48 protein-coding genes and 1 pseudogene (1 of these 49 cut by a window edge) are annotated in these 56,615 nt (G+C 71.9%); 23 read left to right on the top strand and 26 right to left on the bottom strand.

The window, feature by feature from the left end; genetic code table 11:
• Positions 1-90: 90 nt before the first annotated feature.
• Complete coding sequence (locus tag ACW4TU_RS01785) at positions 91-1,137, bottom strand: LacI family DNA-binding transcriptional regulator (protein WP_457423893.1); 1,047 nt, start codon at positions 1,135-1,137, stop codon at positions 91-93.
• A 107-nt stretch (positions 1,138-1,244) separates the two neighbouring features.
• Between ACW4TU_RS01785 and ACW4TU_RS01780 the strand changes: the two genes are divergently transcribed.
• Positions 1,245-3,401: a glycoside hydrolase family 36 protein gene (locus ACW4TU_RS01780; protein WP_457423891.1), complete on the top strand. Its 2,157-nt coding sequence runs from the start codon at positions 1,245-1,247 to the stop codon at positions 3,399-3,401.
• 158 nt (positions 3,402-3,559) lie between these two features.
• Positions 3,560-4,933, top strand: a complete 1,374-nt coding sequence (locus ACW4TU_RS01775) for a cryptochrome/photolyase family protein (RefSeq protein ID WP_457423889.1) — start codon at positions 3,560-3,562, stop codon at positions 4,931-4,933.
• A 27-nt stretch (positions 4,934-4,960) separates the two neighbouring features.
• Here ACW4TU_RS01775 and ACW4TU_RS01770 read toward each other — a convergent pair whose 3' ends face one another.
• Positions 4,961-5,986, bottom strand: a complete 1,026-nt coding sequence (locus ACW4TU_RS01770) for a MerR family transcriptional regulator (RefSeq protein WP_457423887.1) — start codon at positions 5,984-5,986, stop codon at positions 4,961-4,963.
• 127 nt (positions 5,987-6,113) lie between these two features.
• Here ACW4TU_RS01770 and ACW4TU_RS01765 point away from each other — a divergent pair, with 127 nt between their 5' ends.
• The 3 genes from ACW4TU_RS01765 to ACW4TU_RS01755 all read left to right on the top strand — a co-directional run bounded on the left by ACW4TU_RS01765 (position 6,114) and on the right by ACW4TU_RS01755 (position 9,605).
• Positions 6,114-6,713, top strand: coding sequence for a sigma-70 family RNA polymerase sigma factor (locus ACW4TU_RS01765; RefSeq protein ID WP_457423885.1), 600 nt, complete (start codon positions 6,114-6,116; stop codon positions 6,711-6,713).
• Between the two features lie 76 nt (positions 6,714-6,789).
• Positions 6,790-7,665 carry a PhzF family phenazine biosynthesis protein gene (locus ACW4TU_RS01760; protein WP_457423883.1) on the top strand — a complete coding sequence of 292 codons (876 nt, stop codon included), beginning with the start codon at positions 6,790-6,792 and terminating at the stop codon, positions 7,663-7,665.
• Positions 7,666-7,835: 170 nt separating this feature from the next.
• A complete protein-coding gene (locus ACW4TU_RS01755) occupies positions 7,836-9,605 on the top strand; it encodes a serine/threonine-protein kinase (protein ID WP_457423881.1) in 1,770 nt (589 codons plus the stop codon).
• Between the two features lie 167 nt (positions 9,606-9,772).
• Here ACW4TU_RS01755 and ACW4TU_RS01750 read toward each other — a convergent pair whose 3' ends face one another.
• Together ACW4TU_RS01750 and ppk2 are read right to left on the bottom strand one after the other, a co-directional pair.
• Complete coding sequence (locus tag ACW4TU_RS01750; protein WP_457423879.1) at positions 9,773-11,491, bottom strand: SulP family inorganic anion transporter; 1,719 nt, start codon at positions 11,489-11,491, stop codon at positions 9,773-9,775.
• Positions 11,492-11,906: 415 nt separating this feature from the next.
• Entirely contained in the window at positions 11,907-12,716 is an 810-nt protein-coding gene (gene ppk2 / locus ACW4TU_RS01745; RefSeq protein WP_457423877.1) for a polyphosphate kinase 2, read from the bottom strand.
• A 266-nt stretch (positions 12,717-12,982) separates the two neighbouring features.
• Here ppk2 and ACW4TU_RS01740 point away from each other — a divergent pair.
• Both ACW4TU_RS01740 and ACW4TU_RS01735 read left to right on the top strand, forming a co-directional pair.
• A pseudogene (locus ACW4TU_RS01740) lies at positions 12,983-13,283 on the top strand (carbonic anhydrase); the annotation flags it as partial.
• Between the two features lie 154 nt (positions 13,284-13,437).
• Positions 13,438-14,280: an SMP-30/gluconolactonase/LRE family protein gene (locus ACW4TU_RS01735; RefSeq protein ID WP_457423875.1), complete on the top strand. Its 843-nt coding sequence runs from the start codon at positions 13,438-13,440 to the stop codon at positions 14,278-14,280.
• Positions 14,281-14,314: 34 nt separating this feature from the next.
• Here the strand turns inward: ACW4TU_RS01735 and ACW4TU_RS01730 are convergent, their stop codons facing one another.
• Positions 14,315-15,169, bottom strand: a complete 855-nt coding sequence (locus ACW4TU_RS01730) for an SCO2400 family protein (RefSeq protein WP_457423873.1) — start codon at positions 15,167-15,169, stop codon at positions 14,315-14,317.
• Positions 15,170-15,832: 663 nt separating this feature from the next.
• Between ACW4TU_RS01730 and ACW4TU_RS01725 the strand changes: the two genes are divergently transcribed.
• On the top strand, positions 15,833-16,855 hold the full coding sequence (locus ACW4TU_RS01725; RefSeq protein WP_055531818.1) for a DNA-directed RNA polymerase subunit alpha: 1,023 nt from the start codon (positions 15,833-15,835) through the stop codon (positions 16,853-16,855).
• A 156-nt stretch (positions 16,856-17,011) separates the two neighbouring features.
• Here the strand turns inward: ACW4TU_RS01725 and ACW4TU_RS01720 are convergent, their stop codons facing one another.
• Genes ACW4TU_RS01720 through ACW4TU_RS01705 form a run of 4 tightly spaced genes read right to left on the bottom strand, consistent with a single transcriptional unit; the run spans position 17,012 to position 21,427 of the window.
• A complete protein-coding gene (locus tag ACW4TU_RS01720; protein ID WP_457423871.1) occupies positions 17,012-17,992 on the bottom strand; it encodes a PDR/VanB family oxidoreductase in 981 nt (326 codons plus the stop codon).
• Between the two features lie 19 nt (positions 17,993-18,011).
• Positions 18,012-19,202, bottom strand: coding sequence for an acetyl-CoA C-acyltransferase (locus ACW4TU_RS01715; RefSeq protein WP_457423869.1), 1,191 nt, complete (start codon positions 19,200-19,202; stop codon positions 18,012-18,014).
• 45 nt (positions 19,203-19,247) lie between these two features.
• Positions 19,248-19,853 (bottom strand): histidine phosphatase family protein, encoded by a 606-nt coding sequence (locus ACW4TU_RS01710; protein ID WP_457423867.1) that lies wholly within the window; start codon positions 19,851-19,853, stop codon positions 19,248-19,250.
• Positions 19,854-19,888: 35 nt separating this feature from the next.
• Positions 19,889-21,427: an AMP-binding protein gene (locus ACW4TU_RS01705; RefSeq protein ID WP_457423865.1), complete on the bottom strand. Its 1,539-nt coding sequence runs from the start codon at positions 21,425-21,427 to the stop codon at positions 19,889-19,891.
• A gap of 194 nt (positions 21,428-21,621) precedes the next feature.
• Between ACW4TU_RS01705 and ACW4TU_RS01700 the strand changes: the two genes are divergently transcribed.
• The 3 genes from ACW4TU_RS01700 to ACW4TU_RS01690 are packed head-to-tail and all read left to right on the top strand — an operon-like array spanning position 21,622 to position 24,509.
• Positions 21,622-22,860, top strand: coding sequence for an acyl-CoA dehydrogenase family protein (locus ACW4TU_RS01700; protein ID WP_457423863.1), 1,239 nt, complete (start codon positions 21,622-21,624; stop codon positions 22,858-22,860).
• 29 nt (positions 22,861-22,889) lie between these two features.
• Positions 22,890-23,654: an SDR family NAD(P)-dependent oxidoreductase gene (locus ACW4TU_RS01695; RefSeq protein ID WP_457423861.1), complete on the top strand. Its 765-nt coding sequence runs from the start codon at positions 22,890-22,892 to the stop codon at positions 23,652-23,654.
• Between the two features lie 3 nt (positions 23,655-23,657).
• Complete coding sequence (locus ACW4TU_RS01690; protein WP_457423859.1) at positions 23,658-24,509, top strand: ThuA domain-containing protein; 852 nt, start codon at positions 23,658-23,660, stop codon at positions 24,507-24,509.
• Positions 24,510-24,664: 155 nt separating this feature from the next.
• Here the strand turns inward: ACW4TU_RS01690 and ACW4TU_RS01685 are convergent, their stop codons facing one another.
• The 4 genes from ACW4TU_RS01685 to ACW4TU_RS01670 are packed head-to-tail and all read right to left on the bottom strand — an operon-like array spanning position 24,665 to position 29,510.
• Entirely contained in the window at positions 24,665-25,708 is a 1,044-nt protein-coding gene (locus ACW4TU_RS01685) for an NAD(P)-dependent alcohol dehydrogenase (RefSeq protein WP_457423857.1), read from the bottom strand.
• Positions 25,709-25,719: 11 nt separating this feature from the next.
• Positions 25,720-26,814, bottom strand: coding sequence for an ABC transporter permease (locus tag ACW4TU_RS01680; protein WP_457423855.1), 1,095 nt, complete (start codon positions 26,812-26,814; stop codon positions 25,720-25,722).
• A 27-nt stretch (positions 26,815-26,841) separates the two neighbouring features.
• A complete protein-coding gene (locus ACW4TU_RS01675) occupies positions 26,842-28,383 on the bottom strand; it encodes a sugar ABC transporter ATP-binding protein (protein ID WP_457423853.1) in 1,542 nt (513 codons plus the stop codon).
• Positions 28,368-29,510, bottom strand: coding sequence for a sugar ABC transporter substrate-binding protein (locus ACW4TU_RS01670; protein ID WP_457423850.1), 1,143 nt, complete (start codon positions 29,508-29,510; stop codon positions 28,368-28,370). Before ACW4TU_RS01670 ends, ACW4TU_RS01675 begins: the two co-directional genes overlap by 16 nt.
• Positions 29,511-29,873: 363 nt before the next feature.
• On the opposite strand from ACW4TU_RS01670, the gene ACW4TU_RS01665 reads away from it, so the two are divergent.
• The 4 genes from ACW4TU_RS01665 to ACW4TU_RS01650 are packed head-to-tail and all read left to right on the top strand — an operon-like array spanning position 29,874 to position 32,862.
• Positions 29,874-31,283 carry an aromatic ring-hydroxylating oxygenase subunit alpha gene (locus ACW4TU_RS01665; RefSeq protein WP_457423848.1) on the top strand — a complete coding sequence of 470 codons (1,410 nt, stop codon included), beginning with the start codon at positions 29,874-29,876 and terminating at the stop codon, positions 31,281-31,283.
• 8 nt (positions 31,284-31,291) lie between these two features.
• A complete protein-coding gene (locus ACW4TU_RS01660) occupies positions 31,292-31,594 on the top strand; it encodes a 2Fe-2S iron-sulfur cluster-binding protein (protein WP_457423846.1) in 303 nt (100 codons plus the stop codon).
• 7 nt (positions 31,595-31,601) lie between these two features.
• Positions 31,602-31,817, top strand: coding sequence for a transposase (locus ACW4TU_RS01655; protein ID WP_457423844.1), 216 nt, complete (start codon positions 31,602-31,604; stop codon positions 31,815-31,817).
• 4 nt (positions 31,818-31,821) lie between these two features.
• Positions 31,822-32,862: an NADP-dependent oxidoreductase gene (locus ACW4TU_RS01650; RefSeq protein WP_457423842.1), complete on the top strand. Its 1,041-nt coding sequence runs from the start codon at positions 31,822-31,824 to the stop codon at positions 32,860-32,862.
• Between the two features lie 45 nt (positions 32,863-32,907).
• Here ACW4TU_RS01650 and ACW4TU_RS01645 read toward each other — a convergent pair whose 3' ends face one another.
• The 4 genes from ACW4TU_RS01645 to ACW4TU_RS01630 form a co-directional block, all read right to left on the bottom strand.
• Positions 32,908-33,222 carry a putative quinol monooxygenase gene (locus tag ACW4TU_RS01645; protein WP_457423840.1) on the bottom strand — a complete coding sequence of 105 codons (315 nt, stop codon included), beginning with the start codon at positions 33,220-33,222 and terminating at the stop codon, positions 32,908-32,910.
• 79 nt (positions 33,223-33,301) lie between these two features.
• Entirely contained in the window at positions 33,302-35,038 is a 1,737-nt protein-coding gene (locus ACW4TU_RS01640) for a PEP-utilizing enzyme (RefSeq protein WP_457423838.1), read from the bottom strand.
• A gap of 55 nt (positions 35,039-35,093) precedes the next feature.
• Entirely contained in the window at positions 35,094-35,918 is an 825-nt protein-coding gene (locus tag ACW4TU_RS01635) for an SDR family NAD(P)-dependent oxidoreductase (protein ID WP_457423836.1), read from the bottom strand.
• The gene (locus ACW4TU_RS01630; RefSeq protein ID WP_457423834.1) at positions 35,915-37,222 is read right to left on the bottom strand and encodes an aromatic ring-hydroxylating oxygenase subunit alpha; all 1,308 of its coding nucleotides are present in this window, start codon (positions 37,220-37,222) and stop codon (positions 35,915-35,917) included. The genes ACW4TU_RS01635 and ACW4TU_RS01630 overlap by 4 nt, the downstream gene beginning before the upstream one ends.
• A 155-nt stretch (positions 37,223-37,377) precedes the next feature.
• Between ACW4TU_RS01630 and ACW4TU_RS01625 the strand changes: the two genes are divergently transcribed.
• The 4 genes from ACW4TU_RS01625 (at position 37,378) to ACW4TU_RS01610 (ending at position 41,428) form a co-directional block, all read left to right on the top strand.
• Positions 37,378-37,845, top strand: a complete 468-nt coding sequence (locus ACW4TU_RS01625) for a VOC family protein (protein ID WP_457423832.1) — start codon at positions 37,378-37,380, stop codon at positions 37,843-37,845.
• Positions 37,846-37,941: 96 nt separating this feature from the next.
• A complete protein-coding gene (locus tag ACW4TU_RS01620) occupies positions 37,942-38,982 on the top strand; it encodes a thiamine pyrophosphate-dependent dehydrogenase E1 component subunit alpha (RefSeq protein ID WP_457423830.1) in 1,041 nt (346 codons plus the stop codon).
• Positions 38,983-38,987: 5 nt separating this feature from the next.
• Positions 38,988-40,010 carry an alpha-ketoacid dehydrogenase subunit beta gene (locus ACW4TU_RS01615; protein ID WP_457423827.1) on the top strand — a complete coding sequence of 341 codons (1,023 nt, stop codon included), beginning with the start codon at positions 38,988-38,990 and terminating at the stop codon, positions 40,008-40,010.
• Entirely contained in the window at positions 40,007-41,428 is a 1,422-nt protein-coding gene (locus ACW4TU_RS01610) for a 2-oxo acid dehydrogenase subunit E2 (protein WP_457423825.1), read from the top strand. Before ACW4TU_RS01615 ends, ACW4TU_RS01610 begins: the two co-directional genes overlap by 4 nt.
• Before the next feature lie 44 nt (positions 41,429-41,472).
• Here ACW4TU_RS01610 and ACW4TU_RS01605 read toward each other — a convergent pair whose 3' ends face one another.
• On the bottom strand, positions 41,473-42,078 hold the full coding sequence (locus ACW4TU_RS01605) for a TetR/AcrR family transcriptional regulator (protein ID WP_457423823.1): 606 nt from the start codon (positions 42,076-42,078) through the stop codon (positions 41,473-41,475).
• Between the two features lie 140 nt (positions 42,079-42,218).
• Between ACW4TU_RS01605 and ACW4TU_RS01600 the strand changes: the two genes are divergently transcribed.
• Complete coding sequence (locus ACW4TU_RS01600; RefSeq protein ID WP_457423821.1) at positions 42,219-42,884, top strand: TetR/AcrR family transcriptional regulator; 666 nt, start codon at positions 42,219-42,221, stop codon at positions 42,882-42,884.
• Positions 42,885-43,070: 186 nt separating this feature from the next.
• On the opposite strand, the gene ACW4TU_RS01595 is transcribed toward ACW4TU_RS01600, so the two are convergent.
• The 6 genes from ACW4TU_RS01595 to ACW4TU_RS01570 all read right to left on the bottom strand — a co-directional run bounded on the left by ACW4TU_RS01595 (position 43,071) and on the right by ACW4TU_RS01570 (position 50,095).
• On the bottom strand, positions 43,071-44,225 hold the full coding sequence (locus ACW4TU_RS01595; RefSeq protein ID WP_457423819.1) for a thiolase family protein: 1,155 nt from the start codon (positions 44,223-44,225) through the stop codon (positions 43,071-43,073).
• Entirely contained in the window at positions 44,222-44,692 is a 471-nt protein-coding gene (locus ACW4TU_RS01590; protein ID WP_457423817.1) for a Zn-ribbon domain-containing OB-fold protein, read from the bottom strand. The genes ACW4TU_RS01595 and ACW4TU_RS01590 overlap by 4 nt, the downstream gene beginning before the upstream one ends.
• Positions 44,693-44,716: 24 nt before the next feature.
• The gene (locus ACW4TU_RS01585; protein WP_457423815.1) at positions 44,717-45,835 is read right to left on the bottom strand and encodes an acyl-CoA dehydrogenase family protein; all 1,119 of its coding nucleotides are present in this window, start codon (positions 45,833-45,835) and stop codon (positions 44,717-44,719) included.
• Positions 45,832-48,606 carry a putative PEP-binding protein gene (locus tag ACW4TU_RS01580; protein ID WP_457423813.1) on the bottom strand — a complete coding sequence of 925 codons (2,775 nt, stop codon included), beginning with the start codon at positions 48,604-48,606 and terminating at the stop codon, positions 45,832-45,834. Before ACW4TU_RS01580 ends, ACW4TU_RS01585 begins: the two co-directional genes overlap by 4 nt.
• Positions 48,603-49,235, bottom strand: a complete 633-nt coding sequence (locus ACW4TU_RS01575) for a hypothetical protein (protein WP_457423811.1) — start codon at positions 49,233-49,235, stop codon at positions 48,603-48,605. Before ACW4TU_RS01575 ends, ACW4TU_RS01580 begins: the two co-directional genes overlap by 4 nt.
• A 71-nt stretch (positions 49,236-49,306) precedes the next feature.
• The gene (locus tag ACW4TU_RS01570; RefSeq protein ID WP_457423809.1) at positions 49,307-50,095 is read right to left on the bottom strand and encodes an enoyl-CoA hydratase/isomerase family protein; all 789 of its coding nucleotides are present in this window, start codon (positions 50,093-50,095) and stop codon (positions 49,307-49,309) included.
• Positions 50,096-50,248: 153 nt separating this feature from the next.
• Here ACW4TU_RS01570 and ACW4TU_RS01565 point away from each other — a divergent pair, with 153 nt between their 5' ends.
• Positions 50,249-51,466 (top strand): acyl-CoA dehydrogenase family protein, encoded by a 1,218-nt coding sequence (locus ACW4TU_RS01565; RefSeq protein WP_457423807.1) that lies wholly within the window; start codon positions 50,249-50,251, stop codon positions 51,464-51,466.
• A 64-nt stretch (positions 51,467-51,530) separates the two neighbouring features.
• Here the strand turns inward: ACW4TU_RS01565 and ACW4TU_RS01560 are convergent, their stop codons facing one another.
• The gene (locus ACW4TU_RS01560) at positions 51,531-53,495 is read right to left on the bottom strand and encodes a glycoside hydrolase family 5 protein (protein ID WP_457423805.1); all 1,965 of its coding nucleotides are present in this window, start codon (positions 53,493-53,495) and stop codon (positions 51,531-51,533) included.
• Positions 53,496-53,704: 209 nt separating this feature from the next.
• Here ACW4TU_RS01560 and ACW4TU_RS01555 point away from each other — a divergent pair, with 209 nt between their 5' ends.
• On the top strand, positions 53,705-54,856 hold the full coding sequence (locus ACW4TU_RS01555; protein WP_457423803.1) for a hypothetical protein: 1,152 nt from the start codon (positions 53,705-53,707) through the stop codon (positions 54,854-54,856).
• A 381-nt stretch (positions 54,857-55,237) separates the two neighbouring features.
• Here ACW4TU_RS01555 and ACW4TU_RS01550 read toward each other — a convergent pair whose 3' ends face one another.
• Positions 55,238-55,885: a class I SAM-dependent methyltransferase gene (locus ACW4TU_RS01550; protein ID WP_457423801.1), complete on the bottom strand. Its 648-nt coding sequence runs from the start codon at positions 55,883-55,885 to the stop codon at positions 55,238-55,240.
• A 144-nt stretch (positions 55,886-56,029) separates the two neighbouring features.
• Here ACW4TU_RS01550 and pgm point away from each other — a divergent pair, with 144 nt between their 5' ends.
• A protein-coding gene (gene pgm / locus ACW4TU_RS01545) for a phosphoglucomutase (alpha-D-glucose-1,6-bisphosphate-dependent) (protein ID WP_457423799.1) crosses the window boundary here: on the top strand, positions 56,030-56,615 show its 5' end (the start). 1,055 nt of this gene lie beyond the right edge of the window; 586 of the gene's 1,641 nt are visible here — the first part of the coding sequence; it begins with the start codon at positions 56,030-56,032; its stop codon lies beyond the right edge, outside the window.

Here is a 56,615-nt window from a genome sequence, read left to right as displayed (position 1 = left end):
TCAGGTGGGCGGATCGGGAAGCGGTCCGGCTGAGAGGGTGCGAGCGGGCGGAGCACGTGGGGGAGCGGCTCGGGTGGAACGGGAGCGGGTTCAGCCGCGTTCGGGCGGCGGCCCCGAGCTCTCCCGCACCACCAGTTCCGGTACGGAGACGGGGTGCGGGGCGATCCGCGCGGACTCCTCCAGCACGCCGTGCAGCAGGGCGAACGCGGACCGGCCGAGGCCGGTGAAGTCCAGCCGTACGGTCGTCAGCGACGGCGTGAGATAGGCGGAGTGCGGGGCGTCGTCGAACCCGGCCACGCTCACCTCGCCGGGGACCGCGCGGCCCGCCTCGTGGAGGGCGCGGATCACGCCGAGCGCGAGGTCGTCGTTGCCGCACAGGATCGCGGTGACGCCGGTGTCCTTCGCGAGTTTCAGGCCCGCCGCGTGACCGCCCGCCGGGCCCCAACTCCCTTGCAGGGGAAGGTGTTCCGGCGCTCCCGCCTCCCGGAGGGCCTGCTGCCAGCCGGTCGTGCGGGCGCTGGTGCGCCGGGTGCTGGAGGGGATGGCGACGTAGTGCACGGTTTCGTGGCCGAGGGAGAGCAGATGACGGGTCGCCTCGTAGGCGGCCTCGCGGTCGTCGGCCCACACCCAGGGACGGTCGTCGCCGGGCGGGCCGGCGGGTGTCTCGACCACGCCGACGACCGGCAGGCCGGCGGGAACGGCACCCAGGGCCCGTACACCGGCCGGATCGTAGGCGATCACGATCAGCCCGCCGCCCGAGTCCGCCGCCCGCCGTACCTGGGCCGCGATGGCGGCCTCGTCGGCTTCGGCGGTCGATTCGAGGACACCGACCCCGACGCTGTACGCGGCGGCGCGGGCGGCCTCCTCGATGCCCTGGAGGATCGAGGCGTAGCCGTAGTGCGTGGTGTTGGAGGTGAGCACGGTCACGGCCCGGCTGCGTCCGCTGGCGAGGGCGAGCGCGGTGGAGTTGCGCCGGAACCCCAGCTCGTCGATGGCGGCGAGCACCCTGTCGCGGGTCGACGGCTTGACGCTGGGGTGGCTGTTGATCACCCGGGAGACGGTCTGGTAAGAGACTCCGGCCGCGGCGGCGACATCCCGGATGCTCACTGAGCGTCTTGTGTGACCGGTCACATGCATGCCAGGATTGTGACCGGTCACATGGAACTCGTCAAGAGACCGTAACCGTCACTTCACGCGGCAGAAGCAGACCGTCGGCGCGCAGACGGCATCGGGAGGGGAAGACGTTGACCGGTACGTCGGATTCGGCGGGCACGGCCCCCCGCACCACCACTGAGCAGCACTTCGTCTGGGGCCACCGCGCTCTGGAGGCCGAGTTCGCCACCGGCGCCGACGGGACCCTGCGGCTGGTCCGGCTGAACCGACCCCGGGTCGGCGGGGGAGCCGGCGCCCCGGCGCCCGAGCCTGGCCCGGACGCCCCCCTCCACCTCGTGGAAATCACCGCCCTCAGCCACGGAAGCGGCTGGTCGGGCCCCCGCTTCACCGGTACGGCCCTCGGCGCCCGGCTGCGACACCTGGGCCACACCACCCGGGAAGCCGACGGCTGGACGTACCTGACCGTCGAACTCCACGATGCCGAGACCGCGTTGACCGCTTTCGTCGAGCTGTCCTCGCCCGTCGGCCTGCCTGTGCTGCGCTCCCGCGTCCGCCTCCGCCACGGGGGAGCGGCGCCCCTCGTCGTCCAGTCCGTCAGCAGCCTGCTCCTCGGCGCCCTCCCTTGTCCTGACGGCCTCGACGTCCACCGCGCCCGCAACGACTGGCTGGCGGAGTGCCGCTGGCACGCCGAGCCGCTGCGTGACACCGTCAGCGACATCCACGTCGACGTCCACCAGCACGACAGCCGGGCGGCACTGACCCTGACCGGACGCGGAAGTTGGCCCACCGACGGGCACCTTCCGATGGGCGCCCTCACCGAACGCGGCGGCGACCGGGCCTGGTTGTGGCAGATCGAGTCCCCGGCCGGCTGGCGCTGGGACCTGGGTGAGCGTGACCACGGCACGTATCTGGCGCTGAACGGTCCCACGGACGCGGAACACCAGTGGCGGGTCCGCCTCGCGCCCGGCGCCGAGTTCACCACCGTGCCCGGCGTCCTGGCTCTCGGCTCCGGCCTGGACGACGCCTTCGCCGCCCTGACCTCGTACCGCCGTGCCGTACGCCGTCCGCACCCGGACCACAGCACCCTGCCGGTCGTCTTCAACGACTACATGAACACCCTGATGGGCGACCCGACGACGGAGAAACTGCTGCCGCTGATCGACGCGGCGGCGCAGGCCGGGTCGGAGTACTTCTGTATCGACTCCGGCTGGTACGACGACAGCACCGAGGGCTGGTGGGACAGCGTCGGCGAGTGGCTGCCCTCGCCGCGCCGCTTCCCCGACGGCGGAATCCGGGCGGTCCTGGACCGGATCCGCGAGTGCGGCATGGTGCCCGGCCTGTGGCTGGAGCCCGAGGTCGTGGGGGTGCGCAGCCCTCTCGCGTCCGGACTCCCGCCGGAGGCCTTCTTCCAGCGGGACGGCGTACGCATCACCGAACAGGGCCGCCACCAGCTGGACCTACGGCACCCGGCCGCCCGAGCGCACCTGGACAGGACGGTCGACCGCATCGTCGGCGACTGGGGCGTCGGCTATCTCAAGCTGGACTACAACATCGTGGTCGATCCGGGAACCTGCGCCCCCGGGGACATCGCGCCCGGAGCCGGGCTGCTCGGTCACGCCCAGGCGTACCTGGACTGGCTCTCCGAGGTGCTGGACCGGCACCCGGGCCTGGTGGTCGAGAACTGCGCCTCGGGCGGGATGCGGATGGACGGGGCCACCCTGGCCGTCGCCCAGCTCCAGTCCACCAGCGACCAGCAGGACCCCCTGCTCTGCCCGCCGATCGCCGCCGCCGCGCCGACGGCGGTCCCGCCCGAGCAGGGCGCCGTCTGGGCCTACCCGCAGCCGGGGTTCGACGACGACCTGATCACCTTCACCCTGGGCGGGGCGCTGCTCGGCCGGATCCATCTCTCCGGTCATCTGGACCGGATGTCGGAGCACCAGCTCGCCCTCGTGGCGGACGCGGTGGCCGTGTACAAGACACTCCGCGCCGATCTCCCGGAGGCCGTGCCGTTCTGGCCGCTCGGTCTGCCGGGGTGGACGGACGAGTGGCTGGCCCTGGGCATGCGGGTGCCGGGTGGCCGTACGTCCTACCTCTCGGTGTGGCGCCGCGGCGGAGAGTCGGAACTGCGCCTGCCGGTGGGCCACTTGACGGGCCGGGAGGTGCGTACGGAGATCCTGCACCCGTTTGCTCCGGCCGCCGGCTCGGCGGTCTGGGACGGGGACGCGCTGCGGGTGTCGCTGCCACGCACGCCCGCTGTCCTGCTGATCCGGCTCGCTTCGGGTGGGTGAGGCGGACCGGGAACAGGGGCAAGCCGGATGGCGTCGGTAGATTTACGATGATATGAGCAATTTCGTTCATTGAGGGAAAGCGCAAAGTGGCGGTCGTCGGCGACAAGAGTTCCGTCCGGGGTGCATCCAGAGCGGGCTCCGACCCGGAAGTGATCACCATGAACGTCTCAGTTGTCCTGTTCACCGCCGACCTGCGCCTGCACGACCATCCGCCGCTGCGGGCCGCCCTGGACGACGGCCGCGGGATCGTCCCGCTGTTCGTACGGGACCCCGCGGTGGACGCCGCCGGGTTCGCCGTACCCAACCGGCTGGCCTTCCTCGCCGACTGCCTGCGCGATCTCGACACCGGTCTGCGCGAGCGGGGCGGACGGCTGGTGGTGCGCCATGGCGACCTCGTCGGGGAGGTGTGCCGGGTCGCCGCCGAGGCGGGCGCCGACGAGGTGCACATGGCGGCCGATGTCAGCGGCCACGCCCGCCGACGGGAGGACGGGCTGCGCCGCGCCCTGGAGGCGGACGGCGTACGGCTGCACGTGCACGACACGGTGACCGTCGCCGTCGCCCCGGGTGCCGTGGTCCCGGCGGCCTCGGACCACTTCGCCGTCTTCACGCCGTACTTCCGGCACTGGTCGCAGCAGCAGTTGCGGGAGCCGCTCGGGGCGCCACGCACGGTGCGGGTCCCGGACGGTGTCGGATCCGAGCCCCTGCCGTCCCGGAGCGGCCTGCCGGGCCTCTCGGAAGGGCTCGCCGCCGGCGGTGAGACCGCGGGCCGCGCACGGCTCACCGCGTGGCTGCGCGACGGGGTCGCGTCGTACGAGGAGGGCCATGACGACCTGGGCGGCGATGTCACCTCCCGGCTCTCCCCGCATCTGCACTTCGGCACCCTCTCCTCCGTCGAACTCGTCCACCGGGCCCGCCGGGCGGGCGGGCCGGGCGCCGACGCCTTCGTACGGCAGCTCGCCTGGCGCGACTTCCACCGGCAGGTGCTCGCCGCCCGCCCGGCCGCGGCCGTCTTCGACTACCGCACCAGGAACGACCGTTGGCGCCTGGGGTCGGAAGCACGGGAGGACGTCGAGGCGTGGAAGGCGGGCCGCACCGGCTACCCGATCGTCGACGCGGCGATGCGCCAGTTGCGGTACGAGGGCTGGATGCACAACCGGGGCCGCCTGCTGACCGCGAGCTTCCTCGCCAAGACGCTGTACGTCGACTGGCGGGTCGGCGCCCGGCACTTCCTGGACCTGCTGGTGGACGGCGATGTCGCCAACAACCAGCTCAACTGGCAGTGGATGGCCGGTACCGGGACCGACTCACGGCCCAACCGGGTCCTCAACCCCGTCACCCAGGCCAAGCGGTACGACCCCGACGGCACGTATGTGCGCCGCTGGGTGCCCGAACTGCGGCCACTGGCGGGGGCGGTGGTGCACGAGCCGTGGAAACTGCGCGGCCTGGACCGCGCCGCCGTCGACTACCCGGATCCGATCGTCGACCTGTCGGACGGGCTCGACCGCTTCAAGCGCGCCCGCGGTCTCGGCTGAGTCACCGCCGGACCACCGCGGGTGACCTCACCGGGCCTCCGCGCACAGGGCCTCCAGGGTGTCCAGGGCGTCCTTCAGGGACGTGGGCCAGGGCATCCCCGGCTCCGGCCGGCCGAGCCACCCGGGGCCGCAGAGCACCACCAGGGGGCTGCGCCGGGCGCCCTTCACACCCCACCGGGCGCGGGCGACGCGCCGGGCCAGCGGCAGACTCGCCGTGGAGCGGGCCTGCGCCCACAGGACGACGGCCGCCGGGCCGAGCCGGTCCACCGCGGCGATCAGCGCCTCCGCGGGGACCGCGGACCCGAACATCCGGGTGGGCAGGCCCCGTTCGCCCAGTCCGGCGTGCAGCGCCTCCAGCGCCAGCGTGTGCTGTTCACCGGGCATGCAGGCCAGAACCACCGGCCCGGGCACCGAGGCGCCGCCGGATCCGGCCGCCGGGCGCGCGAAGCGGCGCAGCGTGGTCGAGACGTGCCAGGACAGGAGGTGCTCCACCTCGACGTAACGGTCTCCGGACGAGGCCCATTTGCGTCCCACGGCGTGCAGCGTCGGCAGCATCACCTCCTGCCAGGCGACCACAAGACCGTGGGTGTCGACCGCCGTGGCCAGCTGCTGCTCCACGGCGGGCGCGTCGAGCCGTACGGCGGCGCGGGCGAGCCCCCTGCACTCCAGGCGCACATCGCCCAGCGGAAGCGGGCCCGCCGCGCGGGAGGCGGGGCCGGGTGCCGGTTCCGGCGCCGGGGCAGGTGTCGGGCCCTCGCCCGGGGCCCCGGCCGCCGTCTCCCGCGCGGCGCGGGCCGCCTCCGCGGGCGGCACCCCGGCGGACGTGAGCCGGCACATCGTCTCCAGTACGGCTACGTCGTGCGGAGCCCATCGGCGGTGCCGACCGTCGGGGCGGATCGCGGGCCCGATGCCGTAGCGGTGGTCCCAGGAGCGCAGCGTCGTGGGTGACACACCCAGCCGGCGGGCCAGCGCGCCCGTGGTGAGACCCGTCGCGATGTCCTGGGGCGCCCGCCCAGACCGGGCCGCCGCCCTGTCCCCCGAAATGCCGTCCATGGGCCGACTCTACGACCCCGGCCCGCTATACGACGCAGAATCGATGCGAGTTGATGACTCACGCCCGGAATCGGACGATGACAGGACCGTCGTACGCCGGATCCGTTCCGTGCAAGGAGTCACCGTCATGAACATGTCCGAGTGTGCCGCTCCGGTTGCCTCGCCCACCGTGTCACCGGACGACGAGGAACTGATCCGGGGATTCCTCGCGGGCGACGAAGCATGCCTGGCGGCCGTGTACCGGCGCTGGTCGGCGCTGGTGCACACCCTGGCCTGGCGGTCCCTGGGAGACGTCAAGGAGGCCGAGGACGTCACCCAGCAGGTCTTCCTCGGCGTGTGGCGCGGTCGGCGGGGCTACCGGCCGGAACGCGGTCCGCTGGTCGGATGGATCGTGGGCATCGCCCGGCACCGGATCGCCGACGCGCTCGCCGCGCGCACCCGCCGCTGCCGGCTGGTCGCCGCCGCGGACTCCTGGCCCGCGCTCGCCGATCCCGCCGACGACCGGTTCGAGGGGGCCCTGGACCGGGTGGTGGTGCGCGCGGAATTCGCCAAGCTGGCCTCGGCCCAGCAGCGGGTGCTGCGGCTCGCCTTCTACGAGGACCTGAGCCAGAGCCAGATCGCGGAGCGCACGGGCTGGCCGCTGGGCACCGTCAAGAGCCACGCACGGCGCGGACTGTACCGGCTGAGGCGTGAGCTCGAGGTCGCCTTCGACACGGAAGCGGTGTGACTCTACGACCCGTCGACGTCCCCGGCGACGTGGGTGTCCGGGAACAGCCAGGGCCCCGTCCCGTGTTGCCGCGAGCATGACGACGAACACGCCGATGCCCGAGGTGCTGCGCTACACCGCCTTCTCCACCTCACCCGACGGCGGAAACCCCGCCGGCGTTGTGCTGGACGCCACCGCCCTGGACGACAGCGACATGCTGGCCATCGCCGCCGACCTCGGATACTCGGAGTCCGCGTTCCTGACCGCGCCACCGGAGGGCCTGGGCGGCGAGGAGGGCAGGGCGTACAGCATCCGGTACTTCAGCCCCAGGGCCGAGGTGCCGTTCTGCGGGCACGCGACCGTCGCGACCGCCGTCGCCCTCGCCGAGCGACGGGGTCCCGGAGAGCTGGTGTTCGCGACGCGCGCCGGCATCGTGCCGGTGGTGGTGGCCGAGGAGGGCGGGACGCTCCGCGCCACGCTCACCAGCGTCGAGCCGAAGATCGAGGAGATCGCCGCCGCCGACCTCACGGAGGCGCTGGCCGCACTCGACTGGCCGGCCGCCGATCTCGACCCGGCCTTCCCGCCCCGTATCGCCTTCGCGGGCGCCCGCCATCTCGTTCTCGCGGCGGCGACACGTGCCCGCCTCGCGGATCTCGCGTACGACTTCGAGCGCCTCGACGCCCTGATGCACCGCCTGGACCTGACCACGGTCCAGCTGGTGTGGCGGGAGTCGGCCACCGTCTTCCACGTCCGTGATCCGTTCCCCGTCGGCGGCGTCGTCGAGGACCCGGCGACCGGCGCGGCAGCCGCCGCGTTCGGGGCGTACGTCCGTGAACTCGGCCTGGTCCCCGAGGACACCGTCCTCACCCTGCGCCAGGGCGAGGACCTGGGCCGCCCCGGCGAACTCACGGTGACACTGCGCGCGGGCGACCCGCGCGTACGGGTCGGCGGCGCGGGAACACGCATCGGCTGAAGTGCCGCCCTGACGACGGTGCGGGCCTGGGCGAGCAGGCTTCAACCCACCGTCAACGGCCCAACGGTGGTCGTCCGTACGACAGTTGATCCCCGGCTCTCCGTGATCTGCGGTAGCTGATGACGGGTAACGTTCGAACGGTGTCGGTGGCGGCGTTTAGGCTCCCGTGCATGAGTGAGGCAGACAGAGGCACCGGGCGGCGGGTTGTCGACGGGCGCTTCGAGCTGGAGGCACGTCTCGGCGGTGGCGGGATGGGCACCGTCTGGCGGGCCAGGGACGTGGTGCTCCACAGGCTGGTGGCGGTCAAGGAGGTCCGCCCGCCCGACCGGGACCTCGCCGAGTACGACCCCGAGGGCGCGCGCATGCTCCGCGAGCGGGTGCTGCGCGAGGCCAGGGCCCTGGCCCGGATCGACCATCCGAACGTCGTCACCATCCACCACATCGTCGACGGCGGTGAGGGCACCTACCCGTGGATCGTGATGGAGCTGGTCAGCGGCGGCTCGCTGGCCGACCGGCTCGCCCGGGCCCCGATGACACCGGCCGAGGCGGCGCGGACCGGGCGGGGAGTGCTGGCCGCGCTCACCGCGGCGCACGACGCCGGCATCGAGCACCGGGACGTCAAGCCGGCCAACGTCCTCCTGCGGCCGGACGGGCGCCCGGTCCTCACCGACTTCGGCATCGCCGCGATCCGCGAGGCGACCAGCCTCACCGCCACGGGCTCCATCATCGGCACGGCCGACTTCATGGCACCCGAGCGCATCTCGGGGCACGGGGGCGGAGCCGCCTCCGACCTGTGGTCGCTGGCGATGATGCTGTACACCGCCGTGGAGGGCCACCACCCACTGCGCCGGGGCACCACCCTGGCCACCCTCGCCGCGGTCCTCCACGACGACGTGCCGCCGCCGGTGCGGGCCGACGCCCTCGGTGACGTCCTGATGAGCGTCCTCGTGCGGGACCCCGCGGCGCGGCCGTCCGCCGCGGCGCTGGACCGGAGGCTGGCCGAGATCGAATCGGCTCCGGACCACTCGACGGCATCATGGGACGAGCCCACCTCCTACCCGCTGGGTCCGCCGTCCGCCCCCACAGCGCCTTCAGACCCGCGTACCTCTGTCCGGCCCGCCGGGTTCGTCACGTCCGGCGGGGCTCCTGTCGCGCCGACCGCTCCTGGCCACCCCGCCGCTGCCGGTGCGGTGCCTGCGGCCGTTCCGGCCGGGTTCGGGCCGCCGCCGGTCCTCCCCGGGCCGATCACGCTCCAGCCGATGACGGCCCCCGTACCGGCGCCCCGCCGGCGCGCCCCTCGCCCGAGGATCCTGTGGGGCGTCTCGGGAACCTCGCTTGCGGCTGTCCTCGTGTGGTGGCTGCTGCCTCTCGGGGGCAACTCGGGTGACGCGGACGCGGGTGCCTCGTCGTCCACGCCGAGCCCGCGGCCGACGGTGTCGCGGACCACGACCGCCCCGGCCGCCCAGCAGTCCGAGGAGGCCCGGACCACCACGCTGCTCACCCCGGCAGGCATCCGCACCGCCATCAAGGCGTTTGAGAAGGAGACCGGCCGGAACAGGTTCGGCGACTTCACCGTGTACGAGGGCTACGCCATCGCCGACGTGATGGTCAACGGCAGCAACACCAAGTACGACTCCTACACCTACCGCCCGGGCGAAGGCGTGGAGAAGGACATCATCAGCGGTTCCCTGGCCGGCGGTGACCAGCCGATCGGTCTCGACGGCTTCGACTGGGACAAGGTTCCCGCGCTCCTGAAGGAGGCGGACAAGAAGCTGAACGTCGACGATCCGGAAACCCGCTACCTGGTGGTGAGGATGCCCGACGACACCTTCGACACGCCGGCCGGAATGGCGGTCTACCTGTCTGACGGCTACGGGGGCGGCTATCTGGAGGCGGACACCCGGGGCAGGGTGACGAGGGTGTCTCCCGCCCAGGACTGATTCCCGAGGCGCAGCAACACCCGCGCGTGGGTGCGCGAACCGCTGGGCATCTGAAAGAACTGCCGGTGCGGGCACGTCATCCCGGACCGTGAGGAACTCTCCGAGCAGAGGCGGGCGCTGGGCGTGCCGACGCGGATGGCGGTGACGTACCGCCGGGGACTCGCGGCCTACTGGGCCCGTTCCCACTCGCGGTACGCGGCCACGGCTGTCGGCAGCGTGGGGAAGATGAGGCCGGTGCCGACGGACTCCGTCAGGCCGTACGCGTCCAGGTCGTCGCGGAGGTCCTGTTTCACGCGGGCGAGGGCGAAGACGATGCCCCGGCGGGTCAGTTCGAGACGCAGCGCGTCGACGGCGTCCAGGGCGGTGATGTCGACCTCCACATTGGCCTCGGCGTTGAGGACGAACCAGTGGACCGGGTCCTTCTGTTCGTCCACGGCGGCCAGGGCCCGGCGGTGGAAGTTCTCCGCGTTGGCGAAGAAGAGCGGCGAGTCGTAGCGGTAGACCACCAGGCCGGGGATCGTACGGGCCTGCGGATAGTCGTCCACGTCGTGCATGCCGGCCACCCCGGGCACCACCCCCTCGATCGCGTCGTGCGGGCGCGCGACCCGGGTCAGCAGCTCGGCCACGGACAGCCCGACGGCGACCAGCACCCCGTACAGGATGTCCAGGGCCAGTACCCCGGCCAGGCAGCCGAGCGCGAGCAGCAGTTCGCGGCGCCGGAAGGCCGCCAGTCGCCGGAAGCCGGCCAGGTCGATCATGCGCAGGGCGGCGTAGACGACGAGCGCGCCGAGCACGACGGAGGGCATCCGGGTCAGCAGGGGACTCAGGAACAGCAGGACGGCGAGGACGACAGCGGCGGCGACCAGGGAGTACGCCTGGGAACGGGCGCCCGCCGAGGAGGCGAGCGCGGTGCGGCTGGCGCTGCTGCTGACCGGGAAACCGTGCACCGCCCCGGCACCGAGGTTGGCCGCGCCCAGGGCGAGCAGTTCCTGGTTGGCGTCGAGCCCGGGGCCGTCGTCGTCGGCGGTGCGGCCGGTGAAGGCCCGCGCCGTGAGGATGAAGTCGGTGTAACCGACGAGGAGGACACCGAGGGCGGGCAGTACCAGGTGGGGCAGCTCGGCCAGGTCCGGGGCGGCCAGGCCGGGCAGCCCCGCCGGGACGTCGCCGATCACCCTGATCCCGTGGTGGTCGTCGAGGCCGAGAACGGCCACGGCCGTGGTGGCGAGGACCACGGCCAGCAGGGGACCGGGCACGGCGGGGAAGAAGCGGGCCACGGCGAGGACGAAGGCGAGCAGGATCACGGCGAACAGCAGGGTGGCCAGGTGGATCTGCGACAAATGGCTTACGAACGACCACAGCTGGGGGAAGAAGGCGGAGCCCGTGGTCCTGACGCCGGTGAGCTTCGGCAACTGGTCCACGATCATGATCAGCGCCACGCCCGCCAGGTAGCCGACCAGGACCGGCCGGGACAGCAGGTCCGCGACGAAGCCCAGCCGCACCGCCCAGGCCACGACACACAGCAGCCCGACCGTGACCGCCAGGGTGGCGGCCAGTGTGGCGTAGCGGCCCGGGTCTCCCGCGGCGAGCGGGCCGACCACGGTCGCCGTCATCAGCGCCGTCGTCGACTCGGGCCCGACCGACAGCAGACGCGAGGAGCCGAGCAGCGCGTACAGGGCGAGCGCGGGCAGGATCGCCCACAGACCGGCGACCGGCGGCAGACCGGCGACACCCGCGTACGCCATCACCTGCGGCACGAGATACGCGGCCACCGTCACCCCGGCCAGCAGATCGCCGCGCAGCCAGGCGCGCCGGTAGCCGAGAAGCGCGTGGAGCCCCGGCGCCAGACGGTGCCACAGGGGAACGGGTCTGCCCGAGCTCTGGGACATGGGCCTCCTTCTGCCGAATTGACCTCATGATCCACGCACGGGTGCGGGACCGCGAGGACCGGGTCGCCCCGAATCGCCCGCAGACATGCGCCTCGCAGCCCGACAGGCCTCCGGAACACGGAGGTTGAGCCCCAGGAGAGCGGGACCTTCGGCATCCGGCGGCGCACGCCGACACGGGGTTGTGCGACCTGTCGGCCGCCTGGGTGGCGGTGTCGGCGACCCGGCGTCCGCCCGGTAGCAGGTCAGTAGCTCAGCAGGGTGCGCGGTCCGGGTGTCGGTCAGGTCCGGCGACTTTCCGGCCCGCGGGAAAAGCCTGTTCGGCGCCCACGTCGGCCCCGCCGCTGTCGTCGCACGGCTGATCCCGCCCTGAGGCGGACGTCGTGAAGGCAGCGGTCGTACGGGCCCCGCGGTGGGTTCAGAGGTCCGCCGCGTGATCGGGGACGTAGGTCTGCAGATCGCGCGGCGGACGCACGTACCCGGTCGACGGCGGCCTGTGCGGCAGCTCCAGCACCGGCGGCGGGACCTCGTGGTAGGGGAGCGTGCTCAACAGGTGGGCGATCATGTTCAGCCGCGCCCGGCGCTTGTCGTCGCTCTCGACGACGTACCAGGGTGCCTCGGGGATGTCGGTGTGGACCAGCATCTCGTCCTTGGCCCGGGAGTAAGCCTCCCAGCGGGTGATCGACTCCAGGTCCATCGGCGAGAGCTTCCAGCGCCGGGTCGGGTCGTCGAGGCGCTGGCGGAACCGCTCCTGCTGTACGGCGTCGCTCACCGAGAACCAGTACTTGCGCAAATGGATGCCCGCCTCGGTCAGCATCCGCTCGAAGACCGGGCACTGGCGGAGAAAGAGCTGGTACTCCTCCTTCGTGCAGAAGCCCATCACGTGCTCCACGCCGGCCCGGTTGTACCAGGACCGGTCGAACAGCACGATCTCCCCGGCCGCGGGCAGTTGCTCGACGTACCGCTGGAAGTACCACTGGGTGCGCTCCCGCTCGGTCGGCTTCGGCAGCGCCGCGATCCGGGCCACGCGCGGGTTGAGGTGCTCGGCGACCCGCTTGATCGTCCCGCCCTTGCCCGCCGCGTCCCGGCCCTCGAACACGACCACCAGCCGGGCACCCTCCGCCCGTACCCACTCCTGCAGCTTCACCAGCTCCGTCTGCAGGCGCAGCAGCTCCGGCTCGTACACCTTGCGCGGCAGCGTCGTCGTCTTCCTGTCCTTGCCGGCCATGCAGCCTCCACCGTCCGGGACCCACGTCGATGACCCGGGGAGTCACGATGCCCGGGCGAACGCCAGGACAGCAGCACCGTACTGACCGACGACGCACCGCGCACCCCGCACGCCCACTGCCATGGGTGGACGCGTACCTCGAAGGCCCCGGCCGGCCAGGCCGGTGTGGCGTAGCACGCAGGAGACGGGTGCTGTCGGCGCCGCCCAGGGTGCCCAGGGCCCGCATGTGCCGGGTCGGCAGGTCGGAGACGAACGCGTGCCGGTCGCCGTCGGCCGGCGTGCTCGGCCACCGGTCGTGCGGAGCGGTGATGGCCACGGTCCAGGCGGACGAGCCGGGCGCGAAGCTGCCCGCCCACATCCAGTGTCTGGCCGACCGGATCAGCCCGGCCATCGATCACGGCAAGACGCGACGCGCGCGTCGACGCGACGATCGACGCCAACATACGGCTCATACGGGCACGGCTCGCGGCGGAGCCCGACCTCGCCGCGAAGGTGGAATCGGGCGCCCTGACCATCGTCGGCGCCCCCTACCAGCTGACCACCCGGCGAGTGCACCGCATCAGCTGACGGCCGTACGCACAGGAGCCGGCCGCGCTGCACGGCCCCCGCGGCCGACTCCCCAGCCCGCGCATCGGGGAGCCTGCCGAGCCGGCCACCCGGTGTGCGTATAGATGTGGAGGCGCCGGCGTCGGGCCGGCCGAGGCGAAGGGCTGTGATGAGGATGACCGAGGTACGGACACTGCTCACTGGCAGAGGCCTGGTGGAGTCCCCACGCTGGCACGGCGACCGCCTGTACTTCTCCGACTGGTCCGCCGGCGAGGTCCTCTCCGTCGACCTCGCCGGCCGTAGCGAGGTGATCGCCCAGGTGGCGTCGTTGCCGCTGTGCACCGCCTGGCTCCCGGACGGCCGGCTGGTGATCGTCTCGTCCCCCGACGGGCTGCTGCTGCGCCGGGAGCCGGACGGCACCCTGGTCACTCACGCGGACCTCGGCCGGCCGGGCTGGAACGACATCGTGGTGGACGGTCGCGGCAACGCCTACGTCAACCGCGCCGGCTTCGACCCGATGGCAGGCGAGGCGGTCAAGCCCGGTTTCGTCCACCTGGCCACACCCGACAGCTCCGTGCGTCAGGTGGCCGACGACATCGCGTTTCCCAACGGCATGGCGGTCACCCCGGACAACTCCACGCTGATCGTCGCGGACTCCTACCGCCACCACCTGCTGGCCTTCGACATCGACACGGACGGCGCGCTGTCCAACCGACGCGTCTGGGCCGACCTCGGGCAGGGCACCCCGGACGGCATCTGCGTCGACGCGCAGAACGCCGTCTGGTACGCCGACGTCCCCAACCGGCGGTGCGTGCGCGTCGGTGAGGGCGGGACGGTCCTGCAGACCGTGACACTGGACCGTGGCTGCTTCGCCTGCGCACTGGGCGGTCCCGACGGGACGACCTTGTTCGTCGTGGCGGCGCAGTGGCAGGGCATGACCGAGTCCGAACTGGTGGCGGCCGGAACGGGGCAGGTGCTCACCCTCCAGGTCACCGTCCCGGGGGCGGGCTGGCCGTAACCCGCCGGCGCGCCCGGCCTCCGGGTGCACGGGATCAGCTGATGCACACCAGCCCGAGCAGACAGAGCCCTGAGGACGACGCGGCCGTCGAGGTCGGGGTCGAGGACGACTCGGACGGCGAGGGAGTCGCCGAGGATGTGTCCGTGCCCGATGTGGTGGTGCTGTCGGTGGCCGAGGGTGCGGGCGAGGCCATGGTCTCCGAAGCCGTGTCCGTGGCACCGGACCGGTTGGAGGCAGCCGCCTGCGACTCGGTCGAGGCCGTCACCGCCGCGAGGGGAACCGTGACGCTCTTCTGGTCGGTCACCTGTGCCGTCGGCGTTGCCCGGGGCGGGCCGGCGGCCTGTTCGTGCGGCGCGTTCGTCGTGGAGGTCCGGGCGGCGGACGAGGTGCGCCTGGCCCGGTGTGTGTCGGTCGGCGTCGACGAGACGGGAGTGGGATCCGTGATCTGTCCCTCCGTGACCCCCATGGGCTCCCTGTCCGGCGCGGAGGCCGCCTGCGTTCGGTCCGGGGCCTGGCGGTTCAGCGAGGCGACGGTCATGCCTCCACCGACCAGGGCGACCGCGGTGGCGACCAGGGCTTTGCGCTGCGTCTTCTTCCAGCGTGCCCGCTGACGGCGCCGCGCCGCCCGGCCCTGCGGCGCGGGGGAGGGGACGTCAGCGTTGTCGTCCGGCTGCCCCTGCGAGGGTTGGTCGAGTTGCCCGGCTTCCTCGGCGCCGGAATCCGCGTCGTTCCACAGGTGGACCGGGGCCGGCCGTGTCGAGGCGTCCGTCGCAGTGGCCGGTGCGGGCGTTTCGTCGGTGAGGGGCGCGATGTCCGGAGCGTAGGCGCCGCACCCGGGGCACACGAGGGCGCCGTTGAGATGCCGACAGCACGTGGAGCAGTAGTCCATCTACGGTCTTCCTGTGTTCACACTCGCACGGGTGAGCGAGCCGGGAGCAAACGTAGCGAGGCTTTCGCGAGTGTGTGTGCAGCCTGTGTGGCGCTCCTGCGCAGATGCGTCCGGGGTGTGACCGCCGGAGGACACATCTGCCTGATTTCTCTGCTGGTTGCGTAGCTTTTGTCGGGCACAGGCGCTGGGCACGACCACCTCCTTCGACTGCTGTCGCTGGTCGGGCGAGGCTTGGCTGCCGCCGCCGGTGGGGACGGTCGGCCTGATCGGCCCTTGGCGCCGGAGGGCGCCCCTTCGCGTTCCCGCCTTCGCGACTTCGCCGGAACGGGGGCAATCATTCGGGAACTCCGGCCGGTCCGGGAGGGCCGGAGCTGTCGTGCCGGTGGGTGCCCGTCGGCACTCTGGGCGGCCTCGCGGGCCTCCAGGTCAACGGCGGCAACGCCCTGAACAGGGATTTCTTGCCGTCTTCCGCGCCCAGCCACTGTTCGGCCACGGCCCGGAACTCCCTGCGCGCGGCGGTCGGAAGGGGGCTCGGAGTCTTCTCGCCGGATCGGGACACGTGCCGTTCGGCCGCCGTGGAGTCCGTAGGGCCCTGAGCGCCCGTACCATTTCTATGTCTACGGCGTCACATAGCGGGCGCCAAACCACTGGAGGCAACACCCCGTGCTGATTGCTCAGCGTCCATCCCTGACCGAAGAAGTCGTCGACGAGTTCCGCTCTCGGTTCGTCATCGAGCCGCTGGAGCCGGGCTTCGGCTACACCCTCGGGAACTCCCTGCGTCGTACGCTCCTCTCCTCGATCCCGGGTGCGGCGGTCACGTCCATCCGTGTCGACGGCGTTCTGCACGAGTTCACCACCGTGCCGGGCGTCAAGGAGGACGTCACCGACCTCATCCTCAACATCAAGCAGCTGGTCGTCTCCTCGGAGCAGGACGAGCCGGTTGTGATGTACCTGCGCAAGCAGGGCCCGGGCGTCGTCACCGCCGCCGACATCGCGCCGCCGGCCGGTGTCGAGGTGCACAACCCCGACCTCGTCCTCGCCACCCTCAACGGCAAGGGCAAGCTGGAGATGGAGCTGACCGTCGAGCGCGGTCGCGGCTACGTCTCCGCCGTGCAGAACAAGCAGGTCGGTCAGGAGATCGGGCGTATCCCGGTCGACTCGATCTACTCGCCGGTTCTCAAGGTCACGTACAAGGTCGAGGCCACGCGTGTCGAGCAGCGCACCGACTTCGACAAGCTGATCGTCGACATCGAGACCAAGCAGGCCATGCGTCCCCGTGACGCCATGGCGTCGGCCGGTAAGACGCTGGTCGAGCTGTTCGGGCTCGCCCGTGAGCTCAACATCGACGCCGAGGGCATCGACATGGGCCCGTCCCCGACGGACGCCGCCCTCGCCGCCGATCTGGTGCTGCCGATCGAGGAGCTCGACCTCACCGTCCGTTCGTACAACTGCCTGAAGCGCGAGGGCGTCCACTCCGTGGGCGAGCTCGTCGCCCGCTCCGAGGCCGACCTGCTGGACATCCGCAACTTCGGTGCGAAGTCCATCGACGAGGTCAAGGCGAAGCTGGCCGACATGGGCCTGGCCCTGAAGGACAGCCCGCCCGGATTCAACCCGACCGCCGCCGCCGACGCCTTCGGTGCGGACAACGACGCGGACGGCGGCTTCGTGGAGACCGAGCAGTACTGAACACCGCGCCATCAGGACCGTCGCTCCGGTTCCCGTCTCGAACCGGGCGCACGGGACGGCGCGACTCCTTCATGAGGGCCTCCCCGGCCAGGCCGGGGTAGTGCCCGTCCGAAGGTGGTACGGGGGTGCCCTGGTCGTCGCTGGACGCGATCGTCGTCACAGATCGAGGACCAGGCGCCCCCCGTACGAGCGGGAGACACAGATGAGCATGGTGTCGCCGGCGGCCCGCTCGTCCTCGGTCAGCAGCGAGTCGCGGTGGTCGGGCTTGCCGTCGAGTACGTCGGTCTCGCAGGTGCCGCACGTGCCTTCCCGGCAGGAGAAGTCGACCGCGACTCCTGCCGCTTCCACGGTTTCGAGCACCGAGCGGTCCGCCGGCACGGTGAGGGTGAGTCCGGAACGGGCGAGCTCCACCTCGAACGCCTCGGCCGTCGCCCCGTCCCCGGCCGTCCGGGCCGGGGCGAAGCGCTCCACGCCCAGCGTGCCCGACGGCCAGCCCGCGCACCGCTCCTGAACCGCTTGCAGCAAGGGTTCGGGACCGCAGGCGTGCACCAGGGTGTCCTCCCTGGCCACGCCGAGGTGGGCGGCCAGGTCCAGCAGGCCGTACTCGTCCTGCGGACGGACGAGGACCCGGTCCCCGTACGGCGCGAGGCGGTCCAGGAACGCCATGGAGGTCCGGGTACGGCCGCCGTACAGCAGACGCCAGTCGGCCCCCGCGGCCTCGGCGGCCTCGACCATGGGCAGGATGGGCGTGATGCCGACGCCCCCGGCGATGAACAACTGGCGGGGGGCGGGCCGCAGCGGGAAGTTGTTGCGCGGCCCGCGGACCCGCACGGTGGCGCCTTCGCGGAGCTGGTCGTGGACGTACGCCGAGCCGCCCCGGCCCTGCGGCTCGCGCAGCACGGCGATCTGCCAGGCCTCGCGGTCGCCGGGGCGCCCGCACAGGGAGTACTGACGGATCAGAGTGCCGTCCTCGCCGTCCTCGCTGTCCAGGAGTACGTCGATGTGGGCGCCCGGTGTCCAGGCGGGCAGGGTTCCGCCGTCGGGGCGGCGCAGGGTGAGGGAGACGACGCCGTCCGCGGCGAGGGTGCGGGCGGTCACCGTGAGGGTCGTCGGGGCCGGGGGCAACTGGTCGTTCATGATGGTTCAGCTCCGGGGTTCAGGTCTGCGTCGGCACGTGCAGCAACAGCGCGTCGCCCTGGCCGCCGCCCCCGCACAGGGCCGCCGCTCCGCTGCCGCCTCCGCGCCGCCGAAGTTCCGCCGCGAGGGTCAGCACCAGCCTGGCCCCGGTCATGCCGACCGGGTGCCCGAGCGCGATCGCGCCGCCGTTGACGTTCACCCTGTCCAGGGGGAGGTCCAGCTCCCGTACGGAAGCCAGGGCCACTCCGGCGAACGCCTCGTTGATCTCGAACAGGTCCAGGTCGGCGGCCTTCAGCCGGCCGTCCCGGGACAGGGCGTCGCGGACCGCGCCGGCCGGCTGGACGAGCAGCGAGGGATCGGGGCCGGCGAACGTGCCGTAGGCGCCGATCTCGGCGAGCGGGGTCAGGCCTTCCCGCCGGGCGCGTTCCGCGCTCATCACGACGACGGCCGCGCCGCCGTCGGAGAGCTGGGACGAGTTGCCGGCGGTGATGGTGCCCGCGCCGGAGAAGGCCGGCTTCAGGCGCCCGAGGCTCTCGGCGGTGCTCGTCGGCCGTACGCCCTCGTCGGTGTCGACCACCGTCTCGCCGCCGCGTCCGGTGATGGTGACGGGGGTGATCTCCTCGGACAACGCGCCCGACTCCTGGGCGTGCGCGGCCCGTTGGTGGGACAGCGCGCTGTACTCGTCCTGTTCCTCGCGGGTCAGGGCGAACGGCCGCTGATAGCGCTCGGTGGCCGCGCCCATGGAGACGCCGTCGAAAGCGCAGATCAGGGCGTCGCGGTCGAGGGCGTCCTCGGCCGCGGCCGAGCCGTACTTCCAGCCGGTGCGGGATCCGCGGAGCAGGTGCGGGGCACCCGACATGGACTCCATGCCGCCCGCGACGACCACCTCGTGGCGGCCGGAGGCGATCATGAGGTCGGCCAGGGCGATGGCGTGCAGACCGGACAGGCAGAGCTTGTTGACGGTGCTCGCGGGTACGGAGAACGGAATGCCGGCCCGGATCGCGGCCTGGCGTGCCGAGTTCGGGCCGGCCCCGGCCTGCACCACATGCCCCATGACGACGGCTTCCACGGTCGCCGGGTCCAGGCGGACGGCGGCCAGGGCCGCGCCGATGGCATGCGCGCCGAGGTCGACCGCGGACAGGGTGCTCAGGGCGCCCATCAGTTTGCCGACGGGCGTCCTGGCGCCGGCGACGATGACGGATCCGGGCATGACCGGAACCTCCTGGGGGTGTGGGACTGGGGTGCGAGGGGACGGTCAGGCGACCGCGTCGACGGCACGTTCGGCGATCATGTGGGCCGTCTCGTTCACCGAGTGCAGGACGATCCGGCCACCCGGCATGCGCCGCACCCGGCTGACGGACGTGTAGCCGGGGTGGAACCAGAACATCGTGGGCAGGCCGAGCACCGTCGCCAGGTAGGTGTTGGTGATGCCGCCGTGACACACGACCGCGACCCGCCCACTCGCACGGGCGTCGAAGATGGTGTCCATGGCCCGCACGGCACGCGCCCGGAAGGCGTCCCAGTCGAGATCGGGCACGAAGTCCTCGTAGCGTCCCTCGGTGAGCGCCGCCGCCCGGGGATCGTCCGTGCCGATCTGCTCCGGCGGTGTGTAGGGCTGGGACACGTCCGTGTCCCACTCGCGCAGGTCGTCGAGGACGGTGGCGGTCATCCCGGTGAGGCGCTCCAGGGGCGCCGCCGTCTCGCGGGCACGTCGGAACGGGCTGGAGTAGAGCGCGTCGATGTCCTCGTGCGTGAGCCAGGCGGCGAGGCGTTCGGCCTGAGCGGTGCCTTCCGGCGACAGCCCCGGGTCGAACACGCCCGACGTGGGGAGGCCGTGCCGGATGAGGAGGAGTTCGGTCATGGACGATCCTTCGTACGGTTCGGGGGTGGGGAAACTCAGCCGGCGATGGTCCGTTCCGAGCTCCAGTAGGGGCGGCGCATCGCGCGCTTGTCGAGCTTGCCCATCGCGTTGCGCAGGAGTTCGGGCACGAACTCGTACGACTTCGGGCACTTGTAGGCGGCGAGGCGCTCGCGGCAGAACCGGTCCAGCTCGTCGGCCGGCGGTTCGTCTCCCGCCACCACGACCAGCGCCCGGAGTGACTCGCCGAAGTCCGGATCGGGCACGCCGATCACCGCGAGTTCGACGACCGCCGGGTGCTGCCGCAGGACCGCCTCGCTCTCGGCCGGGTACAGGTTCACGCCGCCGGAGACCACGACGTCCGCGGCCCGGTCGGTGATGAAGATGTAGCCGTCCGCGTCGACGTAGCCGATGTCGCCGAGTGTGAAGACGCCGGGGGAGAGATAGGCGGCCTTGGTCTTGTCCGGGTCCGCGTGGTAGCGGACGCCCTGGTCGTCGGGCGCGCGGAAGGCCAGCAAACCCTGTTCGCCGGAGGGTAGTTGCTCGCCGTCGTCGTCGGTGACCAGGACCTCGAACGGGGGCCGGACCCGCCCGACCGAGCCCGGGTGCGCCAGCCACTCGGTGCTGTCGATGCGGGCCACCGTCCCCGCCTCACTGGCGCCGTACGACTCGGTCAGCACCGGGCCGAACCAGTCGATCATGGCTCGCTTCACGTCCGGCGGACACGCGGAGCCGGTGTGGGAGACCTGCTCCAGACTGGAGACGTCGTACCGGGCGCGGACCTCGTCGGGGAGGGCGAGCAGCCGTTGGAAGTGGGTGGGCACCATCACCGTCGAGGAGACGCGCCACTGCTGCACCCGGCTGAGGAACGTCTCCGCGTCGTATCTGCCGAGGACGACCACCGGCTGACCGGCCGCCAGATGCCGCAGCGAGGTCAGCGGCGCGTTGTGCTGCAGGGGGCCGCACACCAGGTGCGCTCCCGGCGGGAATCCGGGCCGGGCGGACATCGCGGTGAGGTAGGCGGAGCTGTCGGCGACCGGGCCGCTCACCCAGCGCACCTCGGTGCCGCGCGCCCGGCCGGTGGTGCCCGAGGTGTAGACGAGCGGGGGCCGGGCGGGCCGGCCCGTCGGGAGGGTGCGCGCGGCGGGCGCGGCGGCCAGCCACAGCTCCCAGTCGAAGGCGTGCCCGGTCTCCGGGATGCCGTGCGTCACGACCGGCAGCCCCAGTTCCCGGGCCGCGTCGAGGGCGGCACCCGCGCCGGCGGGGCCGGCGATGATCCCGGTCACGCCCGCGTCGATGATCTGGTCGACGAGCTCGCCCGAGGTCAGGTTCCGGGACGCGGCCACGGTCCCCACTCCGGCGCGCAGACCCGCCAGATGGGCCACCAGCGTCGGGATCGCGTTGTCCCCGAGGACGGCGACCCGGTCGTCGGGACCGGGCGCGAACTCCAGCAGTCGGACCGCGGCCCGCGCCACCTGGTCGGCGAGGGCGGACCAGGACAGCACGCCCAGGTCGTCCACCAGGGCGGGCTCGTCGGGTGTCTCCTGGGCGCGACGGTCGAGTGGCAGCAGCGACATGGCTCCTCCGGCGGCTCCGCGGGCCTCTCCCGATTCGAGGGGAGAGGGGATGCGGAGACTGTAGCGTTTATCAAGAAAGTACGGAACACTCTGATCCCAGACGGAGGTATTCCCGCATGTTTCAGCGGGATGGGCGCTAACAGCCCACTACCCGTTACTGCATCTGTCGTCTGGTAAGTGACCGAGGAGGAGCCATGTCCCAGCCCGATCCGGACGCATGGCGCGCACAGGTCCGGCAGTGGCTGGCCACCGTGCTCGAACCGGCGCGAGCGCCGGAGTCCGCTGCGGAGGCCGCCGACCTCGCCGTGTTCCACAACCTTCCCGAGGACGAGGAACGCCTGCTGCTGGAGCGCTGCCGCGTCTACCAGCGGGCCCGTTTCGACGCGGGCTACCAGGCGCTGACCCTCCCCGTGGACAAGGGCGGCGCGGGCCTGACCGCCGCCCATGTGGCCGTCTTCGCCCAGGAGGAGTCCGCCTTCGAGGTGCCGCCCTCCACCGAGCTGATCAGCGTCACTGTCCGGCTGGTCGCGATGGCCGTCTCCCTGTTCGGGACGGACGAACAACTCCACGAGTACGCCCGTGCGTTCCTGCGCACCGACCTGCTGGCCTGCCAGCTCTTCAGCGAGCCGGGTGCCGGATCCGACCTCGCGGGCGTGCGCACCCGCGCCCGGCGGGAGGGCGAGGGGTGGGTGATCGACGGTCAGAAGGTGTGGACCTCGGGCGCCCAGTTCGCCGACTACGGTCTGCTGCTCGCCCGTACCGACCCGGACGTCGTCAAACAGGCCGGCATCACCGCGTTCCTGGTCCCGATGGACGCCCCCGGAGTGGAGGTGCGCCCCATCCGGCAGATGAGCGGCGGCGCCTCCTTCAACGAGGTCTTCCTCAGTGGCGTACGCGTGCCGGACCGGCTCCGGATCGGGCGCCCGGGCCAGGGCTGGGAGGTCGCCACCACCACCCTCGCCTTCGAACGGACCGCCTCCGGAAGCGGCAACCGCCGCAAGGGCGGGACCTTCGCCGACGTGCTGGCGCTCGCCCGCTCCCTCGACCGCACCGGAGACCCGCTGGTCCGTCAGCGTCTCGCCGACCTGTACGTACGGGCCGCCCTGCGCGCGGCCACCGTCGACCGCGTCGCCAGGACGAGCGCCGCCGGGGGCCGACCGGGGCCCGAAGCGTCGCTGACCAAGCTCATGGCCTCCGACCTGCTCACCCGCACAGGACAGGTCGCCGCCGAACTGATGGGGGCGCGCATCAGCGCCGACACCGGGGAACCCGGCACCTTCGCCTGGACCCAGCATCTGCTCGGCGCCCCCGGCTACCGGCTGGCCGGAGGCACCGACCAGATCCAGCGCAACCTGATCGGCGAACGGGTGCTGAAGCTGCCACCGGAGCCACGGGTGGACCGGGCGCCGTTCTCGCAGCTTCCCGGCAACTAGAAGACTCATCTCACGAAGGAGTGACATCGATGGATCTGGGACTGACAGGCGCGAAGGCGCTGGTGACCGGTGCGAGCCGGGGCATCGGCCGGGCGATCGCCGGAACTCTGGCGGCCGAGGGCTGCGCACTGGCCCTGTGTGCCCGGGGTGAGGAAGGGCTGGCCAAGGCAGCCGCCGAACTGCGCGGCGAGGGAGCCACCGTGTTCGCGGAGGCGGTCGACGTCACCGACCCGGCCGCGCTCGCGGGCTTCGTGGCGCGGGCGGCCGGTGAACTCGGCGGGCTCGACCTGCTGGTGTCCAACGTGTCGGCGGGCAACGTGAAGGGCCCCGAGTCCTGGGAAGCCAGCCTGCGCGGCGATCTGATCCCGTTCGCGGGACTCGTCGACGCGGCCCTGCCTCACCTGGAGGCCTCCGACCGGGCCGCCGTCGTGGCCATCGGCACCACCAACGCGTCCGACACCGCTCGCCCGGCCGGCGCGAACTCGTACTCCGCGCTCAAGGCTGCCGTCGTCCAGCACGCCTCGGCCCTCGCGCACTCCCTCGCGCCCAAGGGCATCCGCGTCAACACCGTCTCGCCCGGCCCGATCGACTTCCCCGGCGGCGCCTGGGAGACCATCCGCACCAGCCGCCCGGAGGTGTACGAGGAGGTGCTCGCCAAGCTGCCGATCGGCCGCTACGGCACCGCGGAGGACGTGGCCGCCGCGGTGGCGTTCCTGCTCGGGCGCACCGGCTCCTTCGTTGTCGGGGTCAACCTCGTGGTGGACGGCGGGCTGCTCACCCGCGTCCAGTACTGAGCCGTGGCAGGCCCGGCAGGCCGCCTGGACGCCGTGCTCGTCTGCGGCGGTCGCTGGCACGACTTCGACCACGCGCGGCTGCGGCTGCTGGAGCTGCTCGGAGAACATCCGAGGGTGCGCACCACGGTGTACCAGGACTACGACTGTGTGGCCGCCCTCGACCGGGCCGACCTGCTGGTCACCTACACCTGCGACGTCCGGCCCCGCCCGGCGCAACGGGCCGCACTGGCCCGGTTCGTCGAGCGGGGCGGGCGCTGGCTCGCCCTGCACGGCACGAACTCGGTGATCGAGGTGACCGACTCGTCGACGGGTGACGGGCCGCGCGTGTTCACGACTCCACGGCTCCTCGGGGAGCTGGCCGAGGTGCTCGGCAGCCAGTTCCTCGCCCACCCGCCGATCGCGCCGTACGAGGTGCGGGTGACCCGGCCCGACCATCCGCTGGTCGCCGGGATCGGACCGTTCACGGTCACCGACGAGCTGTACGTGTGCGAGCTGCACGGGGAGCTGGAAGTGCTGTTGCACGCCGAGTACACGGGGCCGTGCCGCGGTTTCGCCGAGGGCGACACGGCGGCGCGTGACAACGCGCCCAGACCGGTGCTGTATCTCAAGCGGCACGGTCGCGGAGAGGTCTGCTACTTCACCCTCGGCCACTGCCGGGGCCGCTACGACATGCAGGACCTGGGTGTGGGCGACACCGGGCGGGTGGATGCGGGGCCTTGGCGGACACCGGAGTTCCTGACGGTGCTGCGGCGGTGTGTGGAGCGGGGGGTCGCGGGCGGCGGTTTTTCGCCCCCGCCGCCCCTACCCGTCCCGTCCCTGGGGGCTGCGCCCCCAGACCCCCGCTTTCGGCCCTGAAGGGGCCTCGTCCTCAAACTCCCCCAGAGGGGGGACCCCCAACGGGCTGAAAATCAGCCTCTCCGGCGTTTGAGGAGCGGGGGTTCGGGGGCAGCGCCCCCGAGGACGGGTAGGGGCGGCGGGGGCGAAACAGTCGCTGGGCCCCCGTGCCGCGCTCAACCGTGCGGCAGCACCACCGCGCGGCCGTTGACGTCCCCCGCGTGCAGCCGCTCGTACGCTTCAGGAGCCTGGTCCAGCGTGAAGGTCTCGACGTGGGCGGACACGAGCCCCTGCCGGGCGAGGGCGAGGACGTCCATGAGTTCCGGCCTGCTGCCCCAGTAGGGAAAGGACGCCGACACCTCGAACGGCAGCCCGCCCCCGAAACCGACGGCCAGCGTGCCCCCGCCGAGGCCGACGACGGTGACATCGCCCTCCACCGCCACCGACGCGGCGGCGACGGCGAGTGTCGCCTCGGCTCCGACGAAGTCCAGGACGACCTCCGCGCCCGTACCGCCGGTGAGTTCCCGGATCCGTGCGGCCGCCTCGCCGTCGGAGCGCAGCGTCTCGTGGGCGCCCACCTTGCCGGCCAGCTCCAGCTTCTCCCCGCTCACGTCGAGGGCGATCACCTGGGCGGGGGTCAGCGCGCGGAGCAGCTGCACGGCGATGTGGCCCAGACCGCCGACGCCGATCACCACCGTCGTACTGCCGGGCAGCAGCTTCGGCAGAGATCTGCGGATCGCGTGATACGGGGTCAGCCCGGCGTCGGTGAGGGGCGCGGCCTGCACGGGGTCGAGTCCGTTCAGCGGAATCAGGTGCCGGGCCGAGTCCACGAGCATGTACTCGGCCAGGGCTCCGGGGGAGCCGAGCCCCGGCGGCATGATGCCGAGTCCGGCGGCGTACGGACAGCAGTTCTCCTTGCCCTCGGCGCACTTGGGGCAGCGCCCGCAGCCCGCTGGGCCGTAGACCGCCACCGCCTCGCCCTCCGCCACGACGGTGACACCGGCGCCCACCGCCGCGACCGTCCCGACACCCTCGTGACCGAGGGCCATCGGCAGGGCGTAGGGGAACTGCTCCTCGGGCCAGCCCATCACCGCCAGATCGGAGTGGCAGATCCCCGCCGCCGTCACCTTCAACAGCACCTGGCCCGGGCCGGGTTCGGGCACCGGCACCTCCACGACCTCGGGGGCGTGCCCGACCCGCCGGTACTGAACAGCCCTCATCCTCGACATCCTCAACTCTCCTTGCTGGTGGTCGTGTCCGGCCGGGTCCCCGTCCGGCGGCGCAGTACGGAGGGCAGGGCGATCCGGCCGCCCGTGAGGACCAGCGCCACGATGAGGACCGAGCCGGTGAACAGGCTCGTGGCCCACTGCGCGCTGGTGGCGAGGCCGAGTCCCGTGATGCCCGTGCCGAGCAGCAGAACCGCGAGGACCGTGCCCCAGGCGTTGAAGCGGCCCGCGCGCAACTGGGTCGCCCCGACGAACGCGGCGGCGTAGGCCGACAGCAGATACGGGGTGCCGGCGGTCGGCGATCCCGATCCGACCGAGGACGCGAAGACGACGCCGGCGAAACCGGAGAGCAGCGCGGACGCCATCAGGGTCAGAAAGCGCAGCCGGTCGGTGCGCACGCCCTGCAGCCGGGCCGCGTCGGCGTTGAACCCGGTCGCGTACAGCCGGCGCCCGGTGGCCGTGTGCTCCAGCAGGAACCAGATGGCGAGGGCGGCGACCAGCAGATACAGCACGGGCAGGGTGATGCCGCCCGCGTCCAGCTGGGCGATGCTCGCGAAGGGCTTGGCGAGCAGCTGCACACCGGTGATCGAGCTGTCGTTGGTGACCATGGTGATCAGTGACTGGATCAGCGCGCCGGTGGCCAGGGTGGCGATGAACGAGTCGACGCGCAGAACCACCACCACGATGCCGTTGACGACTCCGATCAGCAGCGCGGCGGTCATCGCCAGGGCGATGGCCGCGCCGGGACCGAGGCCCGTGGAGACCATGAAATGCGCGGTCAGCACGCTGGTGAGCGACATGGTGTAGGCGATCGACAGGTCGAAGACCCGCGCGGCCAGCGGCGGTACGACGCTGAGTGCCACCAGCCCCGCGACGGAGTTGCCGTTCAGTACCTGCTTGACCGTGATGGCGGTCGGGAACGTGTCCGGCGCCCACACGGAGAAGAGCACGACGATGACCAGCCACACGTACACGGCGCCGATGTTGCGGAACGACAGGGCGGCAACCGCCCGTCGGACCGCTGCTTCCGGTGCGGACACCGCGGAACTCTCCGGTGCGGACGGCGGGAGCTCCGCCGCCCGGGTCGGGGTGGACGTCATGTCAGCCGGTTCCTTCCAGGGCTCATGTCACTCGGTTCCTTCCATGGCGTGCACGAGGGCGGACTCGGTGATGTCCCGGCCGCTGATCTCCCGTGCGATCCGGCCGTCCCGCACCACCAGGACGCGGGTGCACAGCGCGAGCAGGTCCTGGGTGTCGGACGAGGACACGATGACGCCCATGCCCTCGTCGGCCTGACGCTCTATCAGGTCGTACAGCTGGAGGCGGGTGGCGATGTCCACGCCCGCGGTGGGCTCGCACAGCGTCAGTACGGGCGGGCGCTGGGCCAGACAGCGGGCCATGACGACCTTCTGCTGGTTGCCGCCGCTGAGCGTGGTGATGCGGGCCCCGCGTCCGGCCGTGCGCACGCCGACCCGCCGGATCCAGTCCTCCGCCAGGGCGGACTCGCGGCGGCGGCGCAGCCGCCCGGAGCGGGCGCGCAGCCGGTCCAGGAGCGGCAGGGTGAGGTTCTCGCCGACGGAGAAGTCGCCGATCACCCCCTCGCCCGCCCGGTCCGCCGGGACCAGGGGGAGGCCCAGTCCGTCGGCGTCACGCGCCTCGGTCCACCGCTCGGAGCGTTCCGGCAGGCGCAGCCTGCCGCTGACCCGCCCGGCGTGGGCCCCGCACACCGCGTACGGCACGATCTCGTGGCCGGAGCCGACCAGGCCCGTGATGCCGAGGCGCTCACCCCTGGCCAGGTCGAAGCCGACTCCCTGGAGAGGTCCGGCCCACAGGTCGCGGACCTCCAGTACGGGTTCGGCGGCGACATCGGAAGGAGGCGCCGGACGGTGGTCGGTCTCCATCTCCTCGCCCGCCATCAGCTCCGCCAGCGAACGCGGAGTGAGCTCGGCGACCGGGCGGGTGGCGATCCGGCGCCCGCCGCGGATCACGGTGACCCGGTCGGCGAGCGCGAAGATCTCGTCCATCCGGTGCGACACGTACAGCACACCGGCGCCGGCGTCGCGGACCTCCCGCACGATGTCGAAGAGGCGGGCCACCTCGCCGGGCGGCAGTACGGCGGTGGGTTCGTCGAGCACCAGGACACCGCGGCGTCCCTCCCAGCCCTGGAGCGCGGCGGCGATGGCGACCACCGTGCGCTGGACGGGGGTCGCCGTCGCCAGGGGCCGGCGTACGTCGATGCCGAGGCCGAACCGCTCGACGAGGGCGGTCGTCCGCTTCTCCATCTCCGGCCAGCGGATGTTGCCGAGGGCCGTGCGGGCGAAGCCGTGACTGAGGGCGAGGTTGTCGATGGCGCTCAACTCGCCCACCAGCCCCAGCTCCTGGTGGACGAAGCGGAGCCGGTCGTGGCGGGAGGCCGTGACCTGGCCGAGGTCGAAGGGCTCGCCGTCGAGCTCGGCCACCGCGCCCGGCTCCGCGTGGTGGTAGCCGGCGAGGATCTTGATCAGGGTGGACTTGCCGGAGCCGTTGGGCCCGATCAGGGCGTGGATCTCGCCGGGCACGACCTCCAGGTCGACGTCCTGGAGGGCCTGGGTGCCGCCGAATCTCTTCGACAGGGCGGCCACCCGCAGCACCGGTCCGGTCCGCTCGGGCCCGGTCAACTCAGTCCCCACAGCGCCTTGAACTGCTTCTGGTAGTCCTCGACGATCGGGAAGTCGCCGTCGGCCGAGGGCAGGTTGTCCTTGGTGACGAGCAGGTTGGGCAGCGCCGCCTTCTGGTCCACGTCCATGGACTGGCCGGTGAAGTGCCGGGCCAGCGCGTCGGCCTGGAGCCACGCCGTCTCGTGCGAGTTCAGCGCCATCGCGCCGTCGGTGAGACCACTCTGGATGTACTGGTAGTTCTGCGCGTCACCGACGTTGACCACGATGTGCTTGCCGGTGACGCCGGCGGTCTTCAGCGCGGCCGGCACGCCCACGTTGAGCAGACCCAGCGAGAAGACGACATGGGTCACCTTCGGGTGCGAGCGGAGGTACGACACCACCCGGTCCGGCATGTCCTTGCCCACCGAGGTGATCGGCACGTCCACGTTGTCCAGCCCGCAACCGGCGCACCACTCCTTGTACTTGGCGGCGAAGGCGTCCTTGACGGGCTTGAGGATCGTGTACGCCGGCAGATCGAAGTAGACGGTGTCCGCCTTGGCTCCACTGTTCGACACCACCCAGGAGGCGAGCATCTCGCCCTGGATGCCGACGTCGTCGGGCCCGTTCTTCAGCAGGGAGATGCCGTCGCCCAGCACGTCGTCGGCGTTCGACTGGACGACGGGGATGTCGGCGGCCTTCAGCTGGGCCAGCTGCTTGGCGTAGACGGCGCGCGGGAAGCCGGAGGCGATGACGGCGTCCGGCTTGTCGCGCAGGGCCTGCTCGTAGGCGGCCTGGACGGACTCCGGGGTGCCCTGGGTGGCGATCTGCTTCACCTGCCAGCCGAGTTCCCCGGCGGCCTCGGTGAAGAAGTCGGCGAGATCCTTGCAGGACTGGACGCCGCAGAGGATGAAGTCGATCTTCTTGCCCTTGGGGATCGGCTTGCCGACGGGCTGGGTCACGGAGATCGCGGCCGGGCGCTCGGAGAACGTCGCCAGGGCCGCGCGGGCCGCCGTCAGGCCGGGGGAGCCTGCTGCCGCCGCCTGTGTGGAGTCGGCGGCGGGGGTGGTACCGCTGCCGCATGCCGCCAGGGTGAGCAGGGAGGTGACGGGGACGATCGCGGTGAGGGCGCGGCGGACCGCGCGGCGGGGTCTGGAACTCATCGTTGAGTACTCCCGAGGTGTGTCGCCTGCGCTGCCGAGACCCGCGTCGCTTGCGCGTTCGCGGCGGTCGGCTCGGTCAGGCGGACCGATTCTGTGGTGCTCCGGGCGGGAACGCCGCGGTGCCGGGCCGGGACGGAAAGAGATCGTCCCAGGACGAGAAACTTTTGAGGCACTACAGCCTCAAGTGGGTCGGAGTGTGACATGCCCCAGCGGGCTTGGGGAGAGGGTTGCCGCGAGAAATTCCAGGAATGTGCTGGAATCGCGTCATGAGCTCGGGGGGAGCGGGCTTCGTCACCGGCAGGAGTGTTGCTCCAGACCGTGACTGGTAACTACACTCACTCTAAAGTTTCTGCCAGAGGAGAGATGATGGACGAAACATCGGAGCCGGCCACCGCACGGTGCCCCGGGCCCACCGTCCAGGACTACCTCGACCAGGACAGCCGCCCCGTTCCCCCCGCCCTGCGGTTCGAGCGGAACGACCACCTGGGCAGCGAGGACATCGACACCGCCCGCTTCACGTCCCGCGAGTGGGCGGAACGCGAGATGCGGCAGGTCTGGCGGCGCGTGTGGCAGTTCGCCTGCCTGGAGAGCGAGATACCCGAGGTCGGCGACCACGAGATCTACGAGATCGGCGACGACTCCCTGATCGTGGTCCGCACGGCCCCCGACGAGATCCGTGCCTACGTCAACGTCTGCCTGCACCGCGGCCGCAAACTGCGTACCGGCGGCGGCAACGTCGGCGAGTTCCGCTGCTCGTTCCACGGCTTCGCCTGGAACCTCGACGGCACGATGCAGACCCCGCCCTGCGCCTGGGACTTCCCGCACGTCACCCCGGAGAAGTTCGCCCTCCCCGAGGCGCGGGTCGCCACCTGGCGCGGCTTCGTCTTCATCAACATGGACCCGTACGCCGAGTCCTTCGACAGCTACCGCGGCACCTTCGACGAGTACTACATCTGGCCGCTGGAGAACCGCTACAAGTCGCTGCACATCGCCAAGGTGCTGCCCTGCAACTGGAAGGTCGCCCAGGACGCGTTCATCGAGTCCTTCCATGTGATCGCCACCCACCCGCAGATGCTGCCGTGGCTCGCCGACGCCAACTCGCAGTACGACGTCATGGCGGACCAGCCGAACTGGAACCGGATGATCAACATCCAGGGCGCGCCCAGCCCGCACGTGGCGGACTCCGTCACGGAGCAGGACGTCCTGGAGACCTTCTACGACTCGCGTGCGTTCTACGCCGCCGCCCAGGGCCGCGACCTGGTGATGGGGGAGGGCGAGGAAATGCCGGCGGTCCCGCCCGGCGGCACCGCCCGTCAGGTCCTCGCCGAGCGGATGCGGGCACAGCTGGCGGCCACCTCGACGCAGGACTTCTCGACGACTCCGGACACCGAACTGATGGACGCCATCAACTACTTGCTGTTCCCCAACTTCAACCCCTGGGGCGGCGCGAAGTCGAACATCATCTACCGGTTCAGGCCCAACGGCCTCGACCCGGACTCCTGCACCGCCGAGATCATCTTCATGTCGTCCCCGAAGCAGCCGGGCGAGATGCCGCCGCCGGCGAAGATCCGCTGGGTGCCGGAGGACATGCTCTTCGCCGACATCCCCGAACTCGGCGTGCTCGGGCCGGTCTTCGACCAGGACTGCGAGAACCTGCCCTATGTCCAGCAGGGCCTGAAGGCGATGCGCAAGCCCGGCATCACGCTCGCCAACTACCAGGAGAGCCGCATCCGCCACTTCAACCGGACGCTCGACCAGTGGATGGAGAAGTGACCCACCGGGTGGCGGTCAGGCCCCTGGGCGAGGAGCTCGAAGTCCTCGACGGCGAGGACCTGTTCAGTGCCGCCCAGCGACTCGGCTACCGCTGGCCCACCGTCTGCGGCGGCAAGGGCACCTGCCGTACCTGTTTCGTCCAGGTGGAGGAGGGCGCGGAGAACTGTTCCCCGGTGGGCCCGCTGGAACGCGAGGGCATCGAGGCCCTGCGCAGGCCGGTGGACGGCCTGACCCGGCTCGCCTGCCGGCTCCGGGTCGAGGGCCCGGTGACCGTGACCAAGCGCGGCGTGCGCCGCCGAGTGCAGGAGTGAGGCCCCCGTGTCCAAGCAAGTGATCCACCCGCTCACCGGGCATGTGTACCGGCTCACCGAGGACGGACTGGTCGAGGTCACCGATCCCGGGACCGGGGCGCGGGGCGTGTTCGACTTCCAGGCCCGTTGGCAGTCGGGCGAACTGCGCCACGCCGACCTCCAGATGGCCGGCTGGGTCGGCCGCCTCGCCCAGCGGCGTACGCCCCCGCAGCCGGAGCAGTGATCCCGTGACGCCGCCTCGTACGACCCGGGTGGTCTGTCTGGTGCGCCGGCCCGCCGGAGAACCGCTCACCACCGACTTCGCCGTCGAGGAACGCCCACTGCCACCCCTGGGCGAGGGGCAGTTGCTCGTGCGCAACCTCTACATGAGTGTCGACCCGTCCATGCGCGGGCGCCTGGAGAGCACCGAGAAGCACTACACGCACAACTTCACCCCGGGCTCGCCGCTCGACGGCCGCGCCCTCGGCGTCGTGGAGGAGAGCCGCTGTGACTCTGTGCCGCCAGGCACGTACGTACGCCACCAGCTCGGCTGGCGGGAGCGGGCCGTGCTGGACGCGGCCGACACCGACGGCGCGGGCCGCATCGACCCCCGGCTCGCCCCGCTGCCCACCTGGTTGGGCCTGCTCGGGCAGACCGGGTTCACCGCCTACGTGGGTCTGACCCGGATCGCGGAGCTGCGCCCCGGCGACACCGTGCTCGTCTCGGCGGCGGCCGGCGCCGTCGGCACCGCCGCCGGCCAGTTCGCGCGTCTGCTGGGCGCGGACCGCGTCGTCGGCACCGCCGGAGGGCCCGACAAGTGCGCCCTGCTGGTGAAGGAGTTCGGCTACGACGACGCCGCCGACTACCGTGCCGAGCCGATGCGCGAAGCGCTGGCCCGACTGACACCCGACGGCATCGACGTGTACTTCGACAACGTCGGCGGTGAGCAGCTCGCCGCCGCGCTGCACGCGCTGCGCACCGGTGGCCGGGTCGCCCTGTGCGGCATGATGTCGCAGTTCGGCGGCGGCCGGCCGGCCGGCCAACGGTCCGCCGACATCAACCAGTTGATCCAGGCGGTCCTCAAGCGGCTGACCCTGCGCGGCTTCATCGTCCGTGACCACGACGACTTGCGACCGGAGTTCGAGCAGCGGGTCGCGGGCTGGCTCGCCGAGGGCCGGATCACCGCGCGTGAGACGGTCGTGGACGGCCTGGAGAACGCCGCAGGGGCGCTGCTGTCCCTGCTGGGCGGGGGCAACGTCGGCAAGATGCTGGTGCGGTTGGGCGGCTGAAACGGCTGAGACGGCGTCCCCGATGGGGACGCCGTCTCAGCCGTTTCAACGCATGGGCCGGGACCCGGCGATCGTATGGACCTGCAACGAGACGCCCACCCGGGTCAGCCCGGTTGACGCCGCCCTGAACTCCTTCATGTGCGGGGTGTCGAAGTGTTCGTCGAGGGCCAGTTGCGAGACCCACCGCTCATACACCCGGATACGGCGGTCATCGCCTGGGTCCGCCGTCATGGCGTAGTCGAGACAGCCCGGCTCCTCCTCGCGGGTCCGCCGGCCCAGCTCGACCAGGGCCTCCAGCATCGTGCCGCGGTCGCCGGGCTCGTAGTCCATCCAGCCGGCGACGATGATTTCCTCAGCCATGGGAGTCACGCGTTCCTTTCGCGGTCGTGACCGCGGGCCCGCCGCTGACGGGGAAAGCAGCGACGGGCCCGCGGAGTACTCAGCTGCCGAGCGGCACCGGGACACTGTCCACGGTGACCGTGCCCCGCTCGCCGTCGACCGTGATCACCATGCCGTCCCGCAGCCGTCGCGTCCCGCTCTCGACGGAGATCACGGCCGGGATACCCAGCTCACGGCAGACCACCACGGCATGGCTGTTGAGCGCGCCCACGTCCACGACGGCCGCGCCGGCGACCAGGAACAGCGGGGTCCAGGCCGCGTCCGTGATCGGCGCGACCAGCACCTCGCCGGGCTCCAGCGCCTCGCACGAGGCCGGGTCGGTGACCACCCGCACCCTGCCGGTGTACGTGCCGTGGCTGCCGCCCACACCGCCGAGCACGTCGCCCTCGACGGCCGCCGGGGTCCGCTCCTCGGAGCGGCGCGGCCAGGTGTCGACCTCGGTCTGCGCGTCCTCGGCGACGAAGAAGGGCGGCTCCAGCTCGTACAGGCCCGCATACTCCTCGAGCCGCTGTGCGATGACGGGACCGAAGGTCTCCGGGGCGGCGACATAGTCGTCGAGTTCGGTGTCCAGCAGCATCATCACGTCCTCGGGCCGGTCGAAGATCCCCGCCTCGACCCCGCGGCGACCGAGTTCCCGTACGGCCATACGAATCTCGTTGACGACGGTGACGCAGTTCGCCTTGGTGCGCTCGCGGGCCGGGATCCACACCTGGGAGGCGTGCATGCCGGCGTCGAACATGGGCTGTGTCTCCTCGGGCAGCGCGGCCCGGATCTCCCGCGCCGTCCGCTCGCGCCCCTCGGTGAGCCGCGTTCGGCGGGCGGCCGGGGAGTCGTCGTCGGCGCTGTGCCGGATCCGGTCGACCAGGGCCAGCGCCTGGACGGGCGCCGCCTCCCAGGACAGCGCGTGGATGTCCCACTCGTTGGGGCCGCGGTCGCCGGACTCCGCGAGGAACTCCTCGAAGGAGTCACGGAACGCCTTCAGGTCCCCGGTCGCGGCGTCGAGCGCCTGCTCCACCGCGGCCGTGCCCCGGTCGAACAGCGCGGTCAGCTCGGCCGAGGCCGCCACCTGGCGGGACAGCGTCCACAGCCCCGTCGAGGGGGAGGCGGAGTCGACGTCGCCGAGCCCGCCGATCAGGTCGAGCATGGCGCCGGGGCGGTCCGCGCTCGCGCACAGCGGGCCCAGGATCGCAGGTCCGACGGACGCGGGCAGTGACGACTCGACGTGCCGCTGGAAGGTCGTCTCGACCTCGTCCAGCAACGACCGTGCGTACGCCACCAGTTCGGCGTCGGACAGCTGTGTCAGATCGGGGCGCGAGTGGCGCAGGGCGCGCAGCCGGACCCGGTCCGCGTCGGCCTCCGGGAAGCCGGTCTGGCCGAGCATCCGCCCGAGCGTCGCGCCCGCCTTACCGGTCAGCTCCTCGTCCTGGTCGTCCGGATGCGCCACGTACACCGGTGTGTCGGAGCGCTGGCCGACGAAGGCCGCGTCGATCTGGTCCGCCGTCTGGCCCATGCGGATGCCGAACAGGCGCATGTGGGACAGGTTCAGATAGAAGTGGCCGCCGAACATGCCGACGAACGGCGGCCGTGGGCCGGCCACCTCCTCCTCGCGGTAGATGCCGAACCCGACGAAGCCGTTGCGCCAGCCCTGCAGGCCGCGCCCCCAGACCAGGGTCCAGCCCAGCGGGCTGGCGGGGTCCGGCAGGGTCTCGCCCGCGTTGGCCCGGGTGTAGTGCGGCAGCCGCTCACTGCGCTGCCAGTCCGTGATCCAGCTCTTCATGACCGAGGTCTCCCGCCGTCCGTACCCGCGCCTGCCCCGACTGCCGCTGCCCCGCCTACCACTGTGCCGTACCGCCGTCGACGCTGATCAGCGTGCCGGTGATACCCGCGCCCGCCTCGCTCGCGAGCAGCGCCGCGACCGCCGCGACCTGCTCCACCGTGGTGATCTGCTTGGTGGCGGCATGCTCGGCGAACCGGCCCAGCCACTCCTCGTACGAGATGCCCTCGGCCTCCGCCGCGGCCGGACCCGCCGCGCGCATCAGGTCGGTGTCGACGGCGCCGGGGCAGATGGCGTTGCAGGTGATGCCCTGGGTGCCGTACTCGAAGGCGGTCGCCTTGGTCAGGCCGTGGATGGCGTGCTTGTTGGTGATGTAGTGGCTGATCGCGGGCTTGTTGGCCTGCTTGCCCTCCACCGACGAGATGTTGATGATGCGGCCCCAGCCGCCCTCCAGCATCTTCGGCAGTGCCCGGCGGGTGCCGTAGAAGTAGCCGTTGATGTTCAGGTTGAGAGCGTCGTGCCACGCCTCGTCGCTGAGCTGGTGGATCGGGGCGAAGCCGGAGCTGCCGCCCACGTTGTTGACCCAGATGTCGAGCCTGCCGAAGCGCTCGGCGGCGAAGTCGGCGAGGCCCTCGATGTCCTCCTGGCTGTTCGCGTCACAGGGGTGGAAGACGGCCCGGTCCCGGGCGCCCATCTCCTCCAGGGCCTGCTTGCCCTTGACCTCCGAACGGCCGCTGACGACGACCGTGGCGCCGTCGGCCAGGAAGGCCTCGGCGATGGCGCGGCCGATACTGCGTGTGCTGCCCGTGATCACCGCGACACGTCCGTCGAGGCTGCCCGTAGCCACCATGGTGTTCTCCCGCGAGTCTTGTTGGTTGCTCACCTGGCGGCTCTGGGGGCTGCTGTGACGCCACTGTCCAGGTGCTGGTGAATGGTGCGGTGCAGGTGCTGGAGTCCGGGCTCGTTGCGTCCGAAGACGAAATCGGTCCCGGCGAGGGCCTTGAGACCCTGCTGGACTCCGTAGGTGGTCGCGTAGTCCTCGTCACGGACCACCTCGTGGAACCACTCGCCGAACTTGTCGGCGGTCTGGCGTTCCTCGTCGGTGACCGCCGGTTCGCGCAGCAGGATGATCTGCTGGGTCACCGACTCGGTCGCCGTCCGGGGGAGCACCAGGGAAACGGCGATCTTCTGGCGCCAGCCGCCGGCGATGGCGAGGCCGGGGAAGAGCCAGTAGATGGGGCCGACACACTCCCCGGGGTCCCGCTGGTCCGGCGGCAGTTCGACCGCCTGCGCGATGGGGCGCAGGGCCGGCGCGATGCGCTGGTGGGGGCCCCAGGTGTCGTGGGCCATCATGTTGGAGAGGTTCGTCTCGAACACCGTCTTCGGGTGCAGCGAGGCGAAGTGGTAGGTCTCCAGATACCCGTCGAGGGTGACCTTCCAGTTGGGACTGGTCAGCGCGCTGGTGGAGTAGTGGTGGCACTCCGCCAGCCGGAGGCCCTCGAGCAGCGGCAGCAGATCGCCCAGCCAGTCGTCCAGGTCGGGTTCGGCCGCCGGGTCCAGTGAGACGAAGACGATGCCCGCGCGTTCCCCGGCCGGGAGCCTGATGAGGCTGCGGCCCTCGCGCGGAACCTCGCCGAAGGTCTTCTCGGCGTACACGCCCCGCAGCTCCCCGGCCAGGTCGTAGGACCAGGAGTGGTACGGGCAGGTGATCCGCTTCGAGACCCCGCAGCCGGGTTCGAGGAGCTTGGCTCCCCGGTGCCGGCACGCGTTGATCATCGCGTGCACGGTGCCCTGCCGGTCGCGGGTGATCAGCACGGGGATGCCGAGCACGTCGATCGCCTTGTAGGTGTTCGGCCCGGGCAGCTCGGCTGACATGGCCAGCGGCAGCGGGACGCTCCGGTGGACGGCGTCCGTCTCGCGCTGCCAGCGGTCGGCGTCGAGGTAGTTGGCCACGGGCTCGGTCCACTGGCCGTCCGCCTCGTGCGTGGTGTTGGCGAGGTAGTGCGCCATCACCCGCTCGACGAGCTCGGCGGCTTCCCGCCGCATCGTCTCGGACGCCGCGTCGGTGGACCGGTCCTGGCTGATCCACGACGAGTATTCGGGGGTCGGGGCAGCAGACGGGGCCGGGGCCGGCGACCTGCGCTCAGTACCTGGTTCCCGAATCTCCGGCGAACTGGTCTGGACCACGATGTCCTCACAATCCTTCCAGCCGCGAGCCGGTGACCGGCTTCGGAATGCGACGGCTGGGTTGTGTCCGAAACGACAACAGGACTTAGTGTGCTCTGTCAATAGAAAGTGTCGAAGTCGTCGCCCGGTGTTCCATGGGGGTGGGTGTGATGGTCATGACCCTGCCGTTCGAGGTGGGAGTGGTGGTACGGGATGTGCCGCTGATGGAGCGCTTCTACTGCGACGTGATCGGCTGTCGGGTCGAGCGCCGCTCACGCGTACCGGAGTCGGTCGGCGGCCCGGCCGGGCTCGGCGGCGAACTCCTGGTGGTCTGGCTGCGGGTGCCCTCCGGGGGGTGCGTCAAGTTGATCCTTCCCCGGTCGGACCAGGGGTCGGTCCCGGTCTCGGCGCATGCGCCGCCCCTGTTGGCCGGGCGTCCGGGGTTGGCGTATCTCACCTTCCATCTGGATGACTTGGACCCGGTGGTGGCGGCGCTGGCCGCCGCGGGCGCCCGGCCTCTGTCGGACCCGGTCGTCGTCCTCGCGCGCGGCCGGCGGATCAGCTTCTGGGCGGATCCGGAGGGCAACGCCGTGGAGTTGGTGGACACCCTGGGCGGCAACCCGGGTCCGGGGCATAGTAATTAGAGACGCTGTTCAGTAAGGTGCCCGATGCTGGTTACTGTAGACCAGCACAAGTAAGTCTGATTGCTTGGCAACCTCCCTCGGACGAAGGGGCGGACGATGGCTCAACGAGCGTCAACGGCGTCGAAGAAATCCCCGCAGGACAACCCGCAGGCAAACCCGCCCGTCAACGAACAGATCAGCCCGTTGGTCATCAAGGACCTGCACGAGCGCATGGTGCGCATCCGGCTGTTCGAGACCGAGGCGGGCAAACTCATGGAGGCGGGCAAGCTGCCCGGATTCCTGCACCTCTACGTCGGCCAGGAAGCCGTGGCCGCCGGCGTGATGACAGCCCTGCGCGACGACGACCAGATCACCTCCACCCACCGCGGCCACGGACACGCCGTGGCCAAGGGTGTCGGCTTCCGCGAGATGTACGCCGAGCTGTACGGCCGGGTCACCGGCGCCTGCCTCGGCCGCGGCGGCAGCATGCACATCAACGACCTCACCCGCGGCATGCTCGGCGCCAACGGCATCGTCGGAGCCGGCGTCCCGATCGCCGTGGGCGCCGCCTTCGCCGCCCGCTACAAAGGCGAGGACAACGTCGCCGTGACCTTCTTCGGTGACGGCGCCACCAACATCGGAGCCTGGCACGAGGGCGCCAACATGGCCGCGATCCTGGGCCTGCCCGTGGTCTTCGTCTGCGAGAACAACGGTTACGCCGAGTTCACCCCGCAGTCCGGGCACATGCTGCTCACCGACGTCGCCGACCGGGCCGCCGCCTACGGCATGCCCAGTGTGATCGTCGACGGCATGGACGCGGTCGCCGTCCACCGCGCCGCCGTCGAGGCCGTCGAACGGGCCCGGTCCGGGGCGGGCCCGATGATGATCGAGGCCAAGACCTACCGCTTCTTCGACCACCAGGGCGTCAAGGGGCTGCGGCACCCCTACCGCTCGGACGAGGAGGTCGCCGAGTGGAGGACCCGCGACCCCATCGACCTGATCGAGGCCCGCGCGGTCGCCGACGGCACCGCGACCCGCGCGGAGCTGGACGACGTATGGCAGCGCACCCGCGACGAGATCGCCGCGGCCATCGCGTACGCCGAGGCGAGCCCGCTGCCCGACCCCGCCGACCTGCTGCTCAACGTCTACTCGGGATGACCGCCATGACCGTCACGACCACCACCAACGAAGCGCCGGCCGTCGCCACGCGCAAACTCACCTACGTCAAGGCCTTCAACGAGGGCCTCGCGCAGGCCATGCGCGAGGACGAGAACGTGTTCGTCGCGGGCGAGGACGTCGCCGGATACGGCGGAGTGTTCCGCATGTTCGACAACCTGCTCGACGAGTTCGGGCCGCGCCGCATGATCGACACCCCGATCTCCGAAGCCGCCCTGGTCGGCCTCGGCGTGGGAGCCGCCGCCCGGGGTCTGCGACCCGTCGTCGACCTGATGTTCATGGACTTCATCGGCGTCTGCCTCGACCAGATCGTCAACCAGGCGGCCAAGATGAAGTACATGTTCGGCGGCGCGCTGTCCGTGCCGCTCACCATCACCACCGCCTCCGGCGCCGGCCTCGGCGCGGCGGCCCAGCACAGCCAGAGCCTTGAGGCCTGGCTGGCCCATGTGCCCGGCCTCAAGGTGGTGATGCCGAGCGACGCGTACACCGCCAAGGGCCTGACCGTCTCGGCCATCCGGGACGACAACCCGGTCGTGGTGATGCTCAACAAGGTCCTGCTCGGCAGCACCGGCGAGGTGCCCGAGGAGATCTACGGCATCCCGCTGGGGCAGGCGCACACCGCGCGGCAGGGCTCCGACGTCACTGTGATCGCCCTCGGCCGCATGGTGGGGGAGGCCCTCGCGGCGGCCGACGAGCTCGCCGCCGAGGGCGTGGAGATCGAGGTGATCGATCCCCGGACCGTGCAGCCGCTGGACACCGAGACGATGTTCGCCTCCGTCCGCCGCACCAACCGGGTGCTCGTCGTGCACGAGGCCGTCACCTTCGGCGGGCTCGGAGCGGAGATCGCCGCCCAGATCCAGGACGTCGTCTTCGACTACCTCGACGCGCCGGTCCTGCGTATCGGCGCCCCCTTCTCGCCGGTCCCCTTCTCCCCGGTCCTGGAGAAGGCGTACGTGCCCGATCGCGCCCGCATCGCCCAGGGCTGCCGGCGTCTCCTCGAAAGGTCGTGACCGACGTGGCGGTCGAGGTTCTGCTGCCGAAGATCGGCCTGACCATGCAGGAAGGCACGATCGACGAATGGCTGGTGTCCACCGGCGCGGCCGTCGCGGAGGGCGACGCGCTGCTGCGGCTGGCCACCGACAAGGTCGACGTGGATGTCGAGGCGGAGGCCGGGGGACTGTTCCATCCTGTGGTCCCGGCGGGCGTCACCCTGCCGGCCGGGGCACTCATCGGCTGGCTGCTCGCCGAGGGCGAGCAGCCACCGGACCCGGGGGGTACGCCGATGCCCGCCGGGTCCGGGTCCGGCGCGGCTACGGCCACCGAGCCCGCCCTGAACGGCGGCGGTGCGGGTACGGGCGTCCTGCCCGCCTTCACCGGCACCGGCACCGGCGCGGTCCCCGCCGTCAACGGCACCGGTGGCCGTCTGCTGTCCTCACCCAACGCCCGGCGGGTCGCCTCGGCCGCCGACGTCGACCTCACCGCCGTACGCGGCACGGGGCCGAGCGGGCGGATCGTCTCCGAGGACGTGGAGGAGTTCCTCGCGACGCTCCCCGTCGACCTCGTCGCTCCGGTCGCGCCGGGCGGTACCCCTTCCTCGCCGCTGGTCCGCAAGCTGGCGAAGGAACGGGACATCGACCTCTCCGCGGTGAACGGCACCGGGCCCGGCGGCCGGATCCGCCGGTCCGACCTCGACGCCGTGGCGCCGGCGCCTGTCCGCCGTAACGCGGCGGCTCCGCAGCCCGGCGACATCCTCCCGCTCACCGGGATGCGCGGCACGATCGCCCGCAGGATGCACGCCAGCCTCCAGGAGATGGCCCAGCTGACGCACGGCTACGAGGTGCGGATGGACGCCGTGGTGTCCCTGCGGGACCGCCTCAAGGAGGAGTGGGCCGACAGCGAACTGCCCATGCCCAGCCTCAACGACTTCCTGCTGAAGGCCGCCGCCCTGGCCCTGCGCGAGCACCCGCTGCTCAACGCGACGGTGCGGGAGGACGGCGTCCATCTGCTCGACGGCATCCACCTGGGCTTCGCCGTGGCCGTTCCCGGCGGCCTCATGGTTCCCGTGATCGAGGACGCGGTGGCGCTGCCGCTCCCCGAGATCGCCCGCCGGTCGAAGGCTCTGGCCCAGGCCGCGCGAGAGGGGCGGATCTCCCCCGCCCAGCTGGAGGGGGCCACTTTCACCGTCACCTCGCTCGGCGGCTACGGCGTCGACTTCTTCACCCCCGTGATCAACCCCGGCAATGTCGCGATCCTCGGGGTGGGCAGGCTCAGGGACGGTGTCGAGTGGGCGGACGACCGGCCACTGCGGACGCGGGTGCTCACCCTGAGCCTCACCTTCGACCACCGTGCCGTCGACGGTGCGCCGGCCGCCGAATACCTGCGCACGGTCGGCGAGTTGTTGAGCAAGCCGCTCCGCCTGCTGGTGTGATCCGCAGTGCCTTGAGTATCCGAAGTGTCCGAAGTCCGTGAGGCCTAGGTGGCCGGGTCGGCGATCCGCTCGGCGAGATCGCCGACCTCGCGGACGAAGGAGCGGTGCCCCAACGACCGGTACACGTCGTCACCCCGGACCTGTGAGATCGCCGCGGTCTCCAGCAGCGCCAGCAGGCCGAGGCCGATCACCGCCGCCTCGGCGTCGGCGACGGACGTGCGGGCCTTGCGGATCAGCCGCACCAGCTCCTCCAGCAACTCCGTACGGCTCTCCTGGCGGAGCGCCTCCGCGTCCTGGCTCATACCGGCCGACGACACGAAGAACACGGTGGCGGCGGACCGGTACTCGCCCATCCAGGCCAGCAGCGTGGTGACGGACGCTCCGATGTCCGAGCCGGGTGCGTGAGCCTGTGTGATCGCCTCCAACTGCTCGCGCAGCGCGGCGGCGAACGCCCGCATGGCCGCCGCCAGGACCTGGTCCTTGGAGGAGAAGTGGTAGTACACCGCCGCCGAGGTCATCTCGGCCCGGGCGGCGATGTCGGCCACCGTCACCTCGTCCGGCGACTGCGTGGCGAACAACTCCGTGGCCGCCTCGATCACCCACTGCTTGCGCGAGGGACGGTGAGCGGCGCGCGTTCCGGATGTCGTCATGCTGTCAAGTATGCCGGGACCTTGGGACCCCGGAGGCCAATGAGCAGCGGGAATTACGGGGACGGCCCGGGGAAGTTACTGGATACACTGATCAGTACGCTGGGCTCACGCACGTGGGTTCACCGCAGTCGGCAGGGAGCATGATGGCCACCACGAAGAACGGCAAGCAGCCCGCCCACCGACCCTCGCGGCGGCAGCACATCATCACCGCCGCCGTGCGGGTCTTCGGCCGCAACGGCTTCGCGGAGACCAGCATCCAGGACATCGCCGACGAGGCCCAGGTGGTGCCCACGGCCGTCTACTACCACTTCGACGGCAAGGACGAACTCCTCGAACTCGCCATGCGCCGGGTCTTCGACCAGCTGAACGCGGTCGTGGAGGCGGCCCGGCCGGAGTCCGAGCCGGGTGACGCGGAGGGCCTGGTCCGCGTCATCGACGCGGTATGGGAGTGGGTGGAGCAGAACCCCGACGAGGCCCGGCTCTACCAGGTCCAGGTCGCCTCCGCCAACGGCAACGTCAAGGTGCTGCGGGACGAGTTCGAGCAGCGGCACATCCAGCGTGGCTACGACTATCTGCCCGAGGGCACCACGCGCAGCCCCCGGGCGGCGAAGGCCCGGCACGCGGCCCAGGCGCTCGCGGTCCGCACACTGATCAGTACGACCATGCTCGTCACCGCGCTGCGAGCGGAGGGCGGCCCGCTGTCCCAACTGCCCCCCCGGTCAGTCCTGGAGGCGGTCAGGGCGCTGGCCCTGCGCATCGTCGCCACAGAACAGAGGCCGGCGGAGTCGGCCACGTCACTGACCTGAGGCGGCACACCGGTTCACCAGGGACGCCGGCCGGACCGGGGCGTCCGCGTCCTCCAGCGGGGCGCGGCGGGGCCGCCCATACCCGCGGCCGCGGTCGCGAGCTTCCGGGGCAGCGCGTTGAACGCCGTCTCGGAGACCGGTGGACCGGGATCCTTGGCCGGAGTCCAAGCGCCTCGCCGCCGCTCCTCACACCGTCAGGACCGAGCACGCGCTGATGCCCGGCGCCCCGTACACATGGGTGAAGCCCACCCGGGGAGCGCCCGGCACCTGTACACCGGGCGCGCGGCCCTGCAACTGTCGTACGACCTCGTGGAACTGGCGGAGCCCGGAGGCGCCGACGGGCTCGCCGCCGGCCAGACAGCCGCCGTCGGTGTTGACCGGGATCCGGCCGGTGGGGTCGGTGACCCCGGCGGCCAGCAGATCCTCCTGCTCGCCGTGGCCGCACAGCCCGGTCTCCGCCAGGTGGATCAGCTCCGAGCCGCTGTCGGTGTCCTGCAACTGGGCGACCTGTACGTCGGAGGGCCGCACCCCCGCCGTACGGAAGGCGGCTTCGGCGGCGTCGATGCTCGGGCTGTGGTGCGGTCCCGGCGGCAGCCAGGGCGAGAACACCTCGAACGAACCGAACCGCCGGGTCCGGAAGGCCAGCGAGGCCAGTTTCACCGGTCGTTCGCAGAGGTCGAACGCACGGTCGCCGAGTGCCAGCACCAAGGCCGCCGCGCCCTGTCCGGGCGAGCAGAACATGTACTGCGTGAGCGGGGGACTGACCTCGGCGGAGTCCAGGATCTCCTGCTCCGTGAGCGGCTTGCGCCGCCAGGCCAGGGGGTGGTGCGAGCCGTTGCGGAAGGCGCGCGCGGCGACCATCGCCAGGGCCCGCTCCGAGATCCCGTGCTCGTACAGGTAGCGCTGGGTCTTCAGCGCGAAGAACTGGGTGGTCAGCATCATGCCGGTCTCGGCGTACCACTCGCCCAGGCCGTAGCGGGCCGCGGAGACGTGGAACGCGCCCCGCTCGTGCTTGTCGAACCCCACCGCCAGTCCCAGGGACGCCTCGCCCGCGCGCAGCGCGTTGGCCACCGCGAGCACGGTGGAGGCGCCGGTGGCGCAGCCGTTCTGCACGTTGACGAACGGCACGCCGGTCAGGCCCAGGCGGCCCACCAGGGTGTCGGGCTTGCCGGACACGTCGGACCCGCCGGCCGCGTAACCGATGTCCTCCCACGTGACACCCGCGTCGGTCAGCGCCTCGCGTATCGCATGCTCGGCCATGTCCATTCCGGTGACGCTCTCGTCGCGGCCGAAGGGACGCATCCCGCATCCGACCACGTACACGTCGTCGCGCCGGCTCATCGCTCCCCGTCCCGTTCGGGGCGGAACGCGAAGGTCACCACCTCGGTTCCGTCCTCGTCCCGGTACGCGGGCGCCGTGGTCAGCCGCACCGGCAGACCGATCCGGATCTCCGCGTGGGAAACCGCCAACAGCGCCTCGACCAGCACCTCGCCGAGATCCACATAGCCCACGTGGTACGGCCGGTGGCCTTCGGCCGGAGCCCGGTACGGCGGTTTCGGCGCGAACGCCTGGCGCGTCCACGACCACACGCGCCCGCTCACCGGCAGTACGTGTGTGGACATCGACCCGTCCGAGCACCTGGGGCACGAGTCCTGCCGGGGGAAGACGACGGTGCCGCACCCGGAGCAGCGGGCGCCCGCGAGACGCGGTGGATCCCCGTCGCCGAACTCAGGGTTCCTCGGGTTCTCAGGGTTGTTCAGGTTCTCGGGGTTCTCGAACAGCGACTCGTCGATGAGCCTGGTGGTCATGATTCGTCCCTCCTTCCGTCCACGTCACCAGCCCAGCAGGCCGGCCAGCCGTTCCCGATGGTGTGCGGCGCCGCCCAGCAGAACCGCGTCGGACTGGGCGCGCCGGAAGTACAGGTGGGCGTCGTGCTCCCAGGTGAAGCCCATCCCGCCGTGGAACTGCACGCACTCGGCGGCGACGGAGACGAACGCCTCGCCGCACCACGCCTGACACACCGCCGCCGCCTCGGCCAGCGCCTGCGGCGACCCGTCGGCCCTGACCGCGCGCACCACGGCCGACCGCGCCGCCTCGACCTGGAGCAGCATGTCGGCGCAGGCGTGCTTGACCGCCTGGAAACCGCCGATCGCCCGGCCGAACTGGGTACGGTCGCGCACATGGGCCACCGTCATGTCCAACGCGGCCTGCGCTCCGCCCAGTTGCTCGGCGGCCAGTGCCACCAGGGCCACGTCCAGGGCGCGGGAGACGACATCCGCCCCCTCGCCGCCCGCGGTCAGCGCCCGGACCCGGGCACCCGAGAAGGTGACCACCGCCTGACCCCGGCTGAGGTCCAGGGTGGGCACCCGGCGCACCGTGACCCCCGGCTCGCGCGCGTCGGCCAGGAAGAGGTCCACGCCGTCGCTCCCGGCCGCGGCCACCACCAGCGCCTCGGCGTCGGCGCCGTCGAGGACGAACGGCGCGGTGCCGTCCAGAAGCGGGACGCTGCCCTGCCAGGAGACGGCCACCGGCACGGCGTCGGCCCGCCACGTCCCGTCGGGCCCGGTCACCGCCAAGGCGTGCACGGTGCCCCCGGCCAGCCTGGCCAGCGCCTTGTCGGCCGTACCGCAGCCCGCCAGCACCTGACCGGCCAGCACGGTGGAGGACAGCAGCGGTACGGGTGCCAGCGTCCTGCCCAGCTCCTCGCAGACGACGGCGATCTCGGCGAGGCCGCCGATGCCTCCCGCCGACTCCGGCAGACCCAGGGCCGCGAGTCCGACCTGCCGGCCGAGGGCGTCCCACAGGCCGGCGTCGATGCCGGGTGCCTCCTCGGACAGCCGCCGTACCGCGGCGGTGCCGCCGGCGTCCGCGCACACCGACCGCACGGTCTCGCGCAGGTCGTCCAGCTCGGTGTCCGACAGGGCCGTGCCGTCGGTGACGGTGCTTGTCATCGTGCGCTCCCGCTGTCGTCGTGCCGTTCCCGCAGGGCACTGTGGGCGGCCGCCATCCGGGCCACCGGCACGCGGTGCGCGGAGCAGGAGACGTAGTCGAGGCCGAGGTCGTCGCAGAACGCGATCGACTCCGGGTCCCCGCCGTGCTCACCGCAGACGCCCAACTTGATGCCGGGCCGTACGACCCGTGCCCGCTCGGCCGCCAGGGCGATCAGCGCGCCCACCCCGTGCGGATCGAGCCGCGCGAACGGGCTGGCGGTCAGGAACCCGCGCTCCTGGTAGTTGGCGAGCACCTGGCGCTCGACATCGTCCCGGGAGAACCCGTAGGTGAGCTGGGTGAGGTCGTTGGTGCCGAAGGAGAAGAACTCGGCGTGCTCGGCGAGTTCGCCGGCCAGCAGCGCGGCCCGGGGGGTCTCGATCATCGTGCCGAGCCGGTACGGGACCTCCACCCCGGTGCGGGCGGCGACCGCGTCGGCGGCGCCGCGTACGTAAGCGGCTGCGGTGACGAGTTCCTCTGGCAGACTGACCAGCGGGATCATCACCTCCAGCGCCGGCCGGATCCCGGTGGCGGCGACCTCGGCCCAGGCGGTGAAGAGCGCCTCGGCCTGCGCCGGGTAGAGCCGCTCGTGCAGCAGCGCCAGCCGTACCCCGCGCAGCCCGAGCATCGGGTTCGCCTCGCGCAGTGCGTCGGCCCGCTGCTCCTCGGCCGCGTCGAGAGCCTGCCCGGGGGCGGGCAGGAACTCGTGCAGCGGGGCGTCCAGCAGGCGCACGGTCACCGGGCGGTTCCCCACGGCGGTCAGCAGCGCGCGGAAGTCCTCGTACTGGGCGTGTTCCAGTGCCGACAGCGCCGCGTCGCGGGCGGTCGGGTCGGCGGCCAGGAGCACCCGGCGGATCAGCGGCAGCCGCTCGCCGAGGAACTGGTGTTCCGTACGGCACAGCCCGACACCCTCCGCGCCGAGGGCCAGGGCCGTCTCCACCTCGGCGGCGGTGTCGGCGTTGACGCGGACGCCCAGTCGGCGTGTGTCGTCCGCCCACTCCAGCAGGGTGGAGAGTTCGGGCGGCGGTCCGGCCACGCTGACGCTCAGGGTCCCCGCGTAGACGGCGCCGGTACGGCCGTCCAGGGAGACCGGGTCGCCCTCGCGCACGATCCGCTCCCCGAAGCGGACCGTCCCGGCGGCCAGGTCCACGCGCAGCCCCTCGGCGCCGCACACGGCGGGCTTGCCGGCGCCCCGCGCCACCACGGCGGCATGCGAGGCGATACCACCGCTGCCGGTCAGTACGGCGGCTGAGGCCAGCATCCCGGGGACGTCCGCCGGGGTCGTCTCGGCGGCCACGAGTACGACCCGCGTACCGTCGGCGGCCAGTTCGAGGGCACGTTCACTGGACAGCACGACCACTCCGGTCGCTGCCCCCGGGGAGGCGGGCAGCCCCTTCACCAGCAGCTCCTCCCCGCCGGTCAGCCGCAGCTGGGGGTGCAGCAGTTCCTGCACCTGCGCGGGCGTGATCCGACGGACGGCCTCCTCGCGGCCGATCGCCCCGTCCCGGGCCAGGTCGGCGGCCAGACACACGGACGCCCGAAGCGGCGGGCGGAGCTGCGCGGAGGCGGCGAGCAGGGAGATCTCGTCGTCGCGCACCTCGAAGTCGACCGACACCGGCGCACGCAGATGGCGCTCCAGGGTGAGCAGGGAGTGCTCCAGCAGCGCGGTGCCGCCGGCGAGCCGGTCCAGTGGTTCACCGGTGTGCGGCGGCGGGGCACTGCGGCGCACACCCCGGAAGAAGAAGCCCTGCGGGGAGAGGCGCCCGGTCTCGGGATCACGGCTGACGGCCGTGCCGTAGCCCGAGTGGTCCGCCGGGCCGATGCGCAGAGCCTGCACATGCAGGGCGACCGGCAGCTCGGCGGGGAGCCGCTGGGAGCGGCGGGATCTCCTCGCACGCGGCGAGTCCCACCGGCCGAGGAGAGCGCGGGCGGCCAGCGCGAGCTGCCGCGCCGGGTCGTCGGGGAAGGACTCGGAGCCGTGCGCCGCGACGAGCGACAGCAGCGTCTCCACCCGTGCCCGCGGCCCGGGCGCGTCCAGGAGGGCGTCGTCGAGCACCGCGCCCGGCACGTCGAGGGCGTACTCGGCGATCATGCGCACGGTGGCGGCCCACACCTCGTACAGCGCGTCCGAACGCCCGATGACGGCGCACAGGTCGTCGGCATGGCCCGGCGTGACGCCGAGGCAGGCCAGGTCGGGCGGGAGTCCGGCGACGTCGGTGGGCGCGCTCGCCGACAGGCGCAGCAGCAGCGGCCGGGTGGGGTCGCCGATGTGCCGCCCCGAGAGCTGTTCGATCAGTTCCACGGCGGCTTCCGCGGTGTCGGTCCCGCACAGTGACGCGGCGGCGCCGGCGGGCACGGTGAGCCCCGGCACGACCGGCAGGCCGAGGGCCACCAGCCGGTCCATCGCCGCGCCGTGCGCGCCCAGCTCGTCGGCGTCGAGTCCCCGGATCCGTCCCTGCCCGTAGGGGACCAGGATCCGGCCGGGGGGCGTGGAAGGTGCTGAGGCCCCGAGAGCGCGGGGGGTGCTGGAAGCTTCGAGGGCCGCTGGAGTCCCGGGGACCGCTGAGGCTCCCGAGGTCGCGGCGGCGCCAGGCAAGCCGGGCGTACCGGAGGCCGCGGAGGTACCGAGCGTCCCGGAGGCCGCGGAGGTACCGAGCGTCCCGGAGGTGGCAGAGGGCGCGAGGGGCGCCCCGGATGGTGCGAGCGGGTCCGCCTCGCGGTCGGTGACGCTCAACCCCGGCTCCTTGTGACCAGCTCCTCTTCGCGGACCTCGTCCTCGGCCCGGCTGATTCCCAGCACGAGCAGCAGCTCCTGGTGCAGCCGCATCCACACGGTGTGGTACGAGTCGCACAGCGGCGAGGCCAGCCACGCGGGCGCGCCCTCGTCGAAGCGGTCGAGGGCTTCCTCCAGGGCCGTCAGGTACCGCCCGCTGCCCGCGAGCACCAGGTCCAGTCGGCGCAGGACGGGCTGGATGGCCTCGTGCACGTCCTCCAGCGACTCGCGCACCCCGGCGTCGTAGACGTCGTCGGAGTGGTCGTTGACGGAGCCGTCGGGGCGGCACTGCCATGCCGTGCACACATCGCGGATCTGCCGGTTGACCGGCAGGAACGCCTCGTACGCCGCGAGGATCCGCCCCTCCTGTTCGGAACCGGCGGGAACCCGCAGGAGCTGCGCGACGGCGGCCTTGGCACGCTCGGTCGGCAGCACCACCGGCCCCTTCACCATCGCCAGCCCGGCATCGACCAGCGGACGGTGCTCGGACTCAGGCCGGCCGCGCCACATACCCCGCAGAACGAGGTCGACGACGGCTTCGGCGAGGGGCTCTTCGAGAGCGTCCGGAAGGTCCACGGCAGCAGATTGCATCGCCACACCTTTTGCTCGGTTCTGTGTTGCCCGGAGGTTACGCCCAGGTGGGCTGGTTAGTGAAGAGGAACTCAAGAAACACTTTTCGGAGCGAGGAACGACGCCATACGGTTCCGGGCCTCCGGGCCGTCCGCCAGTGCGGCGATCGACCGCGCCTCCTCGGCGAGGTGGCGGCGCAGGCCGTCGCCGTCACCGGCGCGCAGCAGACCCTTCGCGGCACGCAGTGCGTCAGCGGCGCCGGCGGCCAGTTCGGCCGCGGTCCGGTGTGCCGCCGCGTCCAGCTCCTCGTCGTCCACGCACCGGGAGGCCAGCCCCCACCGCTCGGCGTCGTCGCCGGTCAGGACCCGGTTGGTCAGGATCAGGTCCGTCGCCCCGCGGGGGCCCACCAGGCGCGGCAGGAACCATGACGCCCCGCAGTCCGGCGTGAGCCCGACCGCCGTGTACGCCAGCCGGAACCGCGCGGACCGGGCCGCCAGGACGATGTCTCCCACCAGGGCGAGACCGATGCCACCGCCCGCAGCGGCGCCGCGCACGGCGGTCACCAGCGGCACCGGCAGGTCGTACAGGGCCTGTATCGCGGTGTGCGCGGCACTCGCCACGGCGTGCACATAGGTGCCGGTCTCCGTGCCGCGGCCGGCGAACGCGCGCAGGTCACCACCCACGCAGAAACTGCCGCCCGACGACCGCAGCAACACCGCGCCGCCGGGGTCCTCGGCCACCTCGGCGGTCGCGTCACGCAGTGCCTCGGCCGTCCTGAGGTCCAGGGCGTTTCCCCGTCCGGGGTCGTCCAGTCTCACCTCGACGACCCCGTCGTCGTGGCGGACTGTCCGGACCGGTTCGGTGGTCACGGGGAGGCTCATGGGTGTTTCTCCTGCCGTCTTGCCGCTACAGGGTGTTTCTCTTCACCGGGCGCTTTCCGTCCCAGGCGCTTCCCGGCAAGATACTAAAGACGCTATACAGTTTCTAGAACGCGACGGGAGTCGATGCCCGTACGCCCGTCGGCGGGAGGCCCCGTGCCCATTCAGTTCGATGTCGATCCGGCTGTCGCTCAACTCGCCGCGTCGACGGCCGAGTTCGTGAGCGAGGTGGTCATCCCGGCCGAGCGGGAGTGCGGCGGGAACGTGCACGACGCCCCCGAGGACCTGCGTCAGACCCTGCAGAAAGCCGCCCGCGAGGCGGGTGTGTTCGCCCCGCAGGTACCGACGCGGTGGGGCGGACACGGTCTCGACCTGCGCGGGCAGGCGATGGTGTTCGAAGCGGCGGGCTACTCGCTGCTCGGACCGCTGGCGCTGAACTGCGCCGCCCCGGACGAGGGCAACATGCACCTGCTGGAGAAGGTGGCCACCGAGGAACAGAAGCAGGCGTATCTGCGTCCGCTCGCCGCAGGCGAGATCCGGTCCTGCTTCGCCATGACCGAACCGGCTCCGGGCGCGGGCGCCGACCCCCGTTCCCTGCGGACCACCGCGACCCGGGTACCCAGCGGCTGGCGTATCGACGGGCGCAAGTGGTTCATCACCGGCGCCCACGGAGCGGGCTTCGCCATCGTCATGGCCCGCACCTCCGGCAACCCCGGCGACCCGGGCGGCGCCACCATGTTCCTGGTCGACGCCGGTACTCCCGGGATGCGCATCGTCCGGAACATCGAGACCCTCGACGAGTCGCTCTTCGCGGGGCACAGCGAGATCGTCTTCGAGGAGTGTGTGGTGGGGGAGGAGCAGGTGCTCGGCGCGGTGGACCACGGTTTCGAGGGCGCGCAGGTCCGGCTCGGCCCCGCCCGGATGACCCACTGCATGCGCTGGCTGGGAGCGGCCCGCCGCGCCCAGGACGTCGCGCTGGAACGGGCGGGGAGCCGGATGGCCTTCGGCTCGGCCCTGGGCGACCTCGGCATGGTCCAGCAGATGCTGGCCGACTCCGAGATCGACATCGAGGCCAGCCGCGCCCTGATCCTGCGTACGGCCTGGGAGCTGGACACCGAATCCGCCGCAGCCTCGCAGCTCACCTCGGTGTCCAAGACGTTCGTGGCGGAGGCGGTGAACCGGGTGGTCGACCGGGCGGTGCAGATCTGCGGGGCCCTCGGTATCTCGATCGCCGACGCCCCGCTGGCCCGGCTGTACCGGGAGGTGCGGCCGTTCCGGATCTACGACGGCCCGTCGGAGACACACCGTTTCGCCATAGCGCGTCGCGCGGTCCGGCCCTACCGACAGCCGCGCGCGGGCGCCGTCGGCGGCTGATGACACCGTCGACGTGGGCGGTGTTCCGGTCCTGTCCAGCCCGGTATCCGCATCCGACGGCCGGTCAGCTCAGTTTTCGGCAGTACAGGGCGTCCGGAGTCCGTGCCGAGCCCACCCGGGCCGTGTACGCGATCCCGGCCGCGTACTCGTCGTCCGCGCACTGGCCCTTGTAGTGGCCCTGGGCGAAGTCGCCGCCCTTGGCGGCCGAGCCCCTGCTGTCGCCGCGGTCGAACCAGACGGTGCGGCCGGCTGTGCCGAGCCGGCCGGCCGGAGCGGCCGCGCACAGGGCGGCGGAGACGGCGGAACCGCGGACGCTGTAGCCGGTCAGGAAGTGGCCGTCGGCGCACTGGAGTTTGGTGTAGCCGGACGCCCAGTCGCCCGCCGGCCCGACATACCGCTCGTCGACGACCACCACATGTCCGCCGTCCGGGGCCCACAGCGGGCCGGTGGACACGTCCGAGCACAAACCCCGGTTGCCGGTGTGACCGAGGCCGAGCAGCCGCTGTCCGTCGGGGCACACGGCCTTGCGGGCACCGGAGTCCCAGTCGGGCAGGGCCCGCATCCGCCGTGACTCGACGAAGTCGCCGTGATCGGGGCTGAGCATCGACCAGTCGGCCACGGGCGCCACCGGGCCGGTGCGACCCTGCGCCGTGATGAGCCGGGTCCAGGCGGCGGCCCGCCAGTCGTCGCCGTCGTAGACGCCCATACGGTGACCCGCCGAGTCCCAGTGCAGCAGGGCCCAGCCGTTTCCCTTGCGGTTCTCGTGCCAGCCGACGAGCGGCCAGTACGCGAAGTCGGCGTCGGTCCGGATCAGCTGGTCGACGAAGTTCTCGAACCAGGCCCGCTGCTTGTTCCCGGTCTCGTCCCGGCCGCCGACACCGAACTCGCTGATCCAGACAGGCGCGGTGAAGTGCGTGTTCGTCTCCGCGCTCACGAAGAAGGCCTGGCGGTCCAGCACCTTGACCAGTTCGGCGGGGCTCAGGTCGCGGTAGCGGGGGTCGCTGGTCTCACCTGTTCCGGTGGCGCCGCTGTGGTTGGGGCCCGTGTAGTCGTAGAAGTGAGCGGAGTACACGAGCTTGCCGGAGTCGACGAGCGTGTGCGAGAGGCGGCGTACGGGCTCCAGGGTGGGGCGTTCGTGGGGGAGTCCGTCGACGGGGACGCCCGTCCAGTTGATGCCCTCCACGATGATGAGGAGGTCGGGGTCGGCCTCCGTGAGGATGCGGTCACCGAGGCGCTGTGAGGCGGCGAACCAGTCGTGGTCGTCGCCGAGCCCCCAGTTGGGGTCGTCCAGGACGTTGCGGCGCACCTCGTTGTAGAGGTCGGCGCCGACGACGCGCTGGTTGTCCCGGTAGCGGCGGGCCATGAGGAGCCAGTCGTTCTCCCACGTCCCGGTGGACTGGCTCGCGTTCCAGCGTTCGTTGCCGTCGACCCCGCAGCACCAACGGGTGGTGTTGGTGTGGTTGTTCAGGATCACCGCGAGCCCGGCGGCGGTGAGTTCCCGTACCACGACGTCGTACACCTGCAGTGGGGTCTTGCCGCGCAGGGCGGGATTGGCGGCGACGGAACCGTCGGTGACGGGACGGCTGTCGTGGATCATCTCGTTGGAGAAGGGCAGCCGGACGCTGTTGATCCCGATCTCCTGGAAACCGGCGATGATCTCGGCCATGGAGGCACGGTCCAGGCCCAGCGGCATCCGGCCGGAGTTCTCCCCCGCGTGGTGGTCGGCGTCCGCGTCCGCGCTTCCCGAGCCGTTCCAGGTGCCGCTGGCTCCGTGCCAGTTGCCGGACCGCAGCTTGAAGCGGTTGCCGTTCGCGTCGACGATCCAACGACCCCGCGTGCTGAGCGGCGGCGTCCAGGTCGCCGCGGACGCGGTGATCTCGGGTCGGGCGGCGGCCTCCACGGCGAGCTCCCGTCCGGCCGCCGCCTCGGCAACGGGCGCGAGGCCCACGACGAGGAGTACGGCGGCCAGTGCGGCCCTGGCCCTGATGAAGGTTCGGGGCACGGTCACCCTCCTGAGACGTGCGTACATGTTGTCATGGCACCGTCATCATGGAGGGTTGCGGCGCATTGGTCCAGTCCTTCACGCGCAGGGGTGATTTTCGTACACGTCGATGGGCGACAGGCAAGAGAGACCTGACGGCGGGTCGGCCGCTGGGCGGGCGCACGTGAAACAAAACGCACCCCCCGTCGCATCAGTACATTTGGGGGAGCGGTTCCTCCGGAACGGGAGAGAACACAGTGACGGTCAAACGAAGGATCGCGGGGCAACTGGCAGCAGTTGGGGCGATCACGATGGTGATCAGCGGAACCGCCATGGCCGGTCCCGCGGGTGGCGGGGCGTGGGCGGAGACATCGACGGGTCAGGTCGCGATGATGACCGTGGCCCAGCCGAACCCGTCGAAGACATGGGCCGCCGGTGCCGAGGTCGTGGAGAATCCCGAGGACGGTTCCATCCGGTTCACGCCCGCCATGTACGAGCGCGACCTCGCCCGAGGCGGGGCGTGGAAGCGGACAGCGCTGCGGGGCGCCGACACCTGGGACAGCAGAATCAACGACATCGCCACCGCGGCGGACGGCTCGGCGTTCTTCGTCGGTGACCAGGGACTGGACGGCGGGGGCGCCCTGGTCGGACGCTATGTGGCGGGCGCCTGGCAACTGACCGCCGACACCGGTCTGCCTTCAGGGACAGTGAACGCCAGTTTGCTGTCGGTGAGTTCGGTCTCCGGCCGCGAGGCCTGGGCGGTGGGCCAGGGCTACACGGAGGACACCTTCACCCAGATCCCGGTCGTCCAGCACTGGGACGGCCGACGGTGGCGGTCCGTGCAGATCCCGGGGTCGGCGAACTGGGGCCTGAACCAGGTCACGGAGTTGGCACCGAACGACGTCTGGGTGGTCGGCGTGGACTACGACACCGGTCAGTCCGTCGCCGTGCACTGGGACGGTCACCGGTGGACGCGGACGCCCACCCCGGCGTTCCCCGACTCGGCGGTCCTCTTCGACATCGCCGCCCGCACACCGACGGACGTCTGGGCCGTGGGATGGTCCCGCGACACCGACAAGCAGCGTCCGGCGGGGCTGGCCCTGCACTGGGACGGCACCTCGTGGACCCAGGTGCCCCTGCCCGCGGGCACGTTCTCACTGCAGGCCGTGACCCTGCGGCCGAACGGCGGGATCGCCGTCGTGGGCGGCAACGACGACGCGGCAGTCGGTCTGACCTGGACGTCCGCAGAGGGCTGGCGGTCGCTGGGCCTGCCCGAGAACGATCCGCAGTTCCCCCTCGGCGTCAGCTCCGTGGTGTCCTCCGGCACGCATCTGACCGTCGGTGGCTGGCACTACCGGTCCAGCGGCAGCGGCGACTCCTTCCGGAGCGGCGCCATCTTCACCAGGTAGAACGGCACTGACCACCTCGGAGGCCGGCGGGAACGACCCGTCCCGCGCGCTGCGGGACGCCTGCCGACTCCGTCCGGGGGCGGTGCGCGCGGGCAGAAGACCATCCACGTCGCAGCGTTCGCCGGAACAGCCGGAACACAGGGGGCACACCGTGCTCCGGCGCAGCGTCCGGTCTCCTGCCCGCCGGCAGCTTCGTGGGGCGCAGCCGTCGCGGGTCGAAGAGGAGCGCACCGGGGGATCCCGCGCATCAGCGGGAGCAGCGCCCGGCCGTCGTGGGGGTCGGCGGCCGGGCGCGGCACCGGTGAGGTCCGGTGGTCTGCCGAGGACCCCACCGGACGGCCGGAGGCCGGTGACCTTCTTGTTGGGCAAAGTGCCTGTACGTCAGTGGCCGGTCTCGTCGCGGCGGCAGCGCAGGAAGAGGTGGGGCTCGGGCTCGGCGCCGGGGTGGTCCGGGGCGAAGACGGTGCTGTGCCGGGCCAGCACCGTCAGCCCCGCCGCCTCCGCCATGCCGATGAAGTCGTCCTCGGCGAAGCTCGTGGCGCGGACCGGCTGGCCCATGAAGACCACATCGAGGTCCTCCACGTCCGCGGGGACGGTGGCCAGCACCAGATGCCCGCCGGGCCGAAGGGCCAGGGTCAGGCGCCGCAGCAGAGCCGACTGCTCGGCGCGGGTCATCTGCAACAGCGAGAAGAACACGCACACGCCGTCGAAGGAGTCCGCGTCGAGCGGGAGTTCCCGGATGTCGCCGCAGCGGAACTCGGCCTCGGGGACCTGCCGGGTGGCGAGTTCGACCATGACGGGGGAGACGTCGACACCCAGCACCGTGTGCCCTGCCGCGACGAGCGCGGCCGCGGTGGGCCGCCCGGTGCCGCTGCCCACGTCCAGCGTCCGCGCGGTGGGCGGCAGCCGCTCGATCAGCCAGTCCAGCGCGGCCAGGTGCGCGGGCGCCTGGGCGAACGCCTTCTCGTAGTCGGGGCCCAGGGCGTCGAACAGCACAGCGGCAGGCGGCCGTTGGTCCTCGTGACTCACGTCGGTATCCCCTTCATTCGCCGGCGTGCATCGTCGCACCCGCCGGGTGCGTGCCACAACGGCCGCCCGGTGGGCGTCCCGGCGGGCCGGACGGGGGAGAATGAGGCCCGTACTCAACGGTCGACCCTTGCGGAGGAGCGGGAAATGCAGGACGCGCGAGCGGGACAGGTCGCCGGCCCCGAAGACCTCATCGATGTGGCCCGTCTGGTCACGGCGTACTACGCGCTGCACCCCGACCCGGCCGAACCCGGGCAACGGGTGGCCTTCGGCACCTCGGGGCACCGCGGCTCGTCCCTCGTGGCGGCGTTCAACGAGGACCACATCGCGGCCACCAGCCAGGCCATCTGTGAGTACCGTGCCGCCCAGGGCACCGACGGCCCCCTGTTCCTGGGTGCCGACACCCACGCCCTGTCCGAGCCCGCGCGGATCACGGCACTGGAGGTGTTCGCCGCCAACGACGTGACCGTCCTCATCGACCAGACCGACGGCTACACGCCCACCCCGGCCGTCTCGCACGCCATCCTCACCCACAACCGCGGCCGCACGTCCGGCCTCGCCGACGGCGTGGTGGTCACCCCCTCGCACAACCCGCCCGCCGACGGCGGCTTCAAGTACAACCCGCCGAACGGCGGCCCCGCCGGTTCCGACGCGACCTCCTGGATCCAGGACCGCGCCAACGAGATCATCACCGGCGGCCTGAAGGACGTACGGCGCATCCCGTACGCCCGCG

The organism is Streptomyces kryoterrae (assembly GCF_054072135.1).
Note: the sequence above shows the minus strand (reverse complement) of the source record. Positions and strands in the feature narration are given on the sequence as shown.

What these genes read in the sequence shown, in the direction of transcription:
- ACW4TU_RS01785 (WP_457423893.1), bottom strand. Translation starts at nt 1,137, where the DNA reads ATGCATGTGACCGGTCACACAAGACGCTCAGTGAGCATCCGGGATGTC.
- ACW4TU_RS01775 (WP_457423889.1), top strand. Translation starts at nt 3,560, where the DNA reads ATGAACGTCTCAGTTGTCCTGTTCACCGCCGACCTGCGCCTGCACGAC.
- ACW4TU_RS01770 (WP_457423887.1), bottom strand. Translation starts at nt 5,986, where the DNA reads ATGGACGGCATTTCGGGGGACAGGGCGGCGGCCCGGTCTGGGCGGGCG.
- ACW4TU_RS01765 (WP_457423885.1), top strand. Translation starts at nt 6,114, where the DNA reads ATGAACATGTCCGAGTGTGCCGCTCCGGTTGCCTCGCCCACCGTGTCA.
- ACW4TU_RS01760 (WP_457423883.1), top strand. Translation starts at nt 6,790, where the DNA reads ATGACGACGAACACGCCGATGCCCGAGGTGCTGCGCTACACCGCCTTC.
- ACW4TU_RS01755 (WP_457423881.1), top strand. Translation starts at nt 7,836, where the DNA reads ATGAGTGAGGCAGACAGAGGCACCGGGCGGCGGGTTGTCGACGGGCGC.
- ACW4TU_RS01750 (WP_457423879.1), bottom strand. Translation starts at nt 11,491, where the DNA reads ATGTCCCAGAGCTCGGGCAGACCCGTTCCCCTGTGGCACCGTCTGGCG.
- ppk2 (WP_457423877.1), bottom strand. Translation starts at nt 12,716, where the DNA reads ATGGCCGGCAAGGACAGGAAGACGACGACGCTGCCGCGCAAGGTGTAC.
- ACW4TU_RS01735 (WP_457423875.1), top strand. Translation starts at nt 13,438, where the DNA reads ATGACCGAGGTACGGACACTGCTCACTGGCAGAGGCCTGGTGGAGTCC.
- ACW4TU_RS01730 (WP_457423873.1), bottom strand. Translation starts at nt 15,169, where the DNA reads ATGGACTACTGCTCCACGTGCTGTCGGCATCTCAACGGCGCCCTCGTG.
- ACW4TU_RS01720 (WP_457423871.1), bottom strand. Translation starts at nt 17,992, where the DNA reads ATGAACGACCAGTTGCCCCCGGCCCCGACGACCCTCACGGTGACCGCC.
- ACW4TU_RS01715 (WP_457423869.1), bottom strand. Translation starts at nt 19,202, where the DNA reads ATGCCCGGATCCGTCATCGTCGCCGGCGCCAGGACGCCCGTCGGCAAA.
- ACW4TU_RS01710 (WP_457423867.1), bottom strand. Translation starts at nt 19,853, where the DNA reads ATGACCGAACTCCTCCTCATCCGGCACGGCCTCCCCACGTCGGGCGTG.
- ACW4TU_RS01705 (WP_457423865.1), bottom strand. Translation starts at nt 21,427, where the DNA reads ATGTCGCTGCTGCCACTCGACCGTCGCGCCCAGGAGACACCCGACGAG.
- ACW4TU_RS01700 (WP_457423863.1), top strand. Translation starts at nt 21,622, where the DNA reads ATGTCCCAGCCCGATCCGGACGCATGGCGCGCACAGGTCCGGCAGTGG.
- ACW4TU_RS01695 (WP_457423861.1), top strand. Translation starts at nt 22,890, where the DNA reads ATGGATCTGGGACTGACAGGCGCGAAGGCGCTGGTGACCGGTGCGAGC.
- ACW4TU_RS01685 (WP_457423857.1), bottom strand. Translation starts at nt 25,708, where the DNA reads ATGAGGGCTGTTCAGTACCGGCGGGTCGGGCACGCCCCCGAGGTCGTG.
- ACW4TU_RS01680 (WP_457423855.1), bottom strand. Translation starts at nt 26,814, where the DNA reads ATGACGTCCACCCCGACCCGGGCGGCGGAGCTCCCGCCGTCCGCACCG.
- ACW4TU_RS01670 (WP_457423850.1), bottom strand. Translation starts at nt 29,510, where the DNA reads ATGAGTTCCAGACCCCGCCGCGCGGTCCGCCGCGCCCTCACCGCGATC.
- ACW4TU_RS01665 (WP_457423848.1), top strand. Translation starts at nt 29,874, where the DNA reads ATGATGGACGAAACATCGGAGCCGGCCACCGCACGGTGCCCCGGGCCC.
- ACW4TU_RS01645 (WP_457423840.1), bottom strand. Translation starts at nt 33,222, where the DNA reads ATGGCTGAGGAAATCATCGTCGCCGGCTGGATGGACTACGAGCCCGGC.
- ACW4TU_RS01640 (WP_457423838.1), bottom strand. Translation starts at nt 35,038, where the DNA reads ATGAAGAGCTGGATCACGGACTGGCAGCGCAGTGAGCGGCTGCCGCAC.
- ACW4TU_RS01625 (WP_457423832.1), top strand. Translation starts at nt 37,378, where the DNA reads ATGACCCTGCCGTTCGAGGTGGGAGTGGTGGTACGGGATGTGCCGCTG.
- ACW4TU_RS01620 (WP_457423830.1), top strand. Translation starts at nt 37,942, where the DNA reads ATGGCTCAACGAGCGTCAACGGCGTCGAAGAAATCCCCGCAGGACAAC.
- ACW4TU_RS01615 (WP_457423827.1), top strand. Translation starts at nt 38,988, where the DNA reads ATGACCGTCACGACCACCACCAACGAAGCGCCGGCCGTCGCCACGCGC.
- ACW4TU_RS01605 (WP_457423823.1), bottom strand. Translation starts at nt 42,078, where the DNA reads ATGACGACATCCGGAACGCGCGCCGCTCACCGTCCCTCGCGCAAGCAG.
- ACW4TU_RS01600 (WP_457423821.1), top strand. Translation starts at nt 42,219, where the DNA reads ATGATGGCCACCACGAAGAACGGCAAGCAGCCCGCCCACCGACCCTCG.
- ACW4TU_RS01595 (WP_457423819.1), bottom strand. Translation starts at nt 44,225, where the DNA reads ATGAGCCGGCGCGACGACGTGTACGTGGTCGGATGCGGGATGCGTCCC.
- ACW4TU_RS01590 (WP_457423817.1), bottom strand. Translation starts at nt 44,692, where the DNA reads ATGACCACCAGGCTCATCGACGAGTCGCTGTTCGAGAACCCCGAGAAC.
- ACW4TU_RS01585 (WP_457423815.1), bottom strand. Translation starts at nt 45,835, where the DNA reads ATGACAAGCACCGTCACCGACGGCACGGCCCTGTCGGACACCGAGCTG.
- ACW4TU_RS01575 (WP_457423811.1), bottom strand. Translation starts at nt 49,235, where the DNA reads ATGCAATCTGCTGCCGTGGACCTTCCGGACGCTCTCGAAGAGCCCCTC.
- ACW4TU_RS01570 (WP_457423809.1), bottom strand. Translation starts at nt 50,095, where the DNA reads ATGAGCCTCCCCGTGACCACCGAACCGGTCCGGACAGTCCGCCACGAC.
- ACW4TU_RS01560 (WP_457423805.1), bottom strand. Translation starts at nt 53,495, where the DNA reads ATGTACGCACGTCTCAGGAGGGTGACCGTGCCCCGAACCTTCATCAGG.